Source organism: Microbacterium salitolerans, from assembly GCF_019720895.1.
Classification (GTDB): Bacteria; Actinomycetota; Actinomycetes; order Actinomycetales; family Microbacteriaceae; genus Microbacterium.
Genome location: NZ_JAHKSH010000002.1, coordinates 57,672 through 114,596, shown reverse-complemented (window position 1 = coordinate 114,596; position 56,925 = coordinate 57,672). Strand labels below are relative to the sequence as shown.

Sequence of the window (56,925 nt, the reverse complement as noted above, 5' to 3'; positions counted from 1 at the left end):
GTGCTCGCCGACAAGACGATCGACGGTCTCGAGGTCAATCACGAGCGGGTCACCGCACTCGCGGGCATGAGCCCCTCGATCGTGACGCCGCTCAACAAGCTCATCGGCTACGAGGCGGCGGCGAAGATCGCGAAGCACTCGGTGGCCAAGGGCATCACGGTGCGCGAGGCCGTCATCGACCTCGGCTACGTCGAGCGCGGCGAGCTCACCGAGCAGCAGCTCGACGAGAAGCTCGACCTGCTGTCGATGACGCATCCGGGCTGAGCCGACTCGATAGCGGAGGGGCGCATGGCATCTCGCCATGCGCCCCTCCGCTGCCTGGGATCGGTGACCTCGTGCGTTCCGGCCGTCCGCAGCTCAGCTGAGCTCGTCACCTTCCAGCAGGCTCGTCACGAGCGCGGCGATCTCGGAGCGCTCGGAGCGAGTCAGCGTGACGTGACCGAAGAGCTTCTGGCCCTTCAGTGTCTCGATCACGCTCGCGACGCCGTCGTGCCGACCGACCCGGAGGTTGTCGCGCTGCTGCACGTCATGGGTGAGCACCACCTTCGAGTTCTGGCCGATCCGGCTGAGCACGGTGAGCAGCACATTCCGCTCGAGCGACTGCGCCTCGTCGACGATCACGAACGCGTCGTGCAGGGAGCGACCGCGGATGTGGGTGAGCGGCAGAACCTCGAGCAGACCCCGCTCCATGATCTCGTTGAGCGCATTCTCCGAGACCACGGATCCGAGCGTGTCGTAGACGGCCTGGCCCCAGGGGTTCATCTTCTCCCCCTGATCGCCGGGGAGGTAGCCGAGCTCCTGCCCGCCGACGGCGAACAGCGGGCGGAAGACGATGATCCGCTTCTGATGCTGTCGCTCGAGGACGGCCTCGAGGCCAGCGCAGAGCGCGAGCGCCGACTTCCCCGTTCCCGCTCGCCCTCCGAGCGACACGATCCCGACCTCGGGATCGAGCAGAAGATCGATCGCGAACCGCTGCTCCGCGGATCGCCCGTGAAGTCCGAAGACGTCACGGTCGCCGCGCACGAGACGGAACTCGCCGTCGGCACCGGTGACCCGTCCCAGAGCCGCCCCGCGCTCCGACTGGATCACGAGCCCCGTGTTGGTCGGCAGACCCCGGGCGTCCTCGTGCATCGCGACCTCGGACTCGTACAGATCCGCCATGTCGTCTCCCGACACCGCCAGCGACGAGATGCCCGTCCACCCCGAGTCGACGGCCTGCTCGGCGAGGTACTCCTCGGCCGTCAGCCCGAGCGACGCCGCCTTCACACGCATCGGCATGTCCTTCGACACGATCGTGACGGGCTGGCTGTCGTTCGCGAGGTGCGCCGCGACCGCGAGGATCCGCGAGTCGTTGTCGCCCTGCCGCATGCCGCTCGGCAGCACGCTCTGGTCGGAGTTGTTGAGCTCGACGCGCACCGTACCGCCGTCTTCCGTCGGAACAGGGAAGTCCAGTCGGCCGTGCTCGATCCGCATCTCATCGAGGTATCGCAGCGCCTGGCGCGCGAAGTACCCGATCTCGGGGTCGTGGCGCTTGCCTTCCAGCTCGGACACGACGACGACCGGGATGACGACCGAATGCTCGGCGAAACGGAACAGCGCCCGCGGATCGCTCAGAAGCACGGAGGTGTCGAGCACGTAGGTGCGCAGGTCCTGATCGTCTGCGATGTCGGTCGGCTCTGCGGCGCTCCTGCGGGTGGCCTTGTCGGTGGCTGCGGTCACGGCCCACTCCCCTCAGCCGGGCTGTCGCCCGGTATCACGAGTCGACCTGTGGGCCACGAGTCGCGATCCGTGAGGCCGACTCGAACGGGCGCTCTGCCCGATGCGTCGAAGGTAAATCACATCGGTGTGATTCGGGAAGGGGTGCGAGCGGATTTCACACGCCGTTCACGTGGCTCCGGTCACTTGCCGAAACGACGGTCGCGGGATCCGTAATCGCGGATCGCGCGCAGGAAATCCACTTCGCGCAGGTCGGGCCCGAGCGCCTCGACGAAGTAGAACTCGCTGTGCGCGCTCTGCCACAGGAGGAAGTCGCTGAGGCGCTGTTCGCCGGACGTGCGGATGACGAGATCCGGATCCCGCTGTCCGCCCGTATAGAGGTGCTCCCCGATGACCTCGGGGGTGAGACTGCCGGCGAGCTCTTCGAGAGATCCGCCCTGCTCGTCGTGCTTCTGAATGATCTTGCGCACGGCGTCGACGATCTCGTATCGGCCGCCGTACCCCACAGCGAGGTTGACGTGGAGTCCGGTGTTCTCCCGCGTGCGCTCCTCAGCGTCGCGGAGAGCGCCGAGGAGGTAGTCGGGGAGATTGTCGGATCGGCCCACGTGCTGCACGCGCCAGTCCCCGCGGCGCGACAGGCGCCCGGCGAGGCCGGCGATGATCTCGATCAGGTCGTGCAGCTCGGCGGTGTCGCGCTTGACCACGTTGTCGTTCGAGAGCAGGTAGAGCGTGACGACGTCGACGCCGAGCTCGTCGCACCAGCCGAGGAACTCGACCATCTTCGCCGCGCCCGCACGATGCCCGTGGGCTGGAGTCTCGAACCCGAGCTGCCGCGCCCAACGGCGATTGCCGTCGATCATCATCGCGACGTGGTGCGGGACGCGCTCGGCGTCGATCTGATGACGCAGGCGCGACGCGTACAGACGATAGAGGGGACCCGTTCCCTCATTCGAGCGCGAGCTGGTGACCACCTCACGACGATACCGCGCGGACGCGCCGGCCGTGTTCCCGCATGTGTCGCGCGCGGCATACGCGCGGGCGTACGCTCGCGAGATGACCTCGCATGAGACGCCCGCGAACATGCCCGACGACGGCTCTCAGATGCCACACCTCCCGCTGCTCGAGGCCGATGCACCGCTGGCTGAGGACTTCAAGCCGTCATGGCGCGGATGGATCCACGCCGGGACGGCTCCCGTCGCTCTCATCGCCGGCATCGTCCTCATCTCCCTTGCCGAGGGCCCCGCCGCGAAGTGGGCATGCGCCGTGTTCATGACGTCGTCGCTGCTCCTGTTCGGCAACTCGGCCGTGTACCACCGGTTCCACTGGGGGCCGAAGGCCAAGAGCGTGCTGAAGCGCATCGACCACGCCAACATCCTGCTGCTCATCGCCGGCACCTACACGCCGATCGCCGTCCTCGCCCTTCCCCCCGAGAAGGGGGTCATCCTGCTCGTCGCCGTGTGGGGCGGCACCGTGATCGGGATCCTCTTCCGCGTGCTCTGGATCGGCGCGCCCCGCTGGCTGTATGTCGCGCTCTACCTGGCGCTCGGCTGGGCCGCCGTCATGTACATGCCCGACCTTTTCGCCGCGAGCCCGGCCATGATGATCCTCGTCATCGTCGGCGGGCTGCTCTACTCGGTCGGCGCCGTCGTGTACGCCATGAAGCGACCGAACCCGTGGCCGAACCACTTCGGATTCCACGAGATCTTCCACGTGTGCACGGTTCTCGCGTTCCTATGCCACTGGACGGGCGCGCTCCTGATCGCGCTCGACCCGGCGTTCAACGCGGGGGCGTAGCGCCCGGATCCTCGTCGTCGGGCCGGTCCTCCGCAGCGGATGTCTCGTCCGCTTCCGCCTGCTCCCGCTCCTCCTGATCGAGCATCTCCTGCACCTCGGCTCGGTACCGCGTGCGACGCACGCGGCGCAGCATGTCGAGCACGAGGAGGATGACCGCGACGACGAGCAGCGCGACGACGAGGAAGCCCGCAGGGCCCGGCGTCACCGAGTCGGGGTCGACGGTGGGAGACGGGACCGGGGTCTCGCCGAGGCCGGTGAAGACGAACTGTGAGAAGACGTGCATCGACCTGCTCCTGAGATGGCGACGGTTAACCTGGAACTGGTCCACCCTATTCCTCCCCCGCCTGAGAGGTGCTCGTGACGACGAGAGAGCAGCTCGACGATCGCTACGGCCGCACGTCGCGCCGATCGACCCGCATCGCGTGGATCGCGATCGCCGCCGTCGCCGCCGTCGTCATCGGCTGGCTCGTGTGGACCGTGCTCGTCGCGAACGCCAAGAGCGTCGACGTGGACGACCTCGGTTTCGAGGTCGCGAGCGACAGCACCGTGTCGGTGTCGTTCCGCATCACCTCGACGGGCGATGCGCCCGTCGTCTGCATCATCGAGGCGCAGGACGAGAGCTTCGGAATCGTCGGGTGGAAGGTCGTCGAGCTGCCGCCTGCGGGATCCGTCTCGAAGGACTACACCGAACAGGTCCCGACCCTGGCCGAGGCGACGACCGGTTTCGTGAACTCCTGCTCGCTCCGGTAGATTCTCTCGGATACGCAATCATCGGCTGAACCGGTCTGCATAAGGAGAATCCATCGTGTCGAACGAGACCGTGCCCTTCCTCACCCAGGAGGCCTACGACCGGCTTGCTGCCGAGCTCGAGCACCTCTCGACGGTGGGCCGCGAAGAGATCGCGAAGCGCATCGAGGCGGCCCGCGAGGAGGGTGACCTCAAGGAGAACGGCGGATACCACGCCGCCAAGGACGAGCAGGGCAAGCAGGAGGCGCGCATCCGCCAGCTCGCGGGCATGCTCAAGGACGCGCAGATCAGCGAGGCACCCGAGGCCGACGGGACCGTGCGCCCCGGCACGGTCATCACCGCCCTCATCCTCGGCGACGAGGAGAAGTTCCTCCTCGGCAGCCGCGAGATCGCCGGTGGGACCGAGCTCGACGTCTACAGCGAGCAGAGCCCCCTCGGATCCTCGATCATCGGCATGAAGGAAGGCGACGAGGGCTCGTACCAGGCGCCGAACGGCAAGGACATCCCCGTCCAGATCGTCAAGGTCGAGACCTTCACCGGCTGACGGACGACATGCGAAAGGCCCCGCCGAGGCGGGGCCTTTCGCATGTCGCGGATGCTCAGTCGAGCAGGATCTCGGGAGCGAAGCCGCCGCCGCGAAGCGCCTCGAGGACGAGCGCCCGATGCTCCTCGCCGCGCGTCTCGACCGAGATCTGCAGCACGACCTCGCTGATCTGCATGCCCTGCCCATGGCGCGTGTGCAGCACCTCGATGACGTTCGCTCCCGCCTGCGAAAGCAGCTCGGAGACCTGCACGAGCTGACCGGGGCGGTCGGGAAGCGGGATGCGGATCGTCATGTACCGCCCCGCTGCCGCGAGGCCGTGTGCGACCACGCGCTGCAAGAGGAGCGGGTCGATGTTTCCCCCCGAGAGGATCACGGCTGTCTTGCCCTGCGCGCGGATCTTCCCGGCCAGGATCGCCGCCACGCCGACGGATCCGGCGGGCTCCACGACCTGCTTCGCACGCTCGAGCAGCGACAGGATCGCACGGGCGATGTCGTCGTCGCTCACCGTGACGACCTCGTCCACGAGCTCGCGGATGATCGCGAACGGCACGTCGCCCGGTCGGGAGACGTGGATCCCATCGGCGATCGTCGCCTGCGTGGTGATCGTGACGGGCTCGCCGGCCTCGAGCGACACGGGGTATGCGGCCGAGTTCTCAGCCTGCACGCCGATGATGCGGATCTCTCGGCCCTCCGCGCGCGCCTTCGCCTTCGCGGCCGCCGCGACGCCGGCGATGAGACCGCCCCCGCCGATCCCCATGACGATCGTCTCGACATCCGGGACCTGCTCGTACAGTTCGAGCCCGAGCGTCCCCTGCCCGACGACGATGTCGCGGTGGTCGAACGGATGGATGAGCACGGCGCCCTCGCGCTCCGCGTGCTCCGCCGCGAGCCGGAGTCCGACGTCGACCGCCGCCCCCTCGAGAACCACCTCAGCGCCGTACCCGCGCGTCGCGAGCAGCTTCGGCACCGGGACGCCCAGCGGCATGTAGATCGTCGCGGGGATCCCGAGCTGCTGGGCGGCCAGAGCGACGCCCTGCGCGTGGTTGCCCGCAGAGGCCGCGACGACGCCGCGCTGGCGTTCGGCCTCCGTGAGACGCGAGAGGCGATGCGTCGCGCCACGGACTTTGAAGGATCCCGTTCGCTGGAGATTCTCGAGCTTCAGCACCACCTCGGCGCCCAGGACGTCGCTGAGATGCTGCGAGGCCTGAATCGGAGTGCGCTCGAGAACCGGCTCGAGGCCGCGGGCGGCCTCCTCGAACTCGCTCAGCTCGGGCACGTCGCCTCGCGTCATGTCGTCTCCTCTTCCTCTTCTCCGCGCCCGATGGTTCGGGGCTCGGTTCTCCACAGCAGGTCGTTCTCGGGCAGATCTCCGGTGCGCCAGGATCCGGTTGACAGCGTCACGGCCACGACATTCACGAAGGCCGCCAGCGGCACCGCGAAGAGCGCGCCGGCGATCCCACCGGCCATGGACCCCGCCATCACGACGAGCACGACCGCCAGCGGATGCACCTTGACCGCCGCACCCATGACGACCGGCTGGAGGACATGGCTCTCGACCTGCTGCACCACCAGCACGACGGCGAGCATCGCGAGCGCGATCCACGGCCCGTTGTAGGCGAGGGCGATGAGCACGGCGAGCGCCCCGGACACGATCGCGCCGACGAACGGCACGAAGGCGGCCAGGAAGACGGTCACGCCGATCGGAATCGCCAGGGGAACGCCGAGCAGAGCCGCACCGACGCCGATGCCGATGCCGTCGATCGACGCGACGAAGATCTGCGTGCGCGCGTAGTTGATGAGCGTGGCCCACCCGTTTCGAGCGGCCCGGTCGACGGCGACGCGGGCGCGCGCCGGGAACAGCCGGGACGTCCAGCCCCAGATCTCCTCCCCGGACGCGAGCAGACAGATGAGCGTGAAGAAGGCCAGCAGCGCGCCCGCGCCGACGTGCCCGACGGTGGATCCGACGGAGAGCGCGCCGCTCACGAGGAAGTCGCTCTCGTCGCGCAGGAAGTCGGACGCGAAGGCGAGCATGTCACTGACCTGCTCCTCCGGGAGGACGCCTGTGCCGAGGAGCCAGTCCTGCAGCTCGGCCCAGCGCTCCCCGGCGCGCTCCCGCACGAGGGCGGCCTGCTCCGAGACCTGCCAGACGACGAGCCAGATCAGCCCGGTCACGATCGCGATGGTCCCGACGAGCGAGATCACAATGGCCAGCGGTCGGGGCACGCGGTGGCTCAGCATCCACGCGAAGAACGGCCACAGCAGGGCCGTGAGCAGAATCGCGACGAGGACAGGGACGACGACGAGCTTGAACTCGATGATCAGCCACACCATCACCGCCACGACCGCGGCGAGGATGAGCAGCCGCCACCCGTAGGCCGCGGCGATTCTCAATGCAGGCGGCACCGACTCGACGATCGGATCCTGCTGTCGCGGCGCAGGTCGGGGCGGCGGCATGCGCCCGAACAGTCGGCGCCGCCGCCGGGGTTCCTCGCTCATCTCAGCGAGTCTATTCCCCGACGGCGGCGACCGTGACGACGCCTGGGCGTCAGAACTGCACGCGCGGCGGCTGCTTGATCGCGGCGGCGTCTTCGACCTCGAAGAACTCGCGCTCGGTGAAGCCGAGACCGCGGGCGAAGAGATTGTTCGGGAACTGCTTGATCTTGATATTCAGCTCTCGCACGCCACCGTTGTAGAAGCGACGCGACGCCTGGATCTTGTCCTCGGTGTCGACGAGTGAGTTCTGCAGCTGCAGATAGTTCTGGCTCGCCTGGAGCGCGGGGTACGCCTCGGCGACGGCGAAGATGCTCTTGAGCGCCTGCTGCATGTGGTTCTCGGCGACGCCGGCCTGTGCCGGCCCGTCTGCCTGGAGCGTCTCCGCGCGAGCGCGCGTGACATTCTCGAACACCGCCTTCTCGTGCCCGGCGTAGCCCTTGACCGTCTCGATCAGGTTCGGAATCAGATCGGCGCGGCGCTTGAGCTGCACATCGATGCCACTCCATGCCTCATCGACTCGCGTGCCGAGCGAGACGAGCGAGTTGTAGGTCGCCCAGAGGTAGATTCCCGCGATCACGATGACCGCGACGACGATCAGAAGCGGTACAAGCCATTCCATGTGATTCTCCCCCGTTGTGGTCTTCCTTCATCGTACGTGTCGCGTCGGACACGGGCCTGGGCGCCCCATCACGCGGCGCCGGCTCGCGCCGAAGCCTGCACCCATGCATCGAGCTTCGCGGCCGCGCGTCCGTCGTCGACCACCGCCGCCGCTTCGTCGCGCGCCTCGATCAGTCGCTGGATCATGTTGCGATTCGCCTGCGACGGATCCTGCGAGAGCCGGAATGCCACGATGCCCGCTGCCGCATTCAGCAGCACGATGTCGCGCACGGGGCCCGAATCCCCCGCGAGCGTGCGCCGGAGCGTCGCCGCGTTCTCGACGGGCGTGCCCCCGATGAGGTCGTCGATCGAGGAGGTCTTCATGCCGAGGTCGCGCGGGTGGATGTCGAACTCGTGCATATCGCCATTCGAGATCTGCCAGATCCGGCTGTATCCGGTCGTCGTGAGCTCGTCGAGCCCGTCCTCGCCGCGGAACACGAGAGCAGTCGCCCCGCGCGTGCGGAAGACTCCCGTCACGATCGGCACCGTCGCGAGCGACGAGACACCCACGGCGTTCGCTTCGGCACGCGCCGGGTTGACCAGAGGGCCGAGGAAGTTGAAGACCGTCGGGACCCCGAGCTCGGCGCGCACGGGCGCGGCGTGTTTGAATCCGGGATGGAACGCGGCCGCCCACGCGAACGTGATGCCCGCCTCGTCGAGCACCCGTGCGACGCCCTCCGGCGAGAGGCGCAGGTCGATGCCGAGCTCGCTCAGCACATCCGACGACCCCGTCTTCGAGCTCACCGCGCGATTGCCGTGCTTGACGACGGGAACCCCCGCCGCCGCCACGATGATCGAGGCCGTCGACGAGATGTTGACCGTGCCGTAGCCGTCTCCCCCTGTTCCGACGATGTCCAGGACGTTCGGATCCACGGGAAGCGGCACGGCCGCTTCGAGGATCGCGTCGCGGAACCCGATGACCTCCTCGACCGACTCGCCCTTTGCGCGAAGCGCCGTGAGAAGCCCGCCGAGCTGCGCGGCGGACGCTTCCCCCTGCATGACCTGGCGCATCGCCCACTCCGCTTGGGAGACGGTCAGGTCGTCGCCCGCGACGACAGCGGTCAGGATCTCGGTCCAGGTGGGGTGCGTCATACCGGCGATGCTAGGGGATTCGGATTTCCTCGACACGTCGTAGAAGTCGTGGGAACATCGCGGCGCACAGGCTTCCGAAACCCTATTCTGCGGGCCAGACCAGCCGTTTCTCACACCTCCCATAGGGCCTTCACGGGAGCTGCATCAGACTGCTCGCCCGACCGCGTCCTCCGGAGATGCAAAAATCACCCGCCGGTATCAGCAATAATGGACGGGTGACGACCCCAGCTACGTATGCCCCCGCGCCCAGAACGGTGAAGCGACCCGACCCCGTCAGTGTCGGAACGATCGTGTGGCTCGGCTCCGAAGTCATGTTCTTCGCGGGCCTCTTCGCCATCTACTTCACGCTTCGCAGCACCTCCGCTGGCCTCTGGGAAGAGCAGACGGCGGCGCTGAACATCCCGTTCGCTCTCGTCAACACGATCATCCTCGTGGCGTCTTCCGTCACGTGCCAGATGGGCGTGTTCGCGGCAGAGCGCCTTCAGCCCTACAACGTCAAGGGCACGGGATGGAAGACCTGGGGCATGGTGCCGTGGTTCTGGATCACGTTCGCGCTCGGCGCGATCTTCGTGTCCGGCCAGGTGTGGGAGTACGCGCAGCTCGTCGCACACGGGGTCACACTCAGCGGCGACTCCTACGGGTCCGCGTTCTACCTGACGACCGGCTTCCACGCGCTGCACGTCACGGGCGGTCTCGTCGCGTTCCTCCTCACTCTCGGTCGTGTGTACGCCGTGAAGAAGTTCACGCACAAGGAGGCCACCACCGCCGTCGTCGTGTCGTACTACTGGCACTTCGTCGACGTCGTGTGGATCGCGCTGTTCATCGTCATCTACTTCCTCCAGTAAGAGCGGAGCAACATCACCCTTATGGCACGAGAGAAGAAGCAGCGCCGCGCGAACGGCCGCCGCAGCCCCCTCGCCGCAGCAGCACTGATCGGCATCGGCCTCCTGATGACCGGCGGTCTCTACGCCGGCGCCTCCGCCGCCGTCGCCTCGACGGACGAGACGAGCTCCGCCTCGGCGCACGCGAACGTCGAGGACGGCGAGAAGCTGTTCCAGGCGAACTGCGCCACCTGCCACGGCCTGAACCTCGAGGGCACCGAAACGGGCCCGTCGCTGTTCGGCGTCGGCGCCCTCGCCGTCGAGTTCCAGGTGTCCACCGGCCGCATGCCGATGCAGATGCAGGGCCCGCAGGCCGATCAGAAGCCCGTGCAGTTCACCGACACGCAGATCCAGTCGATGGCGCAGTACGTGCAGTCGGTCGCTCCCGGCCCCGATTTCCCGTCTGAGCGCGTCCTCGACGGCGAAGGCGACGTGTCGCGCGGAGCCGAGCTGTTCCGCATCAACTGCGCCATGTGCCACAACGTCGCCGCAGCCGGCGGCGCCCTGACCGAGGGCAAGTTCGCGCCCGACATCCAGGACACCTCCGCGCTGCACATGTACGCGGCCATGGTGACCGGCCCCCAGAACATGCCGGTGTTCAGCGACATGAACCTCACCGAGGAAGACAAGCGCGACATCATCTCCGCGCTCGTCTATCAGCAGGAGGCGCAGGCGCCCGGCGGGTTCACGCTGGGTTCGCTCGGCCCCGTCTCCGAGGGCCTCTTCATCTGGATCTTCGGCATCGGCGGCCTCATCGCCGCCGCCGTCTGGATCACGGCGAAGTCGAACTGAGCATGGCGAACGAAGAGGACGTGACAAGGAGCACGATGGCACACGACGATTCGACGGGCGTCGAGAAGGCACAGCAGCCTCCCTCGGGCCTCGCCGTCGCGATCGACGACCCGGTGCAGAACCCGGGTCTCCCCCCGCACCGCGCGCGCATCACCGACAAGGACCCGCAGGCGGAGAAGCGCGCCGAGCGCACGGTCTACACGCTGTTCTATCTGTCGGTGGCCGCGAGCATCTGGGCCGTCGCCGCGTACATGCTGTTCCCGATCGAGGACATGGAGTTCACCTCGATCCGCAACAACAACATGTTCATCGGTCTCGGCATCGCACTCGCGCTGCTCGCGATCGGCGTCGGCGCCATCCACTGGTCCAAGTCGCTCATGAGCGACAAGGAACACGTCGAGGAGCGTCACAGCACGCGCGGATCCGACGAGACGCGCGCCGCCGTCGTCGAGTCCTTCCGGACCGCCGATGAAGAGTCAGGGTTCGGTCGTCGAAAGATGATCCGCAACTCGCTCTTCGCCGCCGTCGGTGCCTCGCTCCTTCCCGGAATCACGCTGTTCCGCGGTCTCGCTCCCCACGGAGAGGGCGAGCCGGTCGCACTGCTCAAGCAGACGATGTGGGACAAGGGGCAGCACCTCACCCGCGATCCCGATGGCACGCGCATCAAGGCGAGCGATGTCACGCTCGGGTCGGCCTTCCACGTCATCCCCGAGAACCTCGCGGGGCTCGACCACAACAACGGCTACCTCGACGAGAAGGCCAAGGCGATGGTGCTCATGGTGCGCATGCGCCCCGAGCAGCTCACCGAGCGCGGTGAGCGCAAGGACTGGTCGTACGACGGCATCGTCGCGTACTCGAAGGTCTGCACGCACGTCGGCTGCCCCGTCGCCCTGTACGAACAGCACACGCACCACCTGCTGTGCCCCTGCCACCAGTCGCAGTTCGACGTGTCGGACGAGGCGAAGGTCGTCTTCGGCCCCGCCGCGCGTCCCCTGCCGCAGCTGCCGATCACCGTCGATGACGAGGGATACCTCATCGCGCAGAGCGACTTCACCGAGCCCGTCGGCCCGAGCTTCTGGGAGCTGCATTGAGCACCGCCACCGCACCCGCCACTGAAGAGAAGAAGGCGCCCCTCGGCGGGCGCTTCGTCGGCGCGACCGCGAACTACCTCGACGAGCGCACGAGCATGTCGGGCTTCGTCAAGGCCCTCGGCCGCAAGGTCTTCCCCGACCACTGGTCGTTCATGCTCGGCGAGATCGCCCTGTGGTCGTTCGTCGTCGTCCTGATCTCGGGAACGTTCCTCACGTTCTTCTTCCAGGCCTCGATGGTGGAGACCCACTATCACGGCGCCTACGAGCCCATGCGCGGCATCGCGATGTCCGCGGCGATGGAGTCGACGCTGCACATCAGCTTCGATCTCCGCGGCGGCCTCCTCGTGCGCCAGCTGCACCACTGGGCCGCGCTGACCTTCGTCGCCGGCATCGGCGTGCACATGCTCCGCGTGTTCTTCACGGGCGCATTCCGCAAGCCGCGCGAGCTCAACTGGGTCGTCGGCTTCCTGCTGTTCGTCCTCGCGATGGCAGAGGGCTTCACCGGCTACTCGCTTCCCGACGACGTGCTCTCGGGCAACGGTCTCCGCATCATCGACGGCATGGTCAAGGGCATTCCCGTGATCGGCCCCTGGACCTCGTATCTCCTGTTCGGCGGCGAGTTCCCCGGGACGGACATCGTGGGCCGCCTGTACACGCTGCACATCCTGATCCTGCCCCTGATGGTGATCGCGCTCATCGCCGTTCACCTCATGCTGATGATCGTGAACAAGCACACGCAGTTCGCCGGCCCCGGCCGCACGAACGGCAACGTCGTCGGCTACCCGATGATGCCCGTGTACATGTCCAAGATGGGCGGATTCTTCTTCATCGTGTTCGGCGCACTCGTGCTGATCGCGTCGCTCGTGCAGATCAACCCGATCTGGGGCTATGGCCCGTACGACCCCTCTCCGGTGTCCGCCGGAACGCAGCCCGACTGGTACATCGGCTTCGCCGACGGTGCTCTGCGCCTCGCGCCGTCGCACTGGGACGTGACGATCTTCGGGTACGTCTACCCGCTCGGCGTGCTGATCCCGCTCGTCGTGCTCGTCCTGTTCATCATCGCCGTGGCGGTGTACCCCTTCATCGAGGCGTGGGTCACGGGCGACAAGCGCGAGCACCACATCGCGCAGCGTCCTCGCGCCGCGGCGACGCGCACGGCGATCGGCGCCGCCGGTGTCTGGTTCTATGCGGTCCTGTGGGCAGCAGCATCGTCCGACCTCATCGCGACGCACTTCCGCCTCACGATGGAGGGCGTGATCCACGGCCTGCAGGCCGCGCTCATCCTCGGCACGGTCGCCGTGTACTTCATCACGAAGCGCATCTGCATCGCGCTCCAGAAGAAGGACCGCGAGATCGTCCTGCACGGATACGAGTCGGGTCGCATCGTTCGCCTTCCGGGTGGTGAGTATCAGGAGGTCCACAAGCCCGTCGACGAGTACGAGCGGTGGAAGCTCGTCGCCGACGAGACCTACGAGCCCCTCGTGGTCCGCCCCGATGACAACGGTCGCATCAAGGCATCGCAGAAGTTCCGCGGAGCGCTTTCGCGCTGGTTCTTCGAGGACCGTCTGCAGCCGGTGTCGAACGCCGAGTACCAGGCGGCTCTGGAACACCAGAAGCACGCGCTGGCCGACCTCGGCGAGCCGCCTCTGAAGGACGGCCACGGCCACATCATCACCGACGGCAAGAACGAGGACGGCAGCACGCACTGACGCTCTCTCCCACGACGACGCCCCGCCCTCTCTCATGAGGAGCGGGGCTTCGTCGTCTCCCGCCGGAGGCGCGGTCGAGGCAACCGCTCTCACGCGCATCTCACCGCCGATCGCCTCCTCCCGCGCAGGCCACGGCCCGAGCATCACGCTCACCGTAGACTCGACAGATGACGAACGCCGCACTCGCCGACTGGAACTCTCGCGTCGACGCGCTGTGGGCGGACGACTCCCTCTCCCCTGCCGAGCTCGTCGAGCGCATGACGGCGCTGAGCGAAGAGGCCCCGCACCGAGCGCTCGGATTCTTCGAACTCGCCGGAGCGTACGACAGCACGGGAGATGAGCGCGCCGCAGCCAGGCACTACGAGCGCGCGCTCGACCAGGGCCTCGCGAGAGTGGATCCCCCACGAGCCGCCCAGCTGGCCGTGCAGTACGGATCGACGCTGCGCAACATCGGACGCATCGATGACGCGCTGGCGCTTCTCCAGGACGCTCCCGTGCACGAATCGACGGGTTCGGCACCCGCGGCCTTCCTCGCACTCGCTCTGCACAGCGCCGGTCGCCCCGAGGAAGCGCTCCGCGTCGCGTTGGACGCGCTGGCGCCGACACTCCCCCGCTACGAGCGCTCTGTGCGCGCGTATGCCGCTGACCTGACGACGTAGGCGCACGCCGCGCGCTCGTTCCGACAGTTCTCTCTCATCGCGAGGCGCGACGATGCACGGCCCCAGCCCTACCGCCCGCCGAGGGACGTTCTCCCGTCGTCCCGCGCAGAACGCGCTCCAGGCGACCGCGCGGCGTACAGCAGGGCGACTCCCACCGTCCTGCGCGCGATGCCAGCGTCGAGACCGACGGGTCTCAGCGCCGAATCCCACCGGGGCCCCTGCGCGGCGTCGCGTGGCCGGCGGGAGTGCACAGGGACCAACGCTCCCTCGCGGGACAGGTGCCCGGTACACGAAAAGGCCCCGAGCTCTTCGTGAGCTCGGGGCCTGGTCAGCAACGCGTCAGCGCGCGAAGTTGCCGCGGTAGTACTCGTACACCCAACCCACGAGGCCGATCACCAGCAGGGCGGCGGCAAGCGGGATGAGGAAGTGCGCGGTGGCGAGCGAGATCATGCCGATCGCGGGCCCCGCGGCGAGGACCAGCGGCCACCAGGACCAGGGGCTGAATTCACCCTGTTCCATGTCGCCGTCGTCGATCCCCGCGTCGAGGCGGTCCTCCGGGAGCTCGACGCCCTTCTGACTCTTGTGGATCCGCTGGATGAAGAACGAGATCATCCCGGCCATGAAGAACGTGAAGAGGAGGGCTGCAGATCCGACCCACTCGATGCCGTCGTACCAGGCACCCGTCTCCCAATGGGCGATGATGTTCCAGCCCGTGTAGAGGGCGAAGCAGAAGAAGAAGAATGCGGTGAGGATCCACCAGATCCCGATCTGAGACTTCATTTACTTGGCCTCTCCCTGCAGCGCAGGCTCGGGCGTCCTGCCAGGCTCGTAGTCATCGAGCGACTCCGGGTGGTTCAGGTCGAACGCCGGACGCTCGGACCGGATGCGCGGAATCGACGTGAAGTTGTGCCGCGGCGGCGGGCAACTGGTCGCCCACTCGAGCGACGCGCCGTACCCCCACGGATCATTCGACGTCACCTTGGGCGCCTTGCGGGCCGTGATCCAGACGTTGAGGAAGAACGGGATCATCGACGAGGCGAGCACGATCGAGCCCACCGTCGAGAGCTGGTTCTCCCACGCCCAGCCGTCGTCAGGCGACCAGTCGGCGTAGCGCCGGACCATGCCGTCGACGCCCAGCCAGTGCTGCACGAGGAACGTCATGTGGAAGCCGATGAACAGCAGCCAGAAGTGGACGTAGCCGAGTCGCTCGTTCAGCATCTTGCCCGTCCACTTCGGCCACCAGAAGTAGAAGCCCGCGAACATCGCGAAGACGACCGTTCCGAAGACGACGTAGTGGAAGTGGGCGACGACGAAGTACGAGTCGCTGAGGTGGAAGTCGAGAGGCGGCGCCGAGAGGATGACGCCCGTGAGACCGCCGAAGACGAACGACACGAGGAACCCGAGCGAGAACAGCATGGGTGTCTCGTAGGTGATCGACCCTCGCCACATCGTGCCGATCCAGTTGAAGATCTTCACACCCGTGGGAACGGCGATGAGCATCGTCATGAGGGCGAAGAACGGCAGGAGGACGGCGCCCGTGACATACATGTGGTGAGCCCACACGGACACCGACAGCGCGGCGATGGCGATCGTCGCGTAGACGAGCGTCTTGTACCCGAAGATCGGCTTGCGACTGAATGCCGGGAAGATCTCGGAGACGATGCCGAAGAACGGCAGCGCGATGATGTAGACCTCGGGGTGGCCGAAGAACCAGAACAGGTGCTGCCAGAGGAGCACGCCGCCGTTCTGCGGGTCGTAGACGTGGGAACCGAAGATGCGGTCGCTGGCGGCCGCGAGCATGGCCGCGGCCAGCACCGGGAACGCGATGATGATCAGAAGGCTCGTGATGAGCGTGTTCCACGTGAAGATCGGCATGCGCCACATCGTCATGCCCGGCGCGCGCATCGTGATGATCGTCGTGATGAAGTTGACGGCACCGAAGATCGTGCCGAAGCCCGAGAGACCGAGGCCGACCATCCAGAGGTGTCCCCCGACACCCGGCGAGAACGATGCGTTCGCGAGCGGCTGATATGCGAACCAGCCGAACGAGGCGGCGCCCTGCGGCGTGAGGAATCCGGCCACCGCGATGAGCGAGCCGAAGATGAACAGCCACAGCGCGAAGGCATTCAGTCGCGGGAATGCGACGTCGGGCGCGCCGATCTGGAGCGGGAGGAGCGCGTTGGCGAAGCCCGCGAAGAGCGGCGTCGCGAACATCAGCAGCATCACGGTGCCGTGCATCGTGAAGAGCTGGTTGTACTGCTCCTTGGTCGGGATGATCTGCATGCCCGGCGCGAAGAGCTCGGCGCGGATGATCAGCGCCATCACGCCGCCGAGCAGGAAGAAGATCAGCGACGCGATCAGGTACATGTACCCGATGGTCTTGTGGTCAGTGGAGGTGATCCACTTGACGATGATGTTGCCCTTCTCGCCCGTGCGCGAACCGCTCAGAAGAGCGGCCTGCCGGGGAGGGAGAGGCGACGAAGCGGACGTGGCCATACTCAGTGTCCTTCCTCGTTCTCGCCCTGCGACCCGTCGGTGCCGGGGTTGTTCTGCAGACGGTCGTACTCGTCGCTGACATCGCCGGTGTTGCCGGCGGCCTCGAGCTCGGAGACATACTGCTCGTACTCGGCATCGCTGACGACCTCGACGTTGAAGAGCATCATCGAGTGGTACTCGCCGCAGAGCTCCGCGCACTTGCCGGCGTACGTGCCCTCACGCGTCGGGATGAACGACCACGAGTTGTCGTGACCGATGTACATGTCCTTCTTGTACAGGAAGTCGATGATCCAGAACGAGTGGATGACGTCGCGCGACTGAAGGTCGATCGTGACCTTCTTGTCGACAGGCAGGATCAGGGTCGGAAGCTCGGCCTGATCGATGTTGCCGTTCGCGTCGGGCTGCGCCTGACGTCCCATCGAGTAGACCGTCTCACCGCCTGGCGTGGCCTCGTCGTACTGGAAGTCCCAGGCCCACTGCTTGGCGATCGCAGTGATCTCGACCTCGACCTCGTCATCGGCCCACGGCTTCTCGATCGCGGTCTGCTCGCGAGCGGTGAAGGCGAACAGGCCGATCACGAGGATCATCGGCACCGAGGTGAAGAAGATCTCGACCGGCATGTTGTAGCGCAGCTGAACCGGGAGACCCGTCTGGCCCTTGCGGCGGCGGTACACGACCATCGCCCAGAGCATGAGACCCCACGTGATCACGCCGACGACGAGCGCCACGATCCACGAGCCGACCCACAGCGAGGCGATCCCCTCGGTCTGGTTGGTCGTCGGGACACCCGAGCTGTCGAAGCCCGGGAGGTATCCGTGGAGCTCAGTGGGAGTGCACCCCGCGAGTGCAGCAGCAGCCGCGGCGAGCACGGGGACCGCGGCCCAGCGGATTCGGCGTTTCGACGGCACGAATTCACCTTTCGAACATGGATGTGGCTGAGATCCATCCTATGGCAAGCGCACACCCGGTTCATGCCACCCTCTCAGCGGGTCCGGCTCCGGAACGGCGCGGTCGTCGCACGCGAGAACGCCCCGCACCGTACCGGTGCGGGGCGTTTCTGCGTGCTGATCAGTGGAAGCTGTCGCCGCAGGCGCAGCTGCCGCCCGCGTTGGGGTTGTCGATCGTGAACCCCTGCTCCGAGATCGTGTCTTTGAAGTCGATCGACGCGCCGTCGAGATAGGGCACCGACATGTTGTCGACGATCACCTCGACGCCGTCGAAGTCGACGGTCTCGTCGCCCTCGAGATAGCGCTCGTCGAAGTACAGCTGGTAGATGAGCCCCGAGCAGCCACCGGGCTGCACGGCGACGCGCAGACGCAGGTCGTCGCGGCCCTCCTGGTCGAGCAGGCTCTTCACCTTGGCCGCGGCGGCGTCGGTGAGGCTGACGCCGTGGGCGTGTTCGGTCGCCTCGGCTGTCATCGTGGTGTCAGTCATGACTGATCTCCTCTCCGGGTTCTCACCGCGCGCGGCGGCGTGTCCCCGAGTCTAACGACGGATTCTGCGGGTGGGGTGGGGTTCAGGGCATCTCGCGGCGATTCATGCGTCCGAGCAGGAGCGTCTCCGACCGGATCGCATGACGGAACGTGTCGATGTGGAGCGATTCGTTGGGGCTGTGGGCGCGGGAGTGCGGATCCTCGACGCCCGTCACGAGGATCTGTGCGCCGGGGAACCGCTCGACCAGGTCGGAGATGAACGGAATGGACCCGCCCACGCCGTAATCGACCGGATCTTTGCCGTAGCCGTCCGCAAGCGCCTCGCGCACGGCGCCGATCGCCCAGCCGTCGGTGTCGATGAGCACGCTGTCACCGAGGTCGACCTCGCTGAACTCGAGCTGCGCGCCGAAGGGCGCGCGCTGACGCAGGTGCCGCTCGATCGCGGCGTACGCGTCGGCCGACGCCTGGCCCGGGGCGATGCGGCAGCTGAGCACGACCGTGACCTCCGGTGACAGCGTGTTGCTCGCGGACGCGACCGGGGTGAAGTCGATGCCCGTCACCGTCACCGTCGGCTTGTTCCAGATGCGGCTGAGGATCGTGCCATCACCCGCGGGCCGCACGCCGTCGAGGAGGCCCGTCTCGTCTCGCAGCTGAGCCTCGTCGTACGGCGGCGTCTCGGCCTCGCGTGCCACCAGGCCCTCGACGGCGACGGATCCGTGCTCGTCCCACAGCGTCGACAGGAGGCGCACCGTCGCCATCATGGCGTCGGGCACCGCTCCCCCGAACATGCCCGAGTGCGATGCGTGGTCGAGCGTGCGGACTGTGAGGTGGAACTTCGCATTGCCGCGGAGCGACACCGTTACCGCGGGCGTCTCGGAGTCGAAGTTGCCGGAGTCGGCCACGACGATGACGTCGGAGCGCATCTGCTCCGCGTTCTCGGCGAGGAACGGGCCGAAGGAGCGCGATCCGTGTTCCTCCTCGCCCTCGACGAAGAGGACGAGACCGAGGTCGAGGTCATCGTCGCCCACCGTCTCGGCGAGCGCGCGCAGTGACGCGATATGCGTCATGACACCGGCTTTGTCGTCCGCCGCGCCGCGGGCGTAGATGCGTCCGTCCCGCACGGTCGGCTCGAACGGAGGCGTGTCCCAGAGCTCGTCGTCACCGGGAGGCTGGACATCGTGGTGCGCGTAGAGCATCACGGTCGGGCGGCCCGCCTTCGCCTGACGGACGGCGAGAACGGCGGGCTGGCCGAGCTCGCCGTCGTCGCCGTCGGCGAGCGGTGCGCGCTTGATGTCGACGGTGTCGAAGAGTCCGGTGCCTCGGGCGAGCGACGCGACGGCCTCCGCGCTCCGCTGCAGCTGACTCTGATCGAACGCGGGCCAGGCGATTCCGGGGATCCGCACCAGCGCGCCGAGGTCGTTGACGGCCGCCGGGAAGCCTCCGTCCACGGACTCGATGAGCAGCTGGTCTTCGGGGGGAACAGATCCCTGGGGAGTCGCAGAAGTCATGCGGGTAATCTTAGGAGGATCCCTTCACCCGACTTCCCGAGGTTCCTTCATGGCTCAGAACGCTTCCCCTGCCGACGGCGACGCGTCGAAGAAGACGCCCAGCGCGGGCAAGGGCCGTCCGACGCCCTCCCGTGCCGCACAGGAGGCGAAGCGGATCCGTCCGCTCGTCGCCACGACCAAGGAGGCCAAGCTGGCCGCCAAGGCCGAGATGCGCGCGCGACAGGAGCGCGCGCGCTCCGGCATGGCGAACGGCGAGGAGCGCTATCTCGGCCCGCGCGACAAGGGCCCCCAGCGCCGCTTCGTGCGCGAGTGGGTCGATGCAGGCTGGCACCTCGGCGAGTTCCTCATGCCGATGATGGTCCTCGTCATCGTCATGACGTTCATCCCCACCTACGCGACCCAGTACTGGTCGTTCGTGGCCCTGTGGATCTTCATCTTCTTCGTCATCGGCGACATGATCCTGCTGTCGATGCGCATGAAGAAGAAGGTCGGGCAGAAATTCGGCGAGGACAAGCGCGAGAAGGGTCTCGGCTGGTACGCGGCGATGCGCTCGATCCAGATGCGCTTCATGCGCATGCCGAAGCCGCAGAACAAGCGCGGAGACTACCCCGCCGTCTGACGGTCGGTGTATGAGAAGAGGGGCTGCCGTGGGCAGCCCCTCTTCTCGTCTGTCAGCGTGCCGAGCTCGCCAGGCCGCGATTGATCTCGCGCGCCCACAGCGGGCCGCGGTAGATGAAGCCTGTGTAGCCCTGGACGAGCGTGGCGCCGTCATCGAGCCGCTCCTGCACATCGCGCGCCGTCTCGACGCCGCCGACCGAGATGACGCAGAACGACGGATCCGGAACCGCTCGCCGCACGAGACGCAGGACCTCGCGCGAACGGGCGCGCACCGGAGCACCCGAGATGCCGCCCGCGCCCATGCGCTCGACGTTCCGCGGATCCGTCGCGAGGCCGTCGCGAGAGATCGTCGTGTTCGCCGCGATGAGGCCGTCGAGGCGCAGCTCGACAGCGAGGCGTGCGATCGCCTCGACCTCGTCGTCGGGCAGGTCCGGCGCGATCTTCACGAGGAGCGGGGTCGCCCCGGACGCGTCGCGCACGGCCTCGAGGAGGGGCCGCAGCGTCTCGACCGCCTGAAGACCGCGGAGCCCCGGTGTGTTCGGCGACGACACGTTGACCGCGAGGTAATCCGCGACGGGGGCGAGCATGCCCGCACTGCGCACGTAGTCGGCGGTCGCCGCGTCGACGTCGACGACACGGCTCTTGCCGATGTTCGCCCCGACGACGGCCCCACGCCGGCGCAGCTTCGCGAGCCTCCGCGCCGCCGCCGCCGCGCCGTCGTTGTTGAACCCCATGCGGTTGAGAAGCGCGCGATCGGCGACGAGGCGGAACAGCCGGGGCCTGTCGTTGCCCGGCTGCGGGATCGCCGTGACGGTTCCGATCTCGACGTGGCCGAACCCGAGCGCGTCGAGTCCTCGCACGCCCACCGCGTTCTTGTCGAAGCCCGCCGCGACGCCGAACGGCGTCGGGAACGTGAGGCCGAGCGCCTGGACGGCGAGCGACGGATTGGGCTTCGTCAGCAGCCGCGCGACCGGCGCCGCCGCGCGCGAGCCGATCACGCGGATCGCCGCCATGCCGACATGATGCGCGGACTCCGGATCCATCCGCCGGAATCCCAGGCGGAAGATGAGGTCGTAGAGCATTCGGGTCATGCCTCCGTCGTGTGGTGATCGGCCCTGAGATCGGCGATCGCGTCCTCGAAGTCCTCGAGGGACTCGAACGCCTGGTACACGCTCGCGAATCGGAGATACGCGACCTCGTCGAGTTCACGCAGGGGTCCGAGGATCGCGAGCCCGATGTCGTTCGCTTCGAACGTGCTCTGACCCGTCTGACGCAGCGCTTCCTCGACCTTCTGCGCGAGGAGCGCGAGGTCGTCATCGGTGACGGGACGCCCCTGGCACGCCTTGCGCGCGCCGGTGACCACCTTGTCGCGCGAGAACGGCTCGACGGCCCCGGAGCGCTTCACGACGTTGAGGCTCGCCGTCTCGACCGTCGAGAATCGCCCGCCGCACTCAGGGCACTGGCGGCGGCGACGGATCGACAGACCGTCGTCGGTCGTGCGCGAATCGATCACGCGGGAATCGGGATGTCGGCAGAACGGGCAGTGCATGGCCTGGTCAGCCTACCCCGACGTGTCTCGGTGTCACCGAGATGTGGACCGTCACGCGAAGCGCGCGCGCACGGCCTCGCCGTGGGCGGGGAGCGCCTCGGCGTCCGCCAGCGAGACGATGCGGTCGGCCACCTCGCGTAGAGCGGCCTCGTCGTACTCGATCACCTGCTGCGGGCGGAGGAACGTGTAGGCGCCGAGACCGGAGCCGTATCGCGACTGTCCCCCCGTCGGGAGGACGTGGTTGCTACCGGCCATGTAGTCGCCGAGGCTCACCGGCGAGGCCGGCCCGACGAAGACGGCGCCGGCGTTGGTGTAGCGCGGCACCGCATCGCGCGCGTCGACGAGGTGTAGCTCGAGGTGCTCGGGCCCGTAGGCGTTGCTGAAGCGCTCGAGTGTGTGCTGGTCGTCGACGAGGACGATCGCGGACTGCGGCCCCGCCAAGGCGGCGCCCACGCGCTCGGCGTGACGCGTGCGCGGCGCGAGTTCGGCGATTCGCCGATCGACACTCGCCCCGAGCTCGGGCGATGTCGTGACGAGAACAGCCGCGGCCTGCTCATCGTGCTCGGCCTGACTGATGAGGTCGTACGCGACGAGCGACGCATCGGCATCGCCGTCGGCCGCGACGAGGATCTCGGTCGCACCCGCCTCGGCGTCCGTGCCGACGAGGCCGGCGACGAGACGCTTCGCGGCCGCGACGAAGTTGTTGCCCGGCCCCGTCACGACGTCGACCGGCTGGAGGCCGATCTCGTCGACGCCGTGCGCGAGGGCGCCGATCGCGCCCGCTCCCCCGATCGCGTAGACCTCGTCGATGCCGAGCATGCCTGCGACGGCGAGGATCGTGGGGTGCACCCGCCCATCGTGATCGCGCTGGGGCGGCGACGCGAGGGCGATGCGGTCGACGCCCGCGACCTGCGCGGGAACGACGTTCATGATCACGCTCGAGGGATAGACCGCCTTCCCGCCGGGAACGTACACGCCCGCGCGGCGCACGGGCTGCCAGCGCTGGGCGACGCGCGCCCCCGATGCGAGCACCGTCTCGCGCGGATCCGGGACCTGCGCGGCGGACGCCTCGCGCACGCGCACGATCGCCTCGTCCAGCGCCGTGCGCACCGTGGGATCGAGATCTCGCACCGCGTCGTCGATCTGCGTCTGCGGCACGCGGAGCGCGTGGCCGGTCACGTGGTCGAATCGCTCGGCCTGTTCACGCAGCGCGGCCTCGCCGCGCTCGCGAACGGCATCGACGATCGCCGCCGCCGCCTCATGCGCCGCCGCGACCGCCTCGGTCGCTCGCGGTACGGCGGTCAGCAGCTCAGAGGCGGTGAGGGTGCGGCCGCGCAGGTCGATCGTGCGCATGAAGGCTCTTCTTCCTGGAGGGACGTTGTTCTGACAGTGACGGAATGGGCGCCTCGCGATGAGCGGACGACGCGAACGTCATCTCGCCGACGACGATGCCGCGATGCGCGCTCTCGACGCCGTCAGCCGCGAGTGACGCCGCTGGTGTCGTGCAGGTAGCCGATGCGGCCGTCGTCGTGGCGCACGACGAAGTAGTCCGTGCGGTCCTCGAGAACCAGCGCCCACGCGGTCGGTCCGATGCGGAAGATCGGACGGCCCTCGACGTCGTGGACGTCGCGTTCGACGGGCGTCAGAGCCCAGAACGGCTGAGCGGGAGTGGGATCCGGTGCGGCCTGCACAGGCGCTCCCGCGCCGAGGCCGGTCGGCAGCACCTGCGTCTCGGCCGCGGAGGGCTCCACGTCCTCGGCGAACGCCGCGGTCTCCGACTCGGCACCTGCCGACTCAGCGGCGGTCGCGGATTCGGCTTGCCAGACGGGCTCGGGCTGCACGGCTGACTCGGGCTGCACGGCCGGCTCGGCCTGCACCGCCGGCTCAGCCTGCCAAGCGGGCTCGGCCTGCGCGGCCGGCTCCGTCTGCGCTGCTGGCTCGGGGGGCGCGATGGGGTCGGGCTGCGAATCGGGCTCGACGACGGATTCCGTCTCCGAACTCGGCTGCGCGTCGACCGATGCGGGCATCTGGTCGGCAGATGCCACGGGAATCGCGGTCGTCTCGGGCGCGTCGTCCTCGGGTGCGGACTGCTCAGCGGCGGAGGCCGGCGCACTCGACTGGACGAACGGGTCCGGGGATGCCGGAGCGCCCGCCTGCTGCGGCTGCCCGAACGGATCCGATGTCTGCGCGGACGACGCGCCCGCGGACTGCTGCTCGGCGTAGGGGAACGGGGCCCCCGGTGCCGGCGCCTGCTGCGCCGCGTACCCCTGCGGGATCTGCTGCCCCGGCGCGGGTGCCTGCTGCTGCGCCCACGGAGCGGGAGCCGGCGCCGGTGCGGGTGCGGGACGCGGGGCCTTCACGAGGGGGCGCACGGGACGTGCCACGACGTGCGCCGTGACGTCCTCACGACCAAGGAAATCCTCGTTGAAGGGCGGGACAAAGCGCGCGGCGACCGTGAAGAACACGCCGCCGAGGGCCACGACGAAGGCCAACCAGACGGTCGCGCTGAGGCCAGCGCCGAGCTGCGCCCACGTGATGCCGAGGTCGAGCCAGACGAACGCGGCGACGGCGAACGCGACGGAGGAGAACTGATCGATGCTCAGTGCGCCGACGTTGCGGAATGTCGGGACGAGACGGCGCAGCACGAGGAGGACCACCGCGGCGACGGGGAAGCCGACGCCCGCCACCCAGCTGAGCCCGAACGACCAGATGGGCGCGTACACGCTGCCCATGACCATCCCTCCCGACACGATCGAGAAGAACGACAGCACCAGGAGCAGAGCGCCCAGGCCGACGAGGATCCACTCGCGCAGCGTGAACGGGCCGAGCCCCTGCTGCCCGCCCGACGACGCCTCGGCAGGCTGCTCTGTCATCGCCTGCTCGACGAATCTCGGCTTCACCCCCGCCGGCGTCTGCTCGGGTGCGGCGTGCCCTGACGCGGGCGGATACGGCGAATACTGATCGCTCATTGTGCGGTCCTCTCCCTTGGGCGCGACTCGCACCGCGCCTCTTCGATCCTACGCTCGGAGTCGCACACGCTCACCCGAGGCACTGGGGCCCGAGGAGGGCCTTCAGATCGCCGAACAGCTCGGCCGAGACCGAGACCGGCATCGGCACCTCGAACACCTTCGCAGACCGACCTCGATGCATCTTCAGTCGCACCTCGGTGTCGCCCTTGTGTCGGCGGAGCACATCAGCGAGGTCGCCGACGACGCGCTCCGTCGCGCGCTGCTCCGGCAGAAGCAGCATGATGGGCCCCGACGCGACCGACGTCGCGATGTCGGGTGCGAACGCCGACTGCGCGTGCAGATTGAGCCCGTCGTCGCGACGCGAGACGCGCCCACGGACCACGAGGATCGAGTCCTGCGTGAGGATCGGCTGGAACTCGGTATAGGTCTTGCCCATGAACATGACCGTGACCTCGGCTTCGAAGTCTTCGATCGTGATCATGCCGTAGGGGTTGCCACTCGACTTCGCGACGCGGTGCTGTGCCGTCGTGACGAGGCCCGCGACGGTCACCTGCTCGCCGTCCTGCAGATCCTCGGAGTTCACGAGGTCGTTGATCGTGATCGACCGGTGCTTGGCGATCGGCACCTCGAGCCCTGCGAGCGGATGGTCCGAGACGTACAGACCGAGCATGTCGCGTTCGAACGCCAGCTTGTCCTTCTTCGTCCACTCGGGTCTCTCCGGCACCTTCTGCACCGCGTCGGGCTCGTCCCACAGGCTGTCGAAGTCGAAGCCGACCTCGCCGTTCGCCTGGCGGCGCTTGTCGAGAACGGCCTGTTCGACGGCGTCCTCGTGGATCTCGACGAGGGCGCGACGGGTCGCCCCCATCGTGTCGAAGGCGCCCGCCTTGATGAGCGACTCGACCGTGCGCTTGTTGGTCGCCTGCGCGGGCACGCGGTCGAGGAAATCGTGGAAGGACGTGTACGGGCCCTGCTCGCGCGCGGCGATGATGCCTTCGACGACGTTGTGACCCACGTTGCGGATCGCCCCGAGACCGAAACGGATGTCTTCGCCGACAGCGGCGAAGAACTCGATCGACTCGGACACGTCGGGCGGCAGCACCTTCATGCCCATGCGCCGACACTCGTTGAGGTACATGGCGAGCTTGTCGCGCGAGTCGCCGACGCTCGTCAACAGCGCGGCCATGTATTCGGCGGGATAGTGCGCCTTGAGGTAGGCCGTCCAGTACGACACGACCCCGTACGCGGCCGAGTGCGCCTTGTTGAAGGCGTAGTCAGAGAAGGGCAGCAGGATGTCCCACAGCGCCTTGATCGCGGCATCGCCGAAGCCGCGCGCCTTCATCCCGTCGGAGAACCCGACGTACTGCTTGTCGAGCTCCGCCTTCTTCTTCTTACCCATCGCGCGACGCAGGATGTCTGCCTGTCCGAGCGAGTAGCCGGCGACTTTCTGCGCGATCGCCATCACCTGCTCCTGATAGATGATCAGGCCGTAGGTCGTGTCGAGGATGTCCTTCAGCGGCTCCTCGAGCTCGGGGTGGATCGGCGTGATCGCCTGCTCGCCGTTCTTGCGCAGCGCGTAGTTCGTGTGCGAGTTCGCGCCCATCGGGCCGGGACGATACAGGGCGATGACGGCCGAGATGTCCTCGAAGTTGTCGGGCTTCATGAGACGCAGGAGCGAGCGCATGGGGCCGCCGTCGAGCTGGAAGACCCCCAGGGTGTCGCCGCTCGCGAGCAGCTCGTAGGCCTTGCGATCGTCGAGCCCGAGGCGCTCGAGGTCGAGCTCGACGCCCTTGTTGGTGCGGACGTTGTCGAGGGCGTCCGAGATGATCGTCAGGTTGCGCAGCCCGAGGAAGTCCATCTTGATGAGACCGAGCGCCTCGCAGGTCGGATAGTCGAACTGCGTGATGATCTGGCCATCCTGCTCGCGCTTCATGAGCGGGATGATGTCGATCAGCGGGTCGCTCGACATGATCACGCCCGCCGCGTGCACGCCCCACTGGCGCTTCAGCCCCTCGAGGCCGACGGCGCGATCGAACACCGTGCGCGCCTCGGGGTCGGTCTCGATGACCGAGCGGAACTCGCTCGCCTCCTTGTAGCGCGGGTGCTTCTGGTCGAACATGCCGTCGAGCGGCATGTCCTTGCCCATGACGGGCGGCGGCATCGCCTTGGTGAGGCGCTCGCCCATGCTGAACGGGAAGCCGAGCACGCGCCCCGCGTCCTTCAGCGCCTGCTTCGACTTGATCGTTCCGTAGGTGACGATCATGGCCACGCGCTCGTCGCCGTACTTCTCCGTGACGTAGTCGATCACCTCGGAGCGGCGACGGTCGTCGAAGTCGACATCGAAGTCGGGCATCGACACACGCTCGGGGTTGAGGAAGCGCTCGAAGATGAGACCGTGCTCGATCGGATCGAGATCCGTGATGCGCATCGCGTACGCGACCATCGAGCCCGCGCCCGATCCGCGCCCGGGACCCACGCGGATCCCGTTCTCCTTCGACCAGTTGATGAAGTCGGCCACCACGAGGAAGTAGCCGGGGAACCGCATCTGCGTGATGATGCCGATCTCGTACTCGGCGCGCCGGCGCACCTCGTCAGTCACGCCGTTCGGGTAGCGGTAGTGGAGCCCCTTCTCGACCTCCTTGACGAACCAGCTCTCCTCCGACTCACCGTCGGGAACGGGGAACCGCGGCATGTAGTTGGCCTCGGTGTCGAACTCGATCTCGCAGCGCTCGGCGATGAGCAGCGTGTTGTCACACGCCTCGGGGTGATCGCGGAAGAGCTCGCGCATCTCGGCGGCCGACTTGATGTAGTAGCCGTCGCCGTTGAACTTGAAGCGGTTCGGGTCGTCCATCGTCGACCCGGACTGCACGCACAGGAGCGCCTCGTGGGCGTCGGCATCGTGCTGGTGCGTGTAGTGGGAGTCGTTCGTCGCGACGAGCGGGATGTCGAGGTCTTTCGAGATCTTGAGCAGATCGGTGATCACGCGGCGCTCGATGTCGAGTCCGTGATCCATGATCTCGGCGAAGTAGTTCTCCTTGCCGAAGATGTCCTGGAACTCCGCGGCCGCCTCGCGCGCCGCGTCGTACTGGCCGAGTCGCAGTCGGGTCTGGATCTCGCCGGACGGGCATCCCGTCGTCGCGATGAGCCCCTTCGAATAGGTCTGCAGCAGCTCGCGATCCATGCGGGGCTTGAAGTAGTACCCCTCGAGGCTCGCCAGCGAGCTCAGGCGGAAGAGGTTGTGCATGCCCGGTGTGTTCTGCGCCCACATCGTCATGTGGGTGTACGCACCGGAGCCGGAGACGTCGTCGCGCTTCTGCTCGGCGGTGCCCCAGGCGATACGGCTCTTGTCGGAGCGATGCGTGCCCGGCGTGACGTACGCCTCGAGCCCGACGATCGGCTTGATGCCCTGTGCCTTGGCCGCCTTGTAGAACTCGAACGACGCGTAGTTGTTGCCGTGGTCGGTGACCGCGATGGCCGGCATGTCCATCTCGGCCGCGGCCTTCGTCATGTCGTTGAGCTTCGCGGCCCCGTCGAGCATCGAGTACTCGCTGTGAACATGGAGGTGCACGAAGGAGTCGGATGCCATGCGTCGATTCTAGTTTCGGACCCCTGACAAACGGGCCACGGACAGGGTCCTGCACCCGCTGCGCTTCGCGGCTCGATCCCGAGACGCTGACGATGCGGTGGCGCGCTGAAGATTCGCCCGGATCCGTCGAATCTGGGCGAATCTTCAGCGCGCCGGGACGTCAGGTGGTGGACTCGGGCGCGTCGTCGACGACCTCGAAGGCGAATGTCGTGCGTGAGGACCACGTCGGCAGCTCTCCGATCGCGCTCGTCTCGCCCGTCTGAGCACCGGAGCTCGTCACGCCGAGCACGAGGGCGCGCTCCGTGTCGATCGCGATGTCCGTCCACGCATCCCACGACGCCGACGACCATGAGAAGCGGATCGTGGTCACGTCGCCGTCGACCGAGCGCACCTCGGATCCGGCGAGCAGCGCCAGCGCCCGCAGCTGCGCCGCGCGCACCTCGGGCGGCGCGAGGGCCTGGCTGGGATCGTCGACGATGCTCTCGACGATCGAGCTGTCGCTCGCCGTGCTGTCCCGCTGCTCTCCAACGCGCTCTCGCGCCCACTCGAGGTAGTCGCCCGCGTCGGTGGGCATCTCGTCCCACAGGTCACGTCCATCGAGCGTGTACTCGTGATCGGTCTCGCCGAATGCGCCCATGTCGCTGTACACCCCTCCCGAAGCGACGAGCACATCGCGCTCGGACGCCCCCAGGTCCGGAGCGGCGATCGACGTGTCGCCGTAGGCGGCGACGATCTCGCCGGGCTCGACGACACGGAACCAGTCGTCCGCACGCTCGCGAGGCACGTACATCGACGTGCGCCCCGAGATCACCCACGCGGCCTCGGCCGCGGCGATGTCGCCGTTGCCGCGCTCCGCGCCCTCCGGCATGTCGTCGTCCCAACCGGCGAGCCACTCGCCCGCGCTCTCGATGCGCAGGTAGGCGCCCTCCGGGACGTCGAACGGCGCCCCGGAGATCGCGATGTCTGCGGCATCCTCGAGGACGTCCGCCGCCGCATCGGCCGTCGTCACGGATGTCGGCGGCGCGATCGCCTGGACGGTCGCGATCGCGACGGCGGCCGCCGCACCCACGCCGACCAGTGCGCCGATCCCGACGCCCAGCCTCCGCCCCTGCCGGCGGGCGGCGCGCCGCCGCTCCCCGCGGATCTCCTCTCGCAGCGCCTCGCGGGCCACGACGATGTGCTCGTCCTCGATGCGCGGCGCGAGCTCGCGCAGGGCGCGCTCGGCGTCCAGCCGAGCATCCGACGACGGAACGGATCCGTCTTCCTGTACCTCCGCCGCCGCGGAGGCGTGTTCGAAGGCGCGCCATTGCGTCGCCTCCTGCGCCCGGTGCCGCTTGATGAGGCGCGTCGCAATGCCGAGCAGCCACGGCCGGGCCGAGTCGCTGTCGGCATCGAACGACGCGCGGCGCCGGAACGCGACCAGGAACGTCTCGCTGAGGACGTCGTCGACGCCGTCGACGCCCAGGCGGCGCCGCACGTACCCGCCGACGGCACGGCTGTGCCGCTCGAAGATCTCGGCGAACCTTCCGGGATCCTCGATCGAGGCGGCGATGTCCTCGCTGTCTGTGCTCATATCGGGTATTGCAGACCCAGCGTGATCCGGTTCACGGTTTCCGCCGGATCCGACGAGGTCGCCGCGCGTCACGCGAGCGGCAGGCGCATGATGACCCGCGGGAAGCCGCCCGAGACGGCGTCGGTGTCGGCTGCCCAGGCGAAGCCAGCCCGCTCGAAGGCAGCGCGGAAGCCGACGAAAGCCATCGTCAGGTCGACCTTCTCGCCCATGTTGTCGACCGGGTACCCCTCGATCGCCGGGGCGCCTCGCTCACGCGCGAAGGAGACGGCGCCTGCGAGCAGCGGATCCAGGATGCCCATCTTGCGATGCCCGGGACGCACGCGCAGGCACCACACGGACCAGACCGGGAGGTCGTCGACATGCGGGATCTTCCGGCTGCGCGCGAACTGCGTCTCCGATCGCGGCGCGACGCCCGCCCACCCGACCGGTTCGTCGCCGTCATAGGCGAGCACTCCGGGCGGGCGGTCCGACGCGCACATGGCGCGCACGTAGTCGCCCCGCTCAGTCCCCCGCAGCGCACGATTCTCCTTCTCAGGCAGGCGGTGGCTCAGGCACCAGCACACGTTCGCGTCGGGGCGCTTCGGGCCCACGAGAGCGCGCACGCCCGCGAAGTCGGCCGCTGGCCGCACGTCGATCGCCATGGGGTCATCATGCCGTGCGGCCCTCGGTCAGAACAGCCCGTCGCGCAGGAGATCGAGGGCGTGCTGGAGGTCGGCGGGATAGTCCGAGGTGAACGACACGCGCTCGCCCGTGGCGGGGTGGTCGAACGCGAGCTCGTGGGCGTGCAGCCACTGGCGCGTCAGCCCGAGCCGTTCGGAGAGCGTGGGGTCGGATCCGTACAGCGGGTCGCCGACGCACGGATGGCGATGGGCCGCCATGTGCACCCGAATCTGATGGGTGCGTCCGGTCTCGAGGTGCACGTCGAGGAGGGAGGCTCGCGGGAACGCCTCGATCGTCTCGTAATGGGTGATCGAGTCCTTGCCGTCGGACGTCACCGCGAACTTCCACGAGTGGCTCGGGTGGCGGCCGATGGGCCCGTCGATCGTGCCGACCAGTGGATCCGGGTGGCCCTGCACGACCGCGTGGTAGATCTTGTCGACCGTGCGGTCCTTGAACGCGCGCTTGAGGAGCGTGTACGCGTGCTCCGACTTCGCAACGACCATGAGTCCGCTCGTGCCCACATCGAGACGGTGAACGATGCCCTGGCGCTCTGCGGCGCCGCTCGTCGCGATCGTGACGCCGGCGGCCATGAGTGCGCCAGGAACGGTCGGGCCCTCCCAGCCGGTCGACGGGTGCGCCGCGACGCCCGCGGGCTTGTCGACGACGACGATGTGGTCGTCCTGGAAGACGATCCCGAGATCGGGGACCTCGACGGGGACGACCCTCGGCTCTTCCTTGGGCGCCCATTCGACGTCGAGCCAGGACCCGCCCGTCACGCGATCGGACTTGCCGACCGCGAGACCGTCGAGGTGCACGCCCCCGGCCGCTGCGACCTCAGCCGCGAATGTGCGCGAGAAGCCGAGCATCTTCGCGATCGCCGCATCCACGCGCGTTCCCTCGAGGCCGTCGGGGACGACGAGGCGGCGCGACTCACTCATCGGCCGTCTCGCCCGCGTCCGCCGTGCTCGTCCCGCGCGTGCCGTCGAATTCGACGCCGATGAGCACGAGGAGAGCGACCGAGATCATTCCGCCGACGATGAAGATGTCGGCGACGTTGTAGATCGCGGGCGTCGTCCAGAACCACATCCAGGGCGTGAGGATGAAGTCGACGACGTGACCGACCGCGAAGCCCGGGTCCCGGAACAGACGGTCGGCGAGGTTGCCGAGCACTCCCCCGAGGAGCAGCCCGAGCACGACCGCCCAGAGGCGCGAGCGCACGCGGGTGATCGCGATGAACACGATCGCGCCGGCGACGAGCGCGAGGGCGATCGTGAAGATCCACGTGACGCCCTCGCCCATCGAGAACGCCGCACCGGGGTTGAACACGAGCAGCCACTGGAGGCCCTCGCCGAGGACCTGCACGGGCTCGCCCACGGTGAGGGCACCAAGTGCGTACTGCTTGCTCAACTGATCGGCGGCCAGCACCACGCCCGCGAGGATCGCGATCGTGATGCCGGCCGCCGACGCAGGAAGAGGAGTTCTTCCTTTCACTACTCGTGAATCAGAGGCCGACGGCCGAGACGGGCGTCTTGCCCGAGCCCGAGTCGGGTGCGTCGAGGTCGGCGAGCTTCTGCTCGAAGTAGCCGCGGAGCTGCTGACGGTAGTCGCGCTCGAACTGGCGCAGCTCGGTGATGCGCCCCTCGAGCGACTTGCGCTCGGAGTCGAGCTTCTGCGAGATCTCGCGCTGCTTCGCCTCGGCGGACGACACGATGCTCTCGGCCTTCGCCTCGGCGTCGTCGACGAGCCGCTTGGCCGTGGCCTCGCCCTCGGCGACGTGCTCGTCATGCAGACGCTCGGCGCGCGCGATGATGCCCGCGGCGCTCGTGGCCGTGCTCGTGACCGAACCGGAGGCATCCGACGGAGCGGCCTCGGGAGCCTCCTCGACGACCTCGGGAGCCTCAGCGGGCTTCTCCTCGGCGGCGGGGGCCTCGGGAGCCGCGGCGGCACCGGACTCCAGCTCGGCGATGCGCTCCTTGAGCTGCGTGTTCTCGTCGATCGTCTTGCGCCATTCGACGACGATCTCGTCCAGGAAGTCGTCCACCTCGTCGGGGTCGAAACCCTCCTTGAAGCGGACGTGCTGGAACTGCTTGGTGACGACGTCTTCCGGCGTCAGTGCCATGGTGTGACCCCTCTTTCGATGGTGAGCATCATGATAATTCAGTTCATCACTGCGACGACCCGGAGGATCGACATCAGGATGAAGCACAGGAGCATCGTGATCGCGAAACCGAGATCGATCGCGATCGCGCCGATGCGCAGCGGAGGAATGTGTCGGCGGAAGAACCGGATGGGCGGATCCGTGACGGTGTAAATGATCTCGCAGACGATGAGGAGGCCGCCCTTCGGCCGCCATCCCCTGTTGAACATGGGGATGTACTCAAGAACGAGGCGCGCGAACAGCACCACCACGTACAGAGACAGGAGAAGGTGCAGGATCGATGCGACGAATCCGATGACAGCCACGAGAGATCAGCCTACGCGAGAAGGCCCGGTGACACCGAATGGCGCACCGGGCCCGACGACGAGCGGTTCCGGAATGATCAGCTGCCGAACGCCTGGTCGTCGGCGGTCGCGATGCCGCCGTCACCCGAGACCGCGATGTTCTCGGGACTCAGGAGGAAGACCTTGCTGGTCACGCGCTCGATGCGGCCGTAGAGACCCATCGACAGACCGCTCGCGAAGTCGATGAGGCGACGCGCGTCGGCGTCGGACATCTGCGAGACGTTGATGATCACCGGCAGGCCGTCGCGGAAGTGCTCGGCGATGGTCTGCGCGTCGCGATACTGCTTCGGATGGACGGTCACGATCTCGTTGACCGATGCGCTGGCCGGCTGACGCACGACGGTGGGGCGACGCAGAGGCGTCACGGGAGCCGGCTTGTCGTCATCGTGCTTCTCCTCACGCTGAACCGTGCGGGCGGGGGGCTGCGCGGCCTCCTCCTCGATGTATTCCTCTTCGTCGGCGAGGCCGAGGTAGACCATCGTCTTCTTGAGCGGGTTCGCCATGGCGTCCTCCGGTTGGGTGCTCGTCTTGTGTGAAGGCTAAACCTGGTATGGCCTCGGCCCGGTGATTGCCGAACCGATGCGCAGGTGTGTCGCGCCGCAGGCGATCGCCTCGGCGAAATCCTGCGACATGCCCGCCGACATCCACGTCGCCTCCGCGTCGATCCGACGGACACGCTCGGCGAGATCCGCGAGACGCTCGAACGCCGCCGCGGCGGGCTCATCGAGCGGCGCGACGGCCATCACGCCGCGCAGCCGCAGGGTCTCGGCCGCGGCGACCTCCTCCGCGAGCTCCTCGAGCCCGTCGGGAGCGACGCCTCCGCGCTGCGGGTCGCTCGTGAGGTTGATCTGCACGAGGACGTCGAGCGGATCCTGCCCTTCCCCGGCCCGGTCCAGAGCGGCGACCAGCTTGACGCGGTCGACGGAGTGCACGGCATCCGCGGCGCGGCGCACCGCGCGCACCTTCTTCGACTGCACCTGTCCGACGAAATGCCACCTCAGCTCGTCGAGGTCCGCGAGCTCCTCCGCCTTCGCCGACAACTCCTGCTGGCGGTTCTCGGCGACGTCGCGGACGCCGAGCGCGGCGAGCTCGCGCACGACCTGTGCAGGGTGGAACTTCGTCACGACGATTCGCGTGATCTCACTCGGATCGCGGCCGACGGAACGCGCCGCATCGGCGATGGATCCGTCGACCGCGGCCAGGCGGGACGCGAGGGTCGTCACTTCAGGAATTCGGGGATGTCGATGTCGTCGTCATCGGAGCCGTTCGACTCGGCGAGCACGGGCGTCGACGGGATCGACGGCGCCGCCGCGACGACGGGAGCGACGGGCTGAGGGGCCGGCGACGGCGCCTTCTCGGACTCACCGGACTCCGACTCCGAGACCGTCACGGCCGAGAGGGAGTCACCGGGAAGTGACGGCCGCGGAAGCGTCTCTTCTCCGCCGCGCGCCCCGAATGCCGGCACGTCGACGCGCGACTGCGGCTCGCCGCCGTCGAAGCCTGCGGCGACGACCGTGACGCGCACCTCATCGCCGAGCGTGTCGTCGATGACGGTTCCGAAGATGATGTTCGCCTCGGGGTGCGCGGCTTCCTGCACGAGGCGCGCGGCATCGTTGATCTCGAAGATCCCGAGGTTCGAGCCACCCTGGATCGACAGCAGCACGCCGTGCGCGCCCTCGATCGACGCCTCGAGCAGCGGCGACTCGACCGCCAGCTCCGCGGCCTTGATCGCGCGATCCGCGCCGCGTGCGGAGCCGATGCCCATGAGGGCGGATCCCGCCCCCTGCATGACGCTCTTCACGTCGGCGAAGTCGAGGTTGATCAGACCGGGCGTCGTGATGAGGTCGGTGATTCCCTGCACACCCGCGAGGAGCACCTGATCGGCCGTCGCGAAGGCCTCGACCATCGAGATGCCGCGATCGCTGATCTCGAGCAGGCGATCGTTCGGCACGACGATGAGCGTGTCGACCTCCTCCTTCAGGATGGAGACGCCCTGCTCGGCCTGCTGCTGACGGCGACGACCCTCGAAGGAGAACGGCTTCGTGACGACGCCGATCGTGAGCGCGCCGATCGACTTCGCGATCCGCGCGACGACGGGTGCGCCACCGGTCCCGGTGCCACCGCCCTCACCGGCCGTGACGAAGACCATATCGGCGCCCGCGAGCGCCTGCTCGATCTCCTCGGCGTGGTCCTCTGCCGCGCGGCGCCCCACTTCGGGGTCGGCTCCCGCGCCGAGGCCGCGCGTGAGATCGCGCCCCACGTCGAGCTTGATGTCGGCGTCGCTCATGAGCAGCGCCTGCGCATCGGTGTTGATCGCGATGAACTCGACGCCGCGCAGCCCGAGTTCGATCATGCGGTTGACGGCGTTGACGCCACCACCGCCGACGCCGACCACCTTGATGACGGCGAGGTAGTTCTGGTTCTGGCTCATGCTGCCTCCATCGACGGAACCTGGGCTGCTGCCGGAGAACCTCGAACCTTCACCCTCTACATGAGAGTTAAAGTATTCACCGGCATATACTTTGCTCGTCCTCGACGGTACGTGGCGGAGGTCGCCTGACGTCGCAACGCCACGGGGTGTGTCGGCAGAAACAGGCGACGGATCTCAGCCGACGACGAGCACGTCCGCCGACGACACGTCGTACATCGACACGGTGCCGGGCGGATTCGCGCGGAATCCGGCCTCGAGGACCGACATCTTCTCGGCGGTGTCGGAAGCACTCCCCCACACGACCCGGACGCCGCCGCCGTCCGTCAGATCGAACGACACGTCGTCGGGCGTCGACGCGCGAATCGTCGCGACGCGCACGGCGACATCGGCCGGCAGCGAACGGAGCACCTGACCCGCCGCCGCGAACGCCTCCGACGACGGACCGCCCTCGACCTCCGCGAGCGGCAGCCCCTCAGGCTGCTGTGCGCTCGTGGCCAGCGGGACGCCCGCCGCATCGAGCGTCGTGAATCCGGCGTCCGATGCGACGACGGCGACCGGCGTGCGCTCGACGATGCGCACGACGAGCTCGTGCGGCGGGTTCGACTCGACCGAGTACGTCTCGATGAGGGGAAAGGCGAGGAGCTCCGCCTTGATCTCGCTCTCGTCCACCAGGGGCAGGGGTCGGCCCATCTGGTCCTCGAGCGCGCCGGCGACCGTCTCGGCGTCCAGCGACTCCGCGCCCACGATGTCGATGCGCTCGACCGCGAACAGCGGACTGTATGCGGCGCCGACGGTTCCGACGACGACGAGCGCGACCGCCCCGAGTCCGCAGAGCCAGATGATCCTTCTCCGCCGTGCGCGTGCCGTGAACCGGCGCACCTCCGCGCGCTCCGCGCGACGCCGGCGCCGGGCTGCGCGCCACACGCCGAGCGGACCGCGCGGCACATCGGCACGCGATTCCTCGGCTCGCGAGGGATCTGCGCGATCTGTGCCGTCGGGCTCCACGGGTACCCGACGCGCACGCGCGAACGGCACGATGTCGCCGAGGCTCCGGCGTTCCTGCTCTGCGGGCTGGTCCGCCCACTCCTCAGGTTCCGCGTCGTCCGTCCGGGACGCGCGGGGAGGAAGAGGTCCTGGCCGCTTCACCTAGCGCTGCTCCTCGCCCGCACCCGCGCTCTTCAGGGCATCCAGCACCTGGGGGATGATGCGGTAGACGTCGCCGCAGCCGAGCGTGATGATGTAGTCGCCGTCGCGTGCGACCTGCGCCGCACGCTCTGCCGCCTGCTGCCAGTCGGGCACGTAAGAGACGCCGGACTGATCCGCGAACGCCTCCTCGACGAGCGCGCCCGTGACGCCGGGGATCGGATCCTCGCGCGCGCCGTACACGTCGAGGACGACCGTGTGATCCGCAAGGTCCTCGAGGACCCGCGCGAACTCGGCCGACATGAGCTGCGTGCGCGAGTAGGTGTGCGGCTGGTGGAGAGCGACGAGGCGGCCGTCGCCTACCACCGTGCGTGCCGCGGAGAGCGCGGCGGCGACCTCGGTCGGGTGGTGGGCGTAGTCATCGAATACGCTGACGCCGCGTTCGGTGCCGTGCAGCTCGAAGCGGCGCACGGTGCCGGAGAACTCCTCGACGCCGCGCACAGCGGCCTCGAGATCGAAGCCGAGCGAGACGAGCACGGCGACGGCCCCCGCGGCGTTGATCGCGTTGTGGCGACCGGGGACGCGCAGCTGCGCGTCGATCCGCTCGGCTCCACGGACCAGCCCGAATGACACGGGCCCCTCGGTCGCGATATCGACGACCCGCACGTCGGCGCCCTCGGACTCGCCGAAGGTCACGACGCGGTCGTGCGAGAGGCGCCCGCTCACACGCACGGCCCCCTCGTCGTCGGCCGAGATCACCACGGCCTCGCGCGCCGCGTCGGCGAACCGCACGAAGGCGTCGTCGAACGCCTCCCGGGTGCCGTAGTGATCGAGATGGTCGGCATCGACATTCGTGATGAGCGCGACCGCCGTGTCGTAGATGAGGAAGGTGCCGTCGGATTCGTCTGCCTCGACCACGAACAGATCGTCGGATCCCGTACGGCTCGACGTGCCGAACTGCTGGATCACGCCGCCGTTGACGTAGCTCGGATCGGCCCCGACGCCCGCGAGCCCCGCGACGATCATGCCCGTCGACGTGGTCTTGCCGTGCGCCCCCGCCACCGACACGAGGCGACGGCCGGCGATGAGGTACTTGAGGGCCTGCGAGCGATGCAGCAGCGTGATGCCGCGCTCCTTCGCCGCGAGGTATTCCGGGTTCTCGGGCCAGATCGCGCCCGTGTAGACGACGGCGTCGACGTCGCCGAGATGAGCCGCGTCGTGCCCGATGTGCACAGTCGCGCCGAGCGCGGCGAGGTCGCGAGTGTTCTGACTCTCGGCGCGGTCGGACCCGGTGACGGGGACCCCCGCCTCGACGAACATGCGGGCGAGACCGGAGATGCCCGACCCGCCGATGCCGATGAAGTGGACCGCGCGGATCTCGTCGGGAACCGGGACGGAGAGATCGGGAGCGATCATGACGAGGTCTCCTCACGCGCATCGAGCGCTCGGTCGAGGTGGGCGATGACGTTCTCGGTGCCGAAGCGGGTTCCCGTGCCTTCGGCTGCGGCCGTCATCCTCGCGATGGCGTCGCGGTCGCCGAGAAGAGACACGACGTCGCGGCGCATCCGATCAGGCGTGAACTCCGCGTCGTCGACCAGCAGCGCGGCGCCCGCCGCCACGGCCGCGGCGGCGTTGAGCTTCTGCTCGCCGTTTCCGACCGGGTAGGGCACATAGATCGCGGGAATGGACAGCGCTGAGATCTCCGAGACCGTCGAGGCCCCGGCGCGCGAGATCACGAGGTCGGCGAGCGAGAAGGCGAGGTCCATGCGCGAGACGTAGCGGCGGAGCGCGTACCCCGGGACACCCGGATCCGCGAGTTCGTTCTTGTCGCCGGTGATGTGGAGGAGCTGCCAGCCCGCGTCGAGGACGTCGCGCCAGGAGCCGGCGAGGGTCTCGTTGATGCGACGCGCCCCCAGCGACCCGCCGAAGGCGAGGAGAACGGGCTTGTCGGGATCCAGGCCGAATTCGCGAGCGGCCTCCTGACGCAGCGCAGCGCGGTCGAGCGACACGAGCTCGGGCCGCAGCGGCATGCCGACGACCTCGCCACGGCGGATCCGCGTGCCGTCGAACGCGACACCCACGGCGACCGCAGAGAGTGCGCCGAGCACGTTCGCCAGACCAGGACGCGCGTTCGCCTCGTGAACGACCGCAGGGATGCGCTCCCGCCGAGCCGCGACGTAGGCCGGCGCGGACGCGTAGCCGCCGACGCCGAGCACCACATCGACGCCGCGATCGCGCAGGTAGCTGCGCACGAGCTTCACCGCACGCGAGAACCGCGCAGGGAATGCCACGGCGTCCCCGTTCGGGCGACGCGGAAACGGCACCTTCGGCACGATCAGCAGCTCGTAGCCGCGCTCGGGCACGAGACGAGATTCCAGCCCCTCCGCGGTTCCGAGGATCAGCACCTCAGCGTCGGGTTCGCGGGCCTTCAGCCCGTCGGCGACGGCAAGCATCGGGTTCACGTGACCGGCGGTTCCACCACCGGCGAGCAGGTACGTCGTCACCGGACGATCTTACGCCCGGACGACGCAGAGATCGCCCCGACGGGCTCGCTGCCGTCGGGCAGAGTGCGCGCGAGAGCCAGCAGCACGCCGCTGGCGATGAGCACCGCGAGCAGAGAGGATCCTCCGGCCGAGAGGAACGGGAGTGGCACGCCGAGCGCCGGGAAGATGCGCAGAACGACGCCGATGTTCACGAGTGCCTGCCCGATGAGCCAGACGCCGATGCCGCCCGCCGCCACGCGGACGAACATGTCGTCCGTGCGGCGCACGATGCGGAAGATGCCGACCGCCAGGACCGCGAACAGCGCGAGGACGACGATGCACCCGAGCAGGCCGAGTTCCTCGCCCACGATCGCGAAGATGTAGTCGTCGGCCGCCGCGGGGAGCCAGTTGTACTTCTCCTTCGAGTTGCCGAGGCCGAGGCCGAAGACCCCGCCCCCGGCGAGACCCCACATGCCGTGGAGCGGCTGGTAGCAGGTGCCGAGGTAGTCGTCGAGGCAGTCCTGGTCGAACACGCTGAGGATGCGGGTGAGGCGATTGGGGCTCGCGATCGCGAGAGCCGCGACGGCGCCGGCACCGGCGAGGATGATCGGCAGCAGCAGACGGAGCCGCACCCCCGCGAAGAAGAGCGCTCCGAGCACGAGGAACGCCATGATCATGGCTGTTCCCAGGTCCTCGCCCGCGAGCACGGATCCGAGCGCCAGCATCGCGACCGGCAGGATCGGGATCGCGACCTGCCAGAACCGCGTCAGGTGCTCGCGCTTGCGGTACACGATGAGCGCGACCCAGAGCGCGAGCGCGATCTTGAGGAACTCCGACGGCTGCACTGTGACGACCTTGAAGTCGAGCCAGTTGCGGTTGCCGCCGAACTCGAAGCCGAGGGGCGTGAAGACGAGGAGCTGCAGAATGACGGCGCCGACCAGTGCCGGCCACGCCAGGCGACGCAGCCAGCGCACGGGGAATCGACTCAGGATGAGCATCACCGGGATCCCGACGGCCGCGTAGACGAGATGGCCGAGCCCGCCGTTGAGCGGGCTGCCGGTCTCGCTGATCGATTCGACGGTCGTGGCCGAGAAGATCATCACGACGCCGAACGACGTCAGGAGCAGCACGGAGGAGGCGATCAGGAGGAACTCCACCGAGACCGGACCGATGCGGCGCCCGAGCGAGACGCGCGCCGAGAGAGCGCGGCCGTCAGCTGGTCTCGGGGGTCGCGCCGTCGTCGTCATGTGAGCTCCCCCTCTCGACTCGCTCGCGGACCGCCTGCTGGAAGCGATCGCCGCGTTCTCCGTACGTCTCGAACTGATCGAACGACGCCGCCGCCGGTGCGAGGAGCACCACGTCGCCGTCTTCCGCCGCGTGCGCGGCCAACTCGACCGCGCGCGACATGACGTCATCAGTCTGAGCGTGATCCACCTCGAACACCGGCACGTCCGGCGCGTGTCGCGCGAACGCCTCGCGCACGGGCGCACGATCCACACCGATCACCACGGCCGCCTTCACGGCGGACGCGCGAGCCGCGACGAGAGCCCCGATGTCCACGCCCTTGAACAGGCCGCCGACGATCCAGACGGCCCCGGGGAACGCCGCCAGAGAAGCGATCGCCGCGTGCGGGTTCGTCGCCTTCGAGTCGTCGATCCACGTGATGCCGGCCTCACGAGCCACGAGCTGGATACGGTGCGGATCCAGCTCGAACGTCTGCAGCGCCTGCCGCACGACGGACGGCGAGACGCCGATCGAGCGAGCGAGCGCGGCGGCCGCGAGGATGTTCTGCACGAGGTGCGGAACGGACAGTCCGCGGGCCCCGAGCTCCTCGAGCGTCACGAGCTCGGCCGCCGAGGTGCGACGGCTGTCGACGAACGCGCGGTCGGCGAGGATGCCGTCGACGACGCCGAGCTCACTCGGACCCGGGACGCCGAGATCGAAACCGATCGCACGGGCGCCCTCGATGACGTCGGCATCCTCGACCATGCGCATCGTCGCCTCGTCGGCCTTGTTGTACACGCAGGCGACAGCCGTGTGGCGGTACACCACGCCCTTTGCCGCACGGTAGGCATCGGCGGATCCGTGCCACTCGAGGTGGTCGTCGGCGATGTTGAGGCAGACCGACGAATGCGGGACCGGAGAACCCGCGCCGTCGTGGAGCCCGAGGTACCAGAGCTGATGGCTCGAGAGCTCGACGACGAGGACGTCGAAGCCCGCCGGGTCGCGCACCGCGTCGAGCACGGGCACGCCGATGTTGCCACACGGGGCCGCGCGCAGCCCGCCCTCGACGAGCATCGTCGCCGCGAGGCGCGTCGTCGTGGTCTTGCCGTTGGTCCCGGTGACGAACATCCACTCGGCCGGTGCGCCGTCGTCGCGCACCACCTTGTCGCGCACGCGCCACGCGAGCTCGATGTCGCCCCAGAGCGCGATGCCCTGCTCCCGGACCCACCGGATGACAGGGTGCGCCGGGGAGAAGCCCGGAGAGGCGACGACGACCTCCGGCGCGAAGGACACGAGCGCCCGCGGCGCCTCGTCGAGAGCCGTCTCCTCGAGCGCCGCGCCGATGACGGGCAGCAGCCGAGCGTACTCCTCGGGCGCCTGCTCGGTGACGACGAGCACATCGGCACCGAGCTCCGTGAGCGTGTCGGCGACGGAGAACCCGGTCGCGCCGAGGCCCAGAACCGCGACGCGCAGTCCCGTCCAGTCAGCCCGCCAGCTCGTGAGGGAGTCGAGTCGCGAGGACAGAGCGTCGGTCATACGCGTGAGAGCCATTCGATGTAGAGCGCGCCCACGCCCGTGACGGCGAACAGACCCGCGATGATCCAGAACCGCACGACGATCGTCGTCTCGGACCAGCCGCGGAACTCGAAGTGGTGGTGCAGAGGGCTGTTGAGGAACAGTCGCTTGCCGCGCGTCGCCTTGAAGTAGAGACGCTGCAGGATCACGGAGCCGCTCGACATGACGAAGAGGCCGGCGATCAGGACGCCGAGCAGCTCGGTGCGCGTGAGGATCGCCAGGGCCGCGATGACGCCGCCGATCGACATGGATCCCACGTCGCCCATGAAGATCTTCGCCTTCGGAGCGTTCCACCACAGGAATCCGACGAGGGATCCGACGAACGCGGCGGAGACGATCGCGAGATCGAGGGGATCTCGCACCTGGTAGCAGGCGGCGAGGTTGTCGGGAGACGTGCCCGCGCCGACGCATGCCTGGTTGAACTGCCAGAACGCGATGAGACTGTATGCGCCGACCACGAAGATGCCGGCGCCTGCGGCGAGCCCGTCGAGGCCGTCCGACAGATTGACGGAGTTCGAGAACCCCGCGCCCAGCAGCGACAGCCAGGCCGAGTACAGCAGCCAGCCGAGGACGGGGCCGAGCGCCATGAACGTCAGCACATCGATGTCGCGGATGAACGACACATACGGACTGCCGGGCGTGAGCCCGTAGCTGTCGGGGAAGTTCAGTGCGGCGATGCCGAAGGGCACCATGACGAGGATCTGGCCGACGATCTTCTTCCAGCCGCTGAGCCCCGCGTAATGCTGCATCTTGATCTTCATGTAGTCATCGATGAAGCCCACGGTGCCGAAGCCGAGCATCGCCCAGATGACGAGCCAGCCGGACACGGTCGGGGGGTTGCCGCCCACGAGCGTGCCGGCGAGGTAGCCGACGATCGTGCCGACGATGAAGATGACGCCGCCCATGGTGAGCGTGCCGCGCTTGGTCTCGTGCTTGGGGGCGTTGTAGCCCACGCTGTCGGTGCGGATGACCTGGCCCCAGCCCCACGCACGGAACATGCGGAAGAAGACCGGAGTCAGCAGAAGTGTGAACGCGAGCGAGATCGCCGCAGCTGCCAGTAGTGATCTCACGAGAACGATTCTCCCAGACGATCGCCGAGGAACCGCAGTCCCGCCGCATTGGACGACTTCACGAGCACGCGATCGCCGTCGCGCAGCTCGCCCATCAGATACTCATATGCCTCGTCGGCGGTCTCGAAGAACACGGCTTCGTCGCTCCACGAGCCCTCCGCGATGGCGGAGAGGTAGAGCGGGCGCGCCTCGGCCCCGACGACCACGATGCGCGGGATCCGCAGACGCACGGCGAGCAGTCCGATGCGGCTGTGCTCCTCGACGTCTCGCTCCCCCAGCTCGCTCATGGCGCCGAGAACGGCGACCATGCGCTCGTCGGGCGCCGTGATCTGCGCGAGGGTGCGCAGCGCCGCCTGCATCGCGTCGGGGCTCGCGTTGTACGCGTCGTTGACGATGCGGACGCGATCCGAGCCCATCACCTGCATGCGCCAGCGCTCCGCGAGCTCGATGCGCTCGAGGCGCTCCGCGGCGACGCGGGGGTCCACGCCGACGGCAAGTGCCGCGGTCAGAGCGGCCATGGCGTTCTTGACGTGGTGTGCCCCGAGCACCTTCAGGCGCAGGGGGATCCGCACGCCGTCGACGTCGAGCTGCGTGTCGGTGCCGGACGCCGAGACGGCGACGTCGACCGCACGCACGTCGGCGGCGGCGCCGTCGCCGAACCAGCGCACGCGCACGTCGCGCCGGCCGGCCGTGTCCGCCATCGCCGCGACCCGCGGGTCGTCGAGGTTCAGGACCGCGACGCCGCCAGGCCGCACCGCCTCGACGAGCTCGCGCTTCGCGACCGCCGTCTGCTCGATGCCGCCGAAGCCGCCGGCATGGGACAAGCCCACCATGAGCACGACGCCCACGTCGGGCGTCACGAGGCCGGCGAGGCGCGCGATCTGGCCCGACGCGTCCGCGCCGAACTCGCAGATGAGGAACTCGGTCTCCTCCGTGACGCGCAGCATGGTGAGCGGCGCGCCGACGGCGTTGTTGAAGGACGCGACGGGAGCGACTGTCTCGCCCTCCTCCGCGAGGATCTCGCGGAGCATGTTCTTCGTCGTCGTCTTTCCGTTGGATCCCGTGATCCCGATCACACGCAGACGTCCGAGAGCGCGCACGCGGTCGACGACTTCGCGGGCGAGCGCGGCGATCGCCTCGACGACGTCGCCGACGACGATCTGCGTCACCGGCGCATCGACGACGCGCTCCACGATCGCGACGGCCGCGCCCTGAGAGGCCGCGACGTCGACGAAGAGGTGCCCGTCGGTCACCTCGCCCGGCTTCGCGACGAAGACGTCGCCCCGAGCGATGTTGCGGGAGTCGGTGTCGACGGCGCCGGAGACGCGCGTCTCGACCGAGTCGAGCCCCGCGAGACGCAGGTCTCCGCCGGTGACGGCGGCGATCTCGGCGAGTGAGAGAGAAATCATAGGTGTGAGGATCCTTCGCGCGAGACGCGCGTCATTCCGCGAACTTGGGGAGCGGCTCGTACGGCTCGTCAGAAGGCTGGACGCGGTAGGTCTTCAAGACCTGGGTCATCGCCTTCTGGAATGCCGGGGCGGTCGCCGACGACGAGGTTACTCTACGCGGCTCGTCGAGGGTGACCATGACGATGTACTGGGGGTCCTCAGCGGGCGCCATGCCCACGAGGCTCGTGAAGTAGATGCCGGACTTGTAGTTGCCGTTGCCGTCGGTCTTCTGCGCCGTGCCCGTCTTCGCCGCGATGCGGTAGCCCGGGACCTGGATCAGCTCGGAGACGGACCCCTCGTTCGCGACGTTCTCGAGCACGGAGACCGTGTCGTTCGCGGCCTGCTCGCCGATGACGCGCTCGTCGTCCGGCAGATCAGGCGCCGTCACCTTGCCGTCGGCGCTCGTGCAGTCTTCGACGATGTGGAGCGGCGCGCGCACTCCCCCGTTCGCGAGCGTCTGGTACGCGCTCACGACCTGCGGCATCGTCACGGTGAAGGCCTGGCCGAACGTCGTCGTGTAGTGGGTCTGGCTGTCCCACGCGTCAGTCGGATGGAGCACACCCGGCTGCTCGCCCGTGAAGTCGATCGGGGTCTTCGTCCCCACGCCGAACTTCTCGAGGTAGTCGTGACGCGTGTCCTCCGTCACGAGGTCGCCCAGCTTCGACAGCGCCACGTTGGACGAGTCGATCATGGCACCGGTGAGCGTGTAGGTGTACTGCGGGTGGTCGTGTGAGTCGCCGACGCGCGCTCCGTTCGGGAACTCCTCGTACGAGGCCGCCGTCACGGGGGTCATCGTCGTCGCGGCGCCCTGATCGAGGACGGTCGCGGTCGTGATCGCCTTGAAGGTCGAACCAGGCTCGAACGAGGTCGTGAACACACGGGATCCTCGGTTCTCCTCGTCGGCCGCCCCCGGGTCGTTCGGGTCGAGCGTCGGATAGTCGACGGCGGCCTTCACCGCCCCCGTCTTCGCGTCGGCGACCATGATCGACCCCGACTTCGCCTGCTGCGTCTCGACCTCCTCCTTCAGCATCTGAAGGAGATACCAGCTGAGGTCGGTGTCGATCGTCAGCTGGAGCGTGCCGCCGTCGACGGCCGGCGTCTCCTGGGTCGTGCCGGGGATCCGCACGCCGCCGTCTCCCGACGTCTGGTACGAGACGCTGCCATCGGTCGACTCGAGGCAGGCGTCCTCGAGCATCTCGTAGCCGGCGAGGGGCGTGTCGTCACTGCTGGTGAAGCCCACGAGATTTCCGCCGACGGCGCCGTTGGGATACGCGCGCGACTTCTGCGGCTCGAACGTCAGCATCGGCGCGTCGAGGTCGATGAGCTCGCGGTACTGCTCGGTCGAGAGGCCCTTCTTGAGCGACGCCCAGCGCGCGTCGGGGTTCGCCTCGAGGGCCTCGTCCGCGATCTGCTCGATCTCGGATCCCGGCAAGTCGACGATCTCGCCGATCCGCTCCGCGAGGTGACCCCACGACTCGACGTACTCGTCCCCGCCCTCGTCGATGCGCGTGACGTCATCGGCGAGAGCAGGATCCACGGCGACGTCGTACCGCAGCGTGCTGCTGGCCAGCACCTGGCCGTCGGCATCGATGATCGACCCGCGCACGCCGAACAGCTCGTTCGATCCCACGAAACCGCCTACGCGGAGCGAGTCGTCGATGTGCTCCTGCGCCCGGACGACCTGGATGTCGAACAGCCGCGCGACGAACGCGAGGAGCACGATGAGGATGATGACCGCCGCCACACTCGTGCGGCGTCTCGCCGTCCGGCTCGCCCTCGCGTTCATCGCGTTCCTCGTCTCGGGGCTGTTCGTCGTCTCGGTGACTGGTCGTGTCAGTGGGTGGAGGGGATCGGGAGGCCGTCTTCGATGGGCGGAGCGACCGGGACATCGTCAGGCACGCTCTCCCCTGAGGATCCCCCGATGGTCGCCTCTCGGTCGGTGATCAGCGGCGTGTCGGCGATGAGAGCGTTCGACGCCGCGTTCCCGGCCCCCACGTTCACGGTCGACTGCGCGCTCGCCGGTTCGCCGGATCCGGTGATCTTCGCGTCGCTCAGACGCAGATAGCTCGGTGACGAATCGATGACCATGCCGAGCGCCGACGCGTTGGCGGCGAGATACTGCGGCGAGGCGAGTCCCGCGACCTCATCGGAGAGCTCCTGGCGGTCGAGCGTCAGCTGCTGCTGCTCGTGCTCGAGCGCCGCGAGCTCATAGGAGCTCTGGGCGGTGAGGATCGAGAGCCCGAGCTGCGCGGAGGCGATGAGAGCGGCGCCGGCCACGGCGACGAGCGCGTACGCGAGGCGCGGCCGACGTCGTCGGCGCGGTGCCGCGACGGGACGGAGATCGCGCTGCCGCTCTGGGCGGCGCGCAGGCTCGTCGAAGGGAAGAAGCGGATCGACCTCGGCGATGCTCATCAGTCCTCCTTCACTCTCTCGATCGCGCGCAGGCGCACGGGCTTGGCGCGGGGATTGCGGTCGGCTTCCTCCGGCGACGCCTGCTCGGCGCCGCGGACGAGGAGCCGGAAGCGCGGCTGGTGCTCTGGCAGCTCGACCGGCAGCCCGGCAGGTGCTGTCGAGCGCGTCGCCTCGGCGAACAGGCGCTTGACGAACCGGTCCTCGAGGGACTGGTAGCTGAGGACGACGAGGCGTCCCCCGACGGCGAGCGATGCCAGCGCCGCGGGAATCGCGCGCTCGAGCGCCGCCAGCTCGCCGTTCACCTCGATGCGGAGCGCCTGGAACACCCGCTTCGCGGGATGACCGGCGTTCTTGAGAGCTGCCGGAGTCGCCTTCTGGAGGACGTCGACGAGCTCACCCGAGCGTGTGAGCGGCGTGGTCTTCCTGGCCTCGAGGATCGCCCGCGCGTATCGCCCCGCGAGCTTCTCCTCGCCGAAGCGCTCGAAGATCCGTCGCAGGTCGCCCTCGCCGTACGTCGCGACGACGTCGGCGGCGGTCATGCCCTCCGTCGGGTTCATCCGCATGTCGAGGGGGGCGTCCTGCGCGTACGCGAAGCCGCGATCCGCCTCGTCGAGCTGCAGCGATGAGACGCCCAGGTCGTACAGCACACCGTCCGCGCGCTCGGCCCCCGCCTCGTCCAGCGCACCGAGGATCCCGTCGTACACCGTGTGCACGAGCGAGACGCGGTCTGCGAAGGGGGCGAGCCGCTCGCCTGCGATCCGAAGCGCCTGCGGATCCCTGTCCAACCCGACCAGGCGGGCGCCCGGGAAGCGCTCGAGGAACGCCTCCGCGTGTCCGCCCATGCCGAGCGTGCCGTCGACGTATACGGAGCCCTCCCTCTCGAGGGCAGGGCCGATGAGCTCGAGGCAGCGCTCGAGCAGGACGGGGATGTGGATGTCGCGGATGCTCATGATGTGTCCGGGTTGCTTCTGGGATGGGCCCGGAGGCTCTGATCCCCATCCGCGCGACCTGTCACCGGGGAAGTGACGACAGGGTCGCGGCTGGGAGTCACAGCCGCCGGCTCAGAACAGTCCCGGGATCACCTCCTCCTGCATCTCAGCGAATGCGTCCTCGTTGCCTGCCAGGTACGAGTTCCAGGACTCGGCATCCCAGATCTCGGCGTGGGCGCCGACACCGGTGACCACGAGCTCCTTGTTCAGCCCCGCGTACTGGCGCAGGTGCTGCGGCAGTGTGATGCGGTTCTGTCCGTCGGGCGTCTCGGCGCTCGCGCCGGAGAGGAACATGCGCATGAAGTCGCGGGCCTGCTTGTTGCTGAGGGGGGCCTGCCGGATGCGCTCGTGCACTTGTTCGAACTCCGACGTCGAGAAGACGTAGAGACACCGCTCTTGACCGCGGGTGACGACGACGCCTCCCGCGAGCTCCTCGCGGAACTTCGCCGGCAGGATGACACGGCCTTTGTCGTCGAGCTTCGGTGTGTGCGTACCCAGCAGCATCGGCCATTCACCCCCTCCGTGATCGGCCTTCCGTGAGGTTGCCCCCACATTACTCCACTTTCCCCCACCGACCACCCCCAAATTCACGAGGACGCGATATAGCACACCTCGGACCCCTTGAAACGACTGAGGTCCGGAGGAGTGGAGGAAACGGGAGGGGTGCCGTCAGCTCCCGCCTGCGCGACGGCGTGTCGCGCCACGGCGGCGAAACCCGTGGAGCGATGTGGAGACACACGAAAGCGCCGCCCCCGAAGGAGCGGCGTTGTCGAAGAGGATGCGGCGGATCAGCCCTGCTGGCGGCGATCCCACCGGTCGTTCATCTTGTCGATGAAGGACGCGTTGGACGGCGTGGACTGCGGCGAACGAGGCGAGCGATCGGGCCCGGACTCGGTCGAATCCTGGCCCTTGCCCGGCGAGAGCGCCAGGATCACACCGCCGACCATGGCGGCGAAGCCCAGGACGCCGGCGACGACGCCTCCGACGGTGGCGATGTTCCAGAGCGCGATGCCGGCGATGACGGCACCGAGGCCGAGAAGCACGAGAAGTGCGCCGATCAGCATGTTGCGGTAGCTGAACGTGCGCTCAGCACCGGTATGCACGACGTCGGCGTCGTTGTGCATGAGCTGGCGCTCCATCTCATCGAGAAGTCGCTGCTCCTGCTCGGAGAGTGGCATTGGTCCCCCTCGGGTGAAAGGTCGGCTTTCATTCTATCGCCAGAGCGTCCACCTAGGCTAGGTGCGTGCCGTCCCCTCACGACATCATCACAGACATCTCCGAGCGCCTGGCGAGCTTTGTCGAGATTCGACGACGCGAGGTGCGCGATGACACCGAGATCATGGCGGACGACGACGTCGCGAATGTGCTCCTCGATCACGCGACACGCGCACTCGAGGGCGGCAAGCGTCTTCGCGCACGCTTCGCGTACTGGGGATGGCGCGCCGTCACGGCGGACCCGGGATCAGCTCCGTCACACGTGGTGGATCTCGGCGCGGCTCTCGAGATCTTTCAGGCCGCGGCGCTCGTACACGACGACATCGTCGACAACTCCGACACCAGGCGCGGACGACCGGCAAGCTGGCGCGCTCTCGAGGCGACGCACCGCGAGAGCGAGTGGCACGGCTCCAGCGAGCAGTTCGGGCGCTCGGGCGCGATCCTCCTCGGCGACCTGCTGCTCAGCTGGAGCGACGATCTCTTCGAGCAGGCGCTGGCGGCGGTCGACGACGACGCGACGATCTCGCAGACGCGCGCCGAGTACGCCCGAATGCGGCGAGACGTGATCCTGGGGCAGTTCCTCGATGTGTCGGAGGAGGCCGCATGGCCGACGACCCCGGACGAGCACCACGCCGATCGCGCCCTGAGAATCGCGATCCTCAAGTCCGCCCGGTACAGCGTGCAGCAGCCGCTCGTCATCGGCGCCACGCTCGGCGGCGCGAGCGCAGAACGGCGCGCCGCGCTCGCCGACCTCGGTCACCCGCTCGGGCTCGCCTTCCAGCTGCGCGACGATGTGCTCGGCGTGTTCGGGGATCCCTCCGTGACCGGCAAGCCCGCGGGCGACGACCTGCGCGAGGGCAAGCGCACCCTGCTCGTCGCATACACGCGCGAAGGCATGGATGCGGAGGCACGGGCGAGCTTCGATGCGCGGCTCGGCGCGCCGGACCTCTCAGACGACGAGATCGACGGCATGCAGAGGACTGTGCGGGCGTCGGGGGCGCTCGACCGCGCAGAGCAGTTCATCGACGTTCAGACGCGCCGAGCGCGGAGCGCACTCGACGCCGCTGACCTCGACGCCGTGGCCGCCGACGAACTGCGGTCGCTCATCGCCGCGGCCACCCGCCGCGCGTCCTGAAAGCCGACTCGACAGCCGGCCCCGGTCAGGCGAGCGCCTGCGCGACTCGACGGACCTCGGCCTTGCGTCCGGCGAGCAGCGACTCGATCGGAGGATTGCCGAGCTCATCGTCGACAGTGAAGAGCCAGTCGATGATCTCGTCGTCGGAGAACCCCGCGTCCTGGAGGAGGATCGCCGTCCCGCGGAGCGACGCGAGCGGACGATCGCCGTCGACGAACGCGGCGGGGACGACGCGCACGCCCTCACGGCGCACGGCGATGAGCGCATGGTCGTCGATCAGACGATGCACACGCCCCGGCGTCTCCCCCAGGCGTTCGCCGACGTCGGGAAGCGTCAGCCATTCGATCGTTTCGGTCGGAGAAGTCGCGCTATCACTCACGCGTCGATTGTCGCACGGAGCGCCCGAGTCACACGGATCACTTATGCCACATTCGCCCCAGGCGTTATCACCCGTTGACACTGTTACCCATCCGTGACACGGTGACAATCCGCCGACGTGTGTGGTCGGTCGACCCAAAGGGGGAACCTGTGCTCCGTCAGAACCGTGCTCTCGCTGTCGCTCCTGTCGCCATGACAGGCGCGATGGCCCTCGTTCTCAGCGGGGCACCCGCTGTCGCCGCCGAGTCGTCGCCGAAGAGCGATCGCGACCGGCTGCATGAGCGGGCGTCGAAGACGTCACCGCGCGCGCTCGGCGCGGCCGCGGAGAGAACTCCTCCCGCTGGCCTCGCGTCCGGCGCCTCTGGCACGTCACCGTTCTACACGGTCGAATCCGGAGACACGATCACGGGCATCGCGATCCGCCATGGGCTCCGAACGATCGATCTCCTCACGTGGAATGATCTGAACTGGTCGAGCACGATCTTCCCCGGGCAGGAGCTGGTGCTGCGCCAGAGTCTGAACGCCGACGTGCCGAAGGCCCCCGCACCCGCTCCCGAGCAGGCACCGCAGGGATCCACCCACACCGTCGAGGCGGGAGAGACCGTCTGGTCGATCGCGCAGACATACGGCGTCTCCGTCGCCTCGCTCATCGAGGCGAACGAGCTCGGCGAGTCCGCCATCATCTTCCCCGGACAGAAGCTCACGATCCCCGGTTCGACCGCGCCGTCCCGTCCGGATGACACGCCGAGCGAGGGACCCGCGGGCATCCCCGACGATCCGCAGTCGCAGAAGACGCACACCGTCGAGGCCGGCGACACCCTCTGGTCGATCGCCGCCGCGTACGGCATCTCGGTCGACGAGCTGCTCGACGTCAACTCGCTCGACGCGGGCTCGATCATCTACCCGGGACAGGAGCTGATCGTGCAGCGTCCTCCTCAGCAGGAGGAGGACGACGACGAGCCCGAGTCGATCTACGACAGCCCGGTCTACGACCTGCAGGCCGCTCTCAGCACACCGCAGGCCGAGAATGCGCGCATCATCATCCAGGTCGGACGCGAGCTCGGAGTCTCGGACCGGGGCATCGCGATCGCCCTCGCGACCGCCATGGTCGAGTCGAGTATCCGCAACCTCGACTGGGGCGACCGCGACTCGCTCGGGCTGTTCCAGCAGCGCCCGAGCGCGGGCTGGGGCGAGCCCGATGAGCTCGTCGACCGCTACTACGCCACGCGCACCTTCTTCCTCGGAGCTCCCGATGGCGCGACGAACGGTCTGCTCGACCTCTCGGGGTGGGCGGACATGGACTTCGGCGCGGCTGCGCAGGCCGTGCAGATCTCGGCATTCCCCGATCGGTACGACCGCTGGCGCGTCGCGGCCTACGGCTGGCTCGCGCAGCATGGGTGAGCCTTCCGGCTCCTCTCGGGTGGAATCTCTAGACTCTGAGCGTGTCTTCTCGTCCTCAGGCTGATCCCCTCATCGGGCGGCTCGTCGACGGCAGATATCGAGTGCGCGGCCGCATCGCGCGCGGCGGCATGGCGACCGTGTATCTCGCGACCGATCTGCGGCTCGAGCGGCGCATCGCCCTCAAGGTGATGCACCACCACCTGAGCGATGACGACCGTTTCCAGAGCCGATTCATCCAGGAGGCCCGCGCCGCGGCCCGGCTGAGCGACCCGCACGTGGTCAGCGTGTTCGACCAGGGCCAGGACGACGACATCGCGTACCTCGTGATGGAGTATCTGCCGGGCGTCACGCTGCGCGACCTGCTGAACGAGCAGACGCGACTCTCGCTCCAGCGCACGATCACCGTCATGCATGCGGTCCTGTCGGGGCTCGCGTCCGCGCACCGAGCAGGTTTCATCCACCGCGATGTGAAGCCGGAGAACGTGCTCCTGGCGGAAGACGGTCGCGTCAAGATCGGCGACTTCGGGCTCGCTCGCGCGACATCGGCGAACACGGCGACGGGCCAGCAGCTCCTCGGCACGATCGCCTACCTCGCCCCCGAGCTCGTCACGCAGGGCACAGCGGATGCGCGCACCGACATCTACGCACTCGGCATCATGCTGTACGAGATGCTGACGGGCGAGCAGCCGTATCGAGGCGAGCAGCCGATGCAGATCGCGTATCAGCACGCCACCGAGCAGGTTCCCCGCCCGAGCATCAAGAATCCCGGCGTTCCCGAGCAGCTCGACGAGCTCGTGCTCTGGGCGACCGAGCGCGAGCCCGACGAACGACCGGACGACGCGCAGGTCATGCTGGATCGGCTGCGCGAGATCGAGGATCAGCTCGGCATCGCCCCCCTGCCCGCTCGCGGTCGTCCGAGCCCCGCGACCCCCAGCGACGACAGCGACGGCGAGACGAAGCTGCTGCCGCCATCGATCGACACGACAGGCGCCACGACCGTGCTCGCGGGCACCCGCCCCCTCGACCAGGCGGCGGCGAACGCGGACAACGCCGAGAGACTCCGGGCAGCGACTCGGCGCCGCACCACCCGCGGCTGGTGGATCGCCGTCGTCGTCGTCCTCCTCGCCGCCGTCGCCGGCGGCACGGGATGGTGGCTCGGGTCCGGCCCCGGATCCATGATCGCCGTGCCCGAATTCGCTCCCGGCACCACGTTCCCGCAGGCCGCGGACGAGCTCGCCGCGCGCGAACTCGTCGCCGTCGAGGAGACCGAGAGCAGCCTCGAGGTCTCCGAGGGCGAGATCATCGCCGTCTCCCCCGACAGCGGTACGCGCATGTATCCCGGAGAAGCCGTGACGATCACCACGTCGCTCGGACCCGCATCGGTGCAGCTCGATTCCCTGCGCGGCATGACTCTGGAACAGGTCGACGCGCATGCGAGCGACGCCGTGATCAGCGTGCGCGACGACGTCGCCGAGGTGTTCGACGGAGGCGAGGCCGGGACCGTGGTGGGAGCGCAGCTCCTGCCCGCCGGATCCGATGACGGCTACGCATGCCTCGACGGATGCGGCGCGCACCAGGGCGACGAGCTCGCGGTCACGGTATCGGCCGGTTCCCTCCCCGATGTCGCGAACGTGTCGGTCGAGGAGGCGCGCGAGCGCCTCGACGAGGTGGCGCTCGGTGCCGCCGACGAGACCGAGCAGTGGTACAGCGACGACATCGCCAAGGGGCTCGTCATCGGCATCGCCGAGAATCCCGAAGGCGAGGAATGGCGCCCCGGCGACACCGTCACGCTCATCGAGTCGCTCGGCCCTGAGCCCTTCCCCGTACCGGATGTGGCCGGCATGACCCGAGATGACGCGAAGGCCGCGCTCGAAGCCGCCGGCTTCGCCGTCGACTATGCCGGGATCTGGAACGTGGTGCCCAACGGTCTGACCACGGCGACAGGAACGGACCCGGCAAGCGGCACCGAGCAGCCACTTGGGACCACCATCTACATTCAGATCACCGCGACGCAGTAGTCCGCGGCCGCACATCTCGGAGACGACGCGAGGCCGGACCCGATCGGGTCCGGCCTCGCGTCCGTCACCTGACGGTCAGCGCTTCTCGAGCTCCTCGGCCACGAGGAACGCCAGCTCGAGCGACTGCTTGTGGTTGAGCCGCGGGTCGCAGAGCGACTCGTAGCGCGTGGCGAGGGTGGCCTCGTCGATGTCCTCGGACCCGCCGAGGCACTCCGTGACGTCGTCGCCCGTGAGCTCCACGTGGATACCGCCGGGGTGCGTGCCCGTCGCGCGGTGCGCCTCGAAGAATCCGCGGACCTCGTCGACGACGTCGTCGAAACGGCGCGTCTTGTAGCCCGTCGGCGTCGCGAACCCGTTGCCGTGCATCGGATCCGTGACCCACAGCGGCTGAGCTCCCGACGCCTTCACCGCCTCGAGGAGCGGCGGGAGCGCATCGCGGATTTTTCCGGCTCCCATGCGGGTGATGAACGTGAGCCGGCCTGGCTCGCGCTCGGGGTCGAGCTTGTCGATGAGCGCGAGCGCCGTCTCGGGAGTCGTCGTCGGGCCGAGCTTGACGCCGATCGGATTGCGGATCTTCGAGACGAAGTCGATGTGCGCGCCGTCGAGCTCTCGCGTGCGCTCACCCACCCAGATGAAGTGCGCTGACGTGTCGTACACGTCGCCCGTGCGCGAATCGACGCGCGTGAGGGGGCGCTCGTAGTCCATGAGCAGGCCCTCGTGGCCCGTGTAGAAGTCGACGCGCTTGAGCTCCTCGAAGTCGGCGCCCGCCGCCTCCATGAACTTGATCGCGCGATCGATCTCCGTCGCCATCTGCTCGTAGCGCTTGTTCGCCGGGTTCTCCGCGAAGCCCTTGTTCCACAGGTGCACCTCACGCAGGTCGGCGAACCCGCCCTGCGTGAACGCGCGGATGAGATTCAGGGTGCTCGCGGCCGTGTGGTAGGCACGCAGCAGGCGCTCCGGATCGGCCGTGCGCGACTCCTCGGTGAAGTCGAACCCGTTCACGATCTCGCCGCGGAAGGCAGGCAGTGTGACGTCGCCGCGCGTCTCGTCGTCCTTCGAGCGCGGCTTGGCGAACTGGCCCGCCATGCGCCCCATCTTCACGATCGGCATCGACGCGCCGTACGTCAGAACGACCGCCATCTGCAGAACCGTCTTGATGCGGTTGCGGATCTTATCCGCCGTCGCGCCCGCGAAGGTCTCGGCGCAGTCGCCGCCCTGCAGGAGGAACGCCTTGCCTGCGGCCGCCTGCCCCAGCCGATATCGCATCTCGTCGACCTCGCCCGCGAAGACGAGCGGCGGAAGAGTCGCCAGCTCGGCGGAGACCAGCTCGACGGCGGCCTGGTCGGGCCACTGCGGCTGCTGCTTGATCGGGAGGTCGCGCCACGCATCGAGCGCGTCGAGGGAGTGCTGCATCCCACGATCCTAGCGGCCCGCCGGAAGCGGATCGGGACGTATGTCGGAACGGGACGTGAACCGCGTCAGGAGGACGAGCCGGCGACGGGCTCGGTGTCGCTCTCCGCGCGCGTGCGGTGCGCGGAGGCGTACTCGTCGACGTACTCCTGGCCGCCGAGCTGCTGCAGGGCGATCATGATCTCGTCGGTCACGCTGCGCAGGACGAACCGGTCGTCCTCGAGTCCCTCGTATCGAGAGAAGTCCAATGGCTCACCGACCACCATGCCGACGCGCATGATGCGCGGCATCGAGGATCCGATCGGCAGCATGGTGTCGGTATCGACCATGACGACGGGGATCACCGGCGCCTTCGCGACGAGCGCCATGCGCGCGAGGCCGGTGCGGCCTTTGTAGAGCCGCCCGTCGGGACTGCGCGTGCCCTCGGGATAGATGCCGAGCAGGTCCCCGCGGCCGATCACCTGCAGGGCGGTGTTGAGCGCCGCCTCCGACGCCGATCCGCCCGACCTGTCGATCGCGATCTGCCCTGTGCCCTTCATGAACCACTTCGTCGCCCACCCCTTGAGCCCCGTGCCCGTGAAGTACTCGGCCTTGGCGAGGAAGGACATGGGCCGGTCGAGCATGAGCGGCAGGAAGATCGAATCCATGACCGAGAGGTGGTTCGACGCGAGGATCGCCGCGCCCTGCTGCGGCACATGCTGGGCGCCCGTGATCCACGGGCGGAAGATGCCCTTGAGCACCGGGCCGATGACCAGGTACTTGAGGATCCAGTAAATCAACGTCAGGCGCTCCAGAGGTGTGAGGGACGGCGTTGAGTCTAGCCCTCGTGCGGGCTCTCCCACGCGAACGCACGACGGGATTCGCGCCGTTGTCGCTCGCGCACAACGTCTGGCGGTGCCCGCCGCCGCGCACCTACACTCGAGGGATACGACCGCGTGCGCGACACCCGATGCGCACGGCCCCGACCGGTATCAAAGGAGCTGCCGTGATCGAGTTCTCCGCCGACCTCGTCGTGCCGACCGACCCGAACCGCAACATCGCCGACCTTCTCGCCGACCGCGTGCGCGACACCCCCGATCGAGTGCTGTTCGGGCTCCCCGACGGCGACAGATGGCGTGACAAGACGGCACGCGAGTTCGAGAGCGAGGTGATCGCACTCGCGAAGGGATTCGTCGCCGCGGGCGTTCGCCCCGGCGACAAGGTCGGCTTCCTCGCGCGCACGACATACGAGTGGACGCTCGTCGACTTCGCGCTCCACTACGCGGGCGCTGTCATGGTGCCCGTGTACGAGACGAGCTCACCCGATCAGATCCAATGGATCCTGTCCGACTCCGGCGCGGTCGCGCTCATGGTCGAGACGGCGGCTCACGACGAGCGCATCGCCGAGGTCCGTGATCAGCTGCCGCTCCTCGGCCTCTACTGGCGCATGGATGAGGGGGCGCTCGACGATCTCGTCGCGCAGGGGGCCGAGGTCGACGACGACGAGATCGACCGCCGCCGCCACCTCGCGCGCGGAGACGACGTCGC

General features: G+C 68.4%; 55 protein-coding genes (2 of these 55 running past the window's edge). 14 read left to right on the top strand and 41 right to left on the bottom strand.

What is annotated here, in order from left to right; genetic code table 11:
• Positions 1-264 carry the end of a class II fumarate hydratase gene (locus tag KOL93_RS03700; protein WP_221583984.1) on the top strand. Its footprint begins 1,131 nt before the window's first position, so 264 of the gene's 1,395 nt are visible here — the last part of the coding sequence; the start codon falls outside the window, past its left edge; the stop codon is at positions 262-264.
• 93 nt (positions 265-357) lie between these two features.
• On the opposite strand, the gene KOL93_RS03695 is transcribed toward KOL93_RS03700, so the two are convergent.
• The gene (locus KOL93_RS03695; protein WP_221583983.1) at positions 358-1,719 is read right to left on the bottom strand and encodes a PhoH family protein; all 1,362 of its coding nucleotides are present in this window, start codon (positions 1,717-1,719) and stop codon (positions 358-360) included.
• A 179-nt stretch (positions 1,720-1,898) separates the two neighbouring features.
• Positions 1,899-2,687 (bottom strand): isoprenyl transferase, encoded by a 789-nt coding sequence (locus tag KOL93_RS03690; protein ID WP_308291530.1) that lies wholly within the window; start codon positions 2,685-2,687, stop codon positions 1,899-1,901.
• Between the two features lie 130 nt (positions 2,688-2,817).
• Here KOL93_RS03690 and trhA point away from each other — a divergent pair, with 130 nt between their 5' ends.
• On the top strand, positions 2,818-3,510 hold the full coding sequence (trhA, locus tag KOL93_RS03685) for a PAQR family membrane homeostasis protein TrhA (protein ID WP_221584498.1): 693 nt from the start codon (positions 2,818-2,820) through the stop codon (positions 3,508-3,510).
• On the opposite strand, the gene KOL93_RS03680 is transcribed toward trhA, so the two are convergent.
• Positions 3,494-3,793 carry a hypothetical protein gene (locus KOL93_RS03680; protein ID WP_221583981.1) on the bottom strand — a complete coding sequence of 100 codons (300 nt, stop codon included), beginning with the start codon at positions 3,791-3,793 and terminating at the stop codon, positions 3,494-3,496. The genes trhA and KOL93_RS03680 overlap by 17 nt on opposite strands.
• Before the next feature lie 74 nt (positions 3,794-3,867).
• Between KOL93_RS03680 and KOL93_RS03675 the strand changes: the two genes are divergently transcribed.
• Positions 3,868-4,260, top strand: a complete 393-nt coding sequence (locus KOL93_RS03675) for a DUF4307 domain-containing protein (RefSeq protein WP_221583980.1) — start codon at positions 3,868-3,870, stop codon at positions 4,258-4,260.
• Between the two features lie 55 nt (positions 4,261-4,315).
• The gene (gene greA / locus KOL93_RS03670) at positions 4,316-4,801 is read left to right on the top strand and encodes a transcription elongation factor GreA (protein ID WP_221583979.1); all 486 of its coding nucleotides are present in this window, start codon (positions 4,316-4,318) and stop codon (positions 4,799-4,801) included.
• 55 nt (positions 4,802-4,856) lie between these two features.
• Here greA and ilvA read toward each other — a convergent pair whose 3' ends face one another.
• From ilvA to trpD, 4 genes are all read right to left on the bottom strand, one after another.
• Positions 4,857-6,092 (bottom strand): threonine ammonia-lyase, encoded by a 1,236-nt coding sequence (gene ilvA, locus KOL93_RS03665; protein ID WP_221583978.1) that lies wholly within the window; start codon positions 6,090-6,092, stop codon positions 4,857-4,859.
• Positions 6,089-7,297 carry an AI-2E family transporter gene (locus KOL93_RS03660; RefSeq protein ID WP_221583977.1) on the bottom strand — a complete coding sequence of 403 codons (1,209 nt, stop codon included), beginning with the start codon at positions 7,295-7,297 and terminating at the stop codon, positions 6,089-6,091. Before KOL93_RS03660 ends, ilvA begins: the two co-directional genes overlap by 4 nt.
• Before the next feature lie 49 nt (positions 7,298-7,346).
• Positions 7,347-7,913, bottom strand: a complete 567-nt coding sequence (locus KOL93_RS03655; RefSeq protein WP_221583976.1) for a LemA family protein — start codon at positions 7,911-7,913, stop codon at positions 7,347-7,349.
• Between the two features lie 68 nt (positions 7,914-7,981).
• Positions 7,982-9,043, bottom strand: a complete 1,062-nt coding sequence (trpD, locus tag KOL93_RS03650; RefSeq protein ID WP_221583975.1) for an anthranilate phosphoribosyltransferase — start codon at positions 9,041-9,043, stop codon at positions 7,982-7,984.
• A gap of 176 nt (positions 9,044-9,219) precedes the next feature.
• Between trpD and ctaE the strand changes: the two genes are divergently transcribed.
• The 5 genes from ctaE to KOL93_RS03625 all read left to right on the top strand — a co-directional run bounded on the left by ctaE (position 9,220) and on the right by KOL93_RS03625 (position 14,175).
• Entirely contained in the window at positions 9,220-9,888 is a 669-nt protein-coding gene (gene ctaE, locus KOL93_RS03645) for an aa3-type cytochrome oxidase subunit III (RefSeq protein ID WP_221583974.1), read from the top strand.
• A gap of 21 nt (positions 9,889-9,909) precedes the next feature.
• Positions 9,910-10,716, top strand: a complete 807-nt coding sequence (gene qcrC, locus KOL93_RS03640; RefSeq protein ID WP_221583973.1) for a cytochrome bc1 complex diheme cytochrome c subunit — start codon at positions 9,910-9,912, stop codon at positions 10,714-10,716.
• Positions 10,717-10,751: 35 nt separating this feature from the next.
• Complete coding sequence (gene qcrA / locus KOL93_RS03635; RefSeq protein WP_221583972.1) at positions 10,752-11,807, top strand: cytochrome bc1 complex Rieske iron-sulfur subunit; 1,056 nt, start codon at positions 10,752-10,754, stop codon at positions 11,805-11,807.
• A complete protein-coding gene (gene qcrB / locus KOL93_RS03630; protein WP_260405920.1) occupies positions 11,804-13,516 on the top strand; it encodes a cytochrome bc1 complex cytochrome b subunit in 1,713 nt (570 codons plus the stop codon). The genes qcrA and qcrB overlap by 4 nt, the downstream gene beginning before the upstream one ends.
• A gap of 167 nt (positions 13,517-13,683) precedes the next feature.
• Positions 13,684-14,175 carry a tetratricopeptide repeat protein gene (locus KOL93_RS03625; RefSeq protein ID WP_221583971.1) on the top strand — a complete coding sequence of 164 codons (492 nt, stop codon included), beginning with the start codon at positions 13,684-13,686 and terminating at the stop codon, positions 14,173-14,175.
• 339 nt (positions 14,176-14,514) lie between these two features.
• Here KOL93_RS03625 and ctaF read toward each other — a convergent pair whose 3' ends face one another.
• The 5 genes from ctaF to KOL93_RS03600 all read right to left on the bottom strand — a co-directional run bounded on the left by ctaF (position 14,515) and on the right by KOL93_RS03600 (position 19,612).
• Positions 14,515-14,955: an aa3-type cytochrome oxidase subunit IV gene (gene ctaF / locus KOL93_RS03620; RefSeq protein WP_221583970.1), complete on the bottom strand. Its 441-nt coding sequence runs from the start codon at positions 14,953-14,955 to the stop codon at positions 14,515-14,517.
• Positions 14,956-16,671 (bottom strand): aa3-type cytochrome oxidase subunit I, encoded by a 1,716-nt coding sequence (gene ctaD, locus KOL93_RS03615; RefSeq protein ID WP_221583969.1) that lies wholly within the window; start codon positions 16,669-16,671, stop codon positions 14,956-14,958.
• A gap of 2 nt (positions 16,672-16,673) precedes the next feature.
• On the bottom strand, positions 16,674-17,579 hold the full coding sequence (ctaC, locus tag KOL93_RS03610; RefSeq protein WP_221583968.1) for an aa3-type cytochrome oxidase subunit II: 906 nt from the start codon (positions 17,577-17,579) through the stop codon (positions 16,674-16,676).
• A 160-nt stretch (positions 17,580-17,739) separates the two neighbouring features.
• Positions 17,740-18,105, bottom strand: a complete 366-nt coding sequence (gene erpA / locus KOL93_RS03605; RefSeq protein WP_221583967.1) for an iron-sulfur cluster insertion protein ErpA — start codon at positions 18,103-18,105, stop codon at positions 17,740-17,742.
• Between the two features lie 82 nt (positions 18,106-18,187).
• Positions 18,188-19,612, bottom strand: coding sequence for a dipeptidase (locus tag KOL93_RS03600; protein WP_221583966.1), 1,425 nt, complete (start codon positions 19,610-19,612; stop codon positions 18,188-18,190).
• A 49-nt stretch (positions 19,613-19,661) separates the two neighbouring features.
• Here KOL93_RS03600 and KOL93_RS03595 point away from each other — a divergent pair, with 49 nt between their 5' ends.
• Positions 19,662-20,231: a DUF3043 domain-containing protein gene (locus tag KOL93_RS03595; protein ID WP_221583965.1), complete on the top strand. Its 570-nt coding sequence runs from the start codon at positions 19,662-19,664 to the stop codon at positions 20,229-20,231.
• A gap of 52 nt (positions 20,232-20,283) precedes the next feature.
• Here KOL93_RS03595 and KOL93_RS03590 read toward each other — a convergent pair whose 3' ends face one another.
• The 26 genes from KOL93_RS03590 to KOL93_RS03465 all read right to left on the bottom strand — a co-directional run bounded on the left by KOL93_RS03590 (position 20,284) and on the right by KOL93_RS03465 (position 49,019).
• A complete protein-coding gene (locus KOL93_RS03590) occupies positions 20,284-21,321 on the bottom strand; it encodes a quinone-dependent dihydroorotate dehydrogenase (protein WP_221583964.1) in 1,038 nt (345 codons plus the stop codon).
• A complete protein-coding gene (nrdR, locus tag KOL93_RS03585) occupies positions 21,318-21,779 on the bottom strand; it encodes a transcriptional regulator NrdR (RefSeq protein WP_221583963.1) in 462 nt (153 codons plus the stop codon). Before nrdR ends, KOL93_RS03590 begins: the two co-directional genes overlap by 4 nt.
• Before the next feature lie 51 nt (positions 21,780-21,830).
• Positions 21,831-23,132 (bottom strand): histidinol dehydrogenase, encoded by a 1,302-nt coding sequence (gene hisD, locus KOL93_RS03580; RefSeq protein WP_221583962.1) that lies wholly within the window; start codon positions 23,130-23,132, stop codon positions 21,831-21,833.
• Between the two features lie 122 nt (positions 23,133-23,254).
• Positions 23,255-24,748, bottom strand: a complete 1,494-nt coding sequence (locus KOL93_RS03575; RefSeq protein ID WP_221583961.1) for a hypothetical protein — start codon at positions 24,746-24,748, stop codon at positions 23,255-23,257.
• A 70-nt stretch (positions 24,749-24,818) separates the two neighbouring features.
• Positions 24,819-28,331 (bottom strand): DNA polymerase III subunit alpha, encoded by a 3,513-nt coding sequence (gene dnaE / locus KOL93_RS03570; RefSeq protein WP_221583960.1) that lies wholly within the window; start codon positions 28,329-28,331, stop codon positions 24,819-24,821.
• A 160-nt stretch (positions 28,332-28,491) separates the two neighbouring features.
• The gene (locus KOL93_RS03565; protein ID WP_221583959.1) at positions 28,492-29,904 is read right to left on the bottom strand and encodes an RNA polymerase sigma factor; all 1,413 of its coding nucleotides are present in this window, start codon (positions 29,902-29,904) and stop codon (positions 28,492-28,494) included.
• Between the two features lie 68 nt (positions 29,905-29,972).
• Positions 29,973-30,545: a GNAT family N-acetyltransferase gene (locus KOL93_RS03560; RefSeq protein WP_221583958.1), complete on the bottom strand. Its 573-nt coding sequence runs from the start codon at positions 30,543-30,545 to the stop codon at positions 29,973-29,975.
• 27 nt (positions 30,546-30,572) lie between these two features.
• Positions 30,573-31,502, bottom strand: a complete 930-nt coding sequence (locus tag KOL93_RS03555; RefSeq protein WP_221583957.1) for an RluA family pseudouridine synthase — start codon at positions 31,500-31,502, stop codon at positions 30,573-30,575.
• The gene (locus KOL93_RS03550) at positions 31,495-32,055 is read right to left on the bottom strand and encodes a signal peptidase II (protein ID WP_221583956.1); all 561 of its coding nucleotides are present in this window, start codon (positions 32,053-32,055) and stop codon (positions 31,495-31,497) included. Before KOL93_RS03550 ends, KOL93_RS03555 begins: the two co-directional genes overlap by 8 nt.
• A gap of 10 nt (positions 32,056-32,065) precedes the next feature.
• Positions 32,066-32,683 carry a DivIVA domain-containing protein gene (locus KOL93_RS03545; protein ID WP_221583955.1) on the bottom strand — a complete coding sequence of 206 codons (618 nt, stop codon included), beginning with the start codon at positions 32,681-32,683 and terminating at the stop codon, positions 32,066-32,068.
• A gap of 38 nt (positions 32,684-32,721) precedes the next feature.
• Positions 32,722-33,027: a YggT family protein gene (locus tag KOL93_RS03540; RefSeq protein ID WP_221583954.1), complete on the bottom strand. Its 306-nt coding sequence runs from the start codon at positions 33,025-33,027 to the stop codon at positions 32,722-32,724.
• Between the two features lie 77 nt (positions 33,028-33,104).
• On the bottom strand, positions 33,105-33,569 hold the full coding sequence (locus KOL93_RS03535; protein WP_221583953.1) for a cell division protein SepF: 465 nt from the start codon (positions 33,567-33,569) through the stop codon (positions 33,105-33,107).
• 36 nt (positions 33,570-33,605) lie between these two features.
• Positions 33,606-34,289 (bottom strand): YggS family pyridoxal phosphate-dependent enzyme, encoded by a 684-nt coding sequence (locus KOL93_RS03530; protein WP_221583952.1) that lies wholly within the window; start codon positions 34,287-34,289, stop codon positions 33,606-33,608.
• Positions 34,286-35,497, bottom strand: a complete 1,212-nt coding sequence (ftsZ, locus tag KOL93_RS03525; protein WP_221583951.1) for a cell division protein FtsZ — start codon at positions 35,495-35,497, stop codon at positions 34,286-34,288. The genes KOL93_RS03530 and ftsZ overlap by 4 nt, the downstream gene beginning before the upstream one ends.
• Positions 35,498-35,671: 174 nt before the next feature.
• Positions 35,672-36,442 (bottom strand): cell division protein FtsQ/DivIB, encoded by a 771-nt coding sequence (locus KOL93_RS16105; protein WP_308291528.1) that lies wholly within the window; start codon positions 36,440-36,442, stop codon positions 35,672-35,674.
• A 201-nt stretch (positions 36,443-36,643) separates the two neighbouring features.
• Positions 36,644-38,056, bottom strand: coding sequence for a UDP-N-acetylmuramate--L-alanine ligase (murC, locus tag KOL93_RS03515; protein WP_221583949.1), 1,413 nt, complete (start codon positions 38,054-38,056; stop codon positions 36,644-36,646).
• The gene (locus tag KOL93_RS03510; protein ID WP_221583948.1) at positions 38,053-39,144 is read right to left on the bottom strand and encodes a UDP-N-acetylglucosamine--N-acetylmuramyl-(pentapeptide) pyrophosphoryl-undecaprenol N-acetylglucosamine transferase; all 1,092 of its coding nucleotides are present in this window, start codon (positions 39,142-39,144) and stop codon (positions 38,053-38,055) included. Before KOL93_RS03510 ends, murC begins: the two co-directional genes overlap by 4 nt.
• Complete coding sequence (gene ftsW / locus KOL93_RS03505) at positions 39,141-40,370, bottom strand: putative lipid II flippase FtsW (RefSeq protein WP_221583947.1); 1,230 nt, start codon at positions 40,368-40,370, stop codon at positions 39,141-39,143. Before ftsW ends, KOL93_RS03510 begins: the two co-directional genes overlap by 4 nt.
• The gene (gene murD, locus KOL93_RS03500) at positions 40,336-41,883 is read right to left on the bottom strand and encodes a UDP-N-acetylmuramoyl-L-alanine--D-glutamate ligase (RefSeq protein WP_221583946.1); all 1,548 of its coding nucleotides are present in this window, start codon (positions 41,881-41,883) and stop codon (positions 40,336-40,338) included. The genes ftsW and murD overlap by 35 nt, the downstream gene beginning before the upstream one ends.
• The gene (gene mraY, locus KOL93_RS03495; RefSeq protein ID WP_221583945.1) at positions 41,880-42,992 is read right to left on the bottom strand and encodes a phospho-N-acetylmuramoyl-pentapeptide-transferase; all 1,113 of its coding nucleotides are present in this window, start codon (positions 42,990-42,992) and stop codon (positions 41,880-41,882) included. Before mraY ends, murD begins: the two co-directional genes overlap by 4 nt.
• Positions 42,989-44,401: a UDP-N-acetylmuramoyl-tripeptide--D-alanyl-D-alanine ligase gene (locus KOL93_RS03490; RefSeq protein WP_221583944.1), complete on the bottom strand. Its 1,413-nt coding sequence runs from the start codon at positions 44,399-44,401 to the stop codon at positions 42,989-42,991. Before KOL93_RS03490 ends, mraY begins: the two co-directional genes overlap by 4 nt.
• A gap of 31 nt (positions 44,402-44,432) precedes the next feature.
• Positions 44,433-46,226, bottom strand: a complete 1,794-nt coding sequence (locus KOL93_RS03485) for a peptidoglycan D,D-transpeptidase FtsI family protein (RefSeq protein WP_221583943.1) — start codon at positions 46,224-46,226, stop codon at positions 44,433-44,435.
• Between the two features lie 47 nt (positions 46,227-46,273).
• On the bottom strand, positions 46,274-46,852 hold the full coding sequence (locus tag KOL93_RS03480) for a hypothetical protein (RefSeq protein WP_221583942.1): 579 nt from the start codon (positions 46,850-46,852) through the stop codon (positions 46,274-46,276).
• A complete protein-coding gene (gene rsmH, locus KOL93_RS03475; protein WP_221583941.1) occupies positions 46,852-47,802 on the bottom strand; it encodes a 16S rRNA (cytosine(1402)-N(4))-methyltransferase RsmH in 951 nt (316 codons plus the stop codon). The genes KOL93_RS03480 and rsmH overlap by 1 nt, the downstream gene beginning before the upstream one ends.
• Before the next feature lie 111 nt (positions 47,803-47,913).
• Positions 47,914-48,345: a division/cell wall cluster transcriptional repressor MraZ gene (mraZ, locus tag KOL93_RS03470; RefSeq protein ID WP_221583940.1), complete on the bottom strand. Its 432-nt coding sequence runs from the start codon at positions 48,343-48,345 to the stop codon at positions 47,914-47,916.
• A gap of 284 nt (positions 48,346-48,629) precedes the next feature.
• Positions 48,630-49,019: a DUF3040 domain-containing protein gene (locus tag KOL93_RS03465; protein ID WP_221583939.1), complete on the bottom strand. Its 390-nt coding sequence runs from the start codon at positions 49,017-49,019 to the stop codon at positions 48,630-48,632.
• A 65-nt stretch (positions 49,020-49,084) separates the two neighbouring features.
• Here KOL93_RS03465 and KOL93_RS03460 point away from each other — a divergent pair, with 65 nt between their 5' ends.
• Positions 49,085-50,191, top strand: a complete 1,107-nt coding sequence (locus KOL93_RS03460; protein ID WP_308291527.1) for a polyprenyl synthetase family protein — start codon at positions 49,085-49,087, stop codon at positions 50,189-50,191.
• Between the two features lie 25 nt (positions 50,192-50,216).
• On the opposite strand, the gene KOL93_RS03455 is transcribed toward KOL93_RS03460, so the two are convergent.
• The gene (locus KOL93_RS03455; RefSeq protein WP_221583938.1) at positions 50,217-50,570 is read right to left on the bottom strand and encodes an Rv2175c family DNA-binding protein; all 354 of its coding nucleotides are present in this window, start codon (positions 50,568-50,570) and stop codon (positions 50,217-50,219) included.
• Between the two features lie 149 nt (positions 50,571-50,719).
• On the opposite strand from KOL93_RS03455, the gene KOL93_RS03450 reads away from it, so the two are divergent.
• Positions 50,720-51,970, top strand: coding sequence for a muramidase family protein (locus tag KOL93_RS03450; RefSeq protein WP_308291526.1), 1,251 nt, complete (start codon positions 50,720-50,722; stop codon positions 51,968-51,970).
• A gap of 41 nt (positions 51,971-52,011) precedes the next feature.
• Positions 52,012-53,988 (top strand): Stk1 family PASTA domain-containing Ser/Thr kinase, encoded by a 1,977-nt coding sequence (gene pknB / locus KOL93_RS03445; RefSeq protein ID WP_221583937.1) that lies wholly within the window; start codon positions 52,012-52,014, stop codon positions 53,986-53,988.
• 75 nt (positions 53,989-54,063) lie between these two features.
• Here the strand turns inward: pknB and KOL93_RS03440 are convergent, their stop codons facing one another.
• Together KOL93_RS03440 and KOL93_RS03435 are read right to left on the bottom strand one after the other, a co-directional pair.
• A complete protein-coding gene (locus KOL93_RS03440; RefSeq protein WP_221583936.1) occupies positions 54,064-55,401 on the bottom strand; it encodes a class II 3-deoxy-7-phosphoheptulonate synthase in 1,338 nt (445 codons plus the stop codon).
• A gap of 65 nt (positions 55,402-55,466) precedes the next feature.
• On the bottom strand, positions 55,467-56,177 hold the full coding sequence (locus KOL93_RS03435; RefSeq protein WP_221583935.1) for a lysophospholipid acyltransferase family protein: 711 nt from the start codon (positions 56,175-56,177) through the stop codon (positions 55,467-55,469).
• A gap of 170 nt (positions 56,178-56,347) precedes the next feature.
• On the opposite strand from KOL93_RS03435, the gene KOL93_RS03430 reads away from it, so the two are divergent.
• A protein-coding gene (locus KOL93_RS03430) for an AMP-dependent synthetase/ligase (RefSeq protein WP_221583934.1) crosses the window boundary here: on the top strand, positions 56,348-56,925 show its 5' end (the start). Its footprint extends 1,285 nt past the window's final position; only the first 578 of its 1,863 coding nucleotides appear in the window; its start codon is at positions 56,348-56,350; the stop codon falls past the right edge of the window.

Excerpts from the sequence above, each read along its gene's own strand:
- erpA (WP_221583967.1), bottom strand. The coding sequence starts at position 18,105 with ATGACTGACACCACGATGACAGCCGAGGCGACCGAACACGCCCACGGC.
- KOL93_RS03660 (WP_221583977.1), bottom strand. The coding sequence starts at position 7,297 with ATGAGCGAGGAACCCCGGCGGCGGCGCCGACTGTTCGGGCGCATGCCG.
- murD (WP_221583946.1), bottom strand. The coding sequence starts at position 41,883 with ATGACCGACGCTCTGTCCTCGCGACTCGACTCCCTCACGAGCTGGCGG.
- KOL93_RS03625 (WP_221583971.1), top strand. The coding sequence starts at position 13,684 with ATGACGAACGCCGCACTCGCCGACTGGAACTCTCGCGTCGACGCGCTG.
- dnaE (WP_221583960.1), bottom strand. The coding sequence starts at position 28,331 with ATGGCATCCGACTCCTTCGTGCACCTCCATGTTCACAGCGAGTACTCG.
- KOL93_RS03575 (WP_221583961.1), bottom strand. The coding sequence starts at position 24,748 with ATGAGCGATCAGTATTCGCCGTATCCGCCCGCGTCAGGGCACGCCGCA.
- KOL93_RS03490 (WP_221583944.1), bottom strand. The coding sequence starts at position 44,401 with ATGATTTCTCTCTCACTCGCCGAGATCGCCGCCGTCACCGGCGGAGAC.
- KOL93_RS03485 (WP_221583943.1), bottom strand. The coding sequence starts at position 46,226 with ATGAACGCGAGGGCGAGCCGGACGGCGAGACGCCGCACGAGTGTGGCG.
- KOL93_RS03535 (WP_221583953.1), bottom strand. The coding sequence starts at position 33,569 with ATGGCGAACCCGCTCAAGAAGACGATGGTCTACCTCGGCCTCGCCGAC.
- trpD (WP_221583975.1), bottom strand. The coding sequence starts at position 9,043 with ATGACGCACCCCACCTGGACCGAGATCCTGACCGCTGTCGTCGCGGGC.
- qcrC (WP_221583973.1), top strand. The coding sequence starts at position 9,910 with ATGGCACGAGAGAAGAAGCAGCGCCGCGCGAACGGCCGCCGCAGCCCC.
- ctaE (WP_221583974.1), top strand. The coding sequence starts at position 9,220 with ATGCAAAAATCACCCGCCGGTATCAGCAATAATGGACGGGTGACGACC.
- KOL93_RS03595 (WP_221583965.1), top strand. The coding sequence starts at position 19,662 with ATGGCTCAGAACGCTTCCCCTGCCGACGGCGACGCGTCGAAGAAGACG.
- ctaF (WP_221583970.1), bottom strand. The coding sequence starts at position 14,955 with ATGAAGTCTCAGATCGGGATCTGGTGGATCCTCACCGCATTCTTCTTC.
- KOL93_RS03480 (WP_221583942.1), bottom strand. The coding sequence starts at position 46,852 with ATGAGCATCGCCGAGGTCGATCCGCTTCTTCCCTTCGACGAGCCTGCG.
- KOL93_RS03590 (WP_221583964.1), bottom strand. The coding sequence starts at position 21,321 with ATGACCCGAATGCTCTACGACCTCATCTTCCGCCTGGGATTCCGGCGG.
- ilvA (WP_221583978.1), bottom strand. The coding sequence starts at position 6,092 with ATGACGCGAGGCGACGTGCCCGAGCTGAGCGAGTTCGAGGAGGCCGCC.
- ctaD (WP_221583969.1), bottom strand. The coding sequence starts at position 16,671 with ATGGCCACGTCCGCTTCGTCGCCTCTCCCTCCCCGGCAGGCCGCTCTT.
- qcrA (WP_221583972.1), top strand. The coding sequence starts at position 10,752 with ATGGCACACGACGATTCGACGGGCGTCGAGAAGGCACAGCAGCCTCCC.
- trhA (WP_221584498.1), top strand. The coding sequence starts at position 2,818 with ATGCCACACCTCCCGCTGCTCGAGGCCGATGCACCGCTGGCTGAGGAC.
- murC (WP_221583949.1), bottom strand. The coding sequence starts at position 38,056 with ATGATCGCTCCCGATCTCTCCGTCCCGGTTCCCGACGAGATCCGCGCG.
- KOL93_RS03560 (WP_221583958.1), bottom strand. The coding sequence starts at position 30,545 with ATGGCGATCGACGTGCGGCCAGCGGCCGACTTCGCGGGCGTGCGCGCT.
- KOL93_RS03440 (WP_221583936.1), bottom strand. The coding sequence starts at position 55,401 with ATGCAGCACTCCCTCGACGCGCTCGATGCGTGGCGCGACCTCCCGATC.
- KOL93_RS03680 (WP_221583981.1), bottom strand. The coding sequence starts at position 3,793 with ATGCACGTCTTCTCACAGTTCGTCTTCACCGGCCTCGGCGAGACCCCG.
- KOL93_RS03555 (WP_221583957.1), bottom strand. The coding sequence starts at position 31,502 with ATGAGTGAGTCGCGCCGCCTCGTCGTCCCCGACGGCCTCGAGGGAACG.
- rsmH (WP_221583941.1), bottom strand. The coding sequence starts at position 47,802 with ATGAGCATCCGCGACATCCACATCCCCGTCCTGCTCGAGCGCTGCCTC.
- mraZ (WP_221583940.1), bottom strand. The coding sequence starts at position 48,345 with ATGCTGCTGGGTACGCACACACCGAAGCTCGACGACAAAGGCCGTGTC.
- KOL93_RS03465 (WP_221583939.1), bottom strand. The coding sequence starts at position 49,019 with ATGCCACTCTCCGAGCAGGAGCAGCGACTTCTCGATGAGATGGAGCGC.
- ftsW (WP_221583947.1), bottom strand. The coding sequence starts at position 40,370 with ATGACGACGACGGCGCGACCCCCGAGACCAGCTGACGGCCGCGCTCTC.
- KOL93_RS03545 (WP_221583955.1), bottom strand. The coding sequence starts at position 32,683 with ATGGCACTGACGCCGGAAGACGTCGTCACCAAGCAGTTCCAGCACGTC.
- hisD (WP_221583962.1), bottom strand. The coding sequence starts at position 23,132 with ATGCGCACGATCGACCTGCGCGGCCGCACCCTCACCGCCTCTGAGCTG.
- nrdR (WP_221583963.1), bottom strand. The coding sequence starts at position 21,779 with ATGCACTGCCCGTTCTGCCGACATCCCGATTCCCGCGTGATCGATTCG.
- KOL93_RS03600 (WP_221583966.1), bottom strand. The coding sequence starts at position 19,612 with ATGACTTCTGCGACTCCCCAGGGATCTGTTCCCCCCGAAGACCAGCTG.
- KOL93_RS03565 (WP_221583959.1), bottom strand. The coding sequence starts at position 29,904 with ATGAGCACAGACAGCGAGGACATCGCCGCCTCGATCGAGGATCCCGGA.
- ftsZ (WP_221583951.1), bottom strand. The coding sequence starts at position 35,497 with ATGAGCCAGAACCAGAACTACCTCGCCGTCATCAAGGTGGTCGGCGTC.
- KOL93_RS03655 (WP_221583976.1), bottom strand. The coding sequence starts at position 7,913 with ATGGAATGGCTTGTACCGCTTCTGATCGTCGTCGCGGTCATCGTGATC.